This is a genomic window from Desulfocicer niacini (genome assembly GCF_054657595.1).
The window spans coordinates 115,343-169,438 of sequence record NZ_BAAHYK010000006.1 but is presented as its reverse complement, the minus strand read 5'-3'; the positions used below and the strand labels follow the sequence as shown (position 1 = coordinate 169,438).

The following is a 54,096-nucleotide window of genomic DNA, read 5'->3' as shown; positions in this document are numbered from 1 at the left end:
CGCAGTGGTGGGAGCCATCACTCTGTCCGCCACACCCACTGCGATTCCTGCAGACGGGTTCAGCTCCAGTGCGGTAACCGCCCGGATATCAGACACGTCCGGGAATCTGATGCCCAAGGGCACGCCGGTGATCTTCACCACCACCCGTGGTGCCTTCTCCAATGGTGACACGACACAGACCCTTGAGACTACGGATGCTTCTGGATCGGTCACGGTATCCTTAATTGCGTCGGCCGTGGCGGGATTTGCCGAAGTTACGGCCACCTCCGGCGGGGTGACCCAGCGCATCATCGTCACGTTTGAGGGCGCGGATGCACCCGCTGTAGGTACCATGACCCTGACCGCCACACCCACTGCGATTCCTGCAGACGGGACCAGTTCCAGTGCCATAACCGTCCAAATTTCGGATACCTCCGGGAGTCCCATACCCAAGGGCACATCGGTGATTTTTACCACCAGCCATGGCGCCTTCTCCAATGGTGACACGACACAGACCCTTGAGACCACGGATGCTTCCGGTACCTTGAAAGTTTCTTTGATTGCTGGAACCAGCCCCGGAATTGCCAGTGTTTCTGCGGTTTCTGGTGGTGTGAGTCAAACCATTGATGTATCGTTCATCGGTGGAGGACTGGTGGTTGGAAGGGTGGAAATGCGGATTGTGCAGACGATACTCTCTGCCGATGGAAGTAGTCAAAGCCAAGTTATTGCAACTGTGAAAACTGTTGAAAATCAGGCAGTCCCTGATGCTGATGTTGTTTTTACGACCACAGGTGGTCTTATTACTTCCCCACACACCACCGATGAAAATGGCCAGGCCATTGCCATGATTACCAGTGATCGCTGGAACCGACAGGGGGCTGGCAAGGTCGTTGTTACGGGCACCAGCCAGGGAATTTCCGCTTCCGCTACCATGGCCTTTACTGGTGTCAGTATTGATATGGAGGCCCAGCCATTAAGTCTTCTGCCCTATCTTGTGACTGATGCACCCACAGATCACCCATTATCAAAGATTTCCATGATTTTTACAGATGCTGCTGGCACCCCCATTGCCGATGAAGTGATATCGGTGACAACAGATCGGGGAATTTTTACGGACAGTGTTGCTAATCCCCTGAGTAATAATGAGCAAGTGACTACCAGTGCTGCTGGAGAGGCTGAGATCTATTTGAAATCAGAAGACTCTGGGACAGCCAATATTACTGCCACTGCCCGTAATGCCACTGCAGAAACGTCTGTTGTTTTCCTGGCCTATGTTCTGCGATTTGTGGATGGAGATGGTCTGTCCGATGTTATTACGTTGTCAGAAACTCAGCCATTGAAGTTTGAGCTACTTGAAAATGGTATCGCCAAATCAGGCCAGATCGTCAATTTCAGCACCACCTTGGGAATCCTTTCACCCTATCAGGCGACAACGAATTCTGCAGGCGAGGTGAACACCCTCTTGACACCAGGGACACAATCTGGAATTGCCGTGGTGGATGCTACGACCACCATTGATTTTCTGGAACCTCAGGAAGACGTGGTCCTGACGGCCCAAACCAAGGTTGTTATTTTGGCTGAAGATGCTGATAAAATCGTGCTGAGTAAGGATCCTGGAGTGATTGATGTTAATACAGGTGTATCCACGATTCGGGCGGCAGTGTACGATGAAAATGACAATCCAGTGCCTTCGCAGAATATTTATTTCCGTATTGTAAATGGACCAGGTGGCGGAGAATATTTGTCCGAGAGTGTTAAGGTGACAAATTCAATGGGCGTTGCTGAAATCAACTTCTATGCCGGCGCATTGACCAGTGACATGGTGGAAATTGAATCCTCCCTTGAACCAAATTTCACCGGGCCAGGGAACCTTATTTATTTGACCATAGCAGGCCCCGTAGCCAATATTAGTGTTAGTATCAACTTGGAAAGCGTGATCCAGCCTGATGTGGAACAAGGCTTTCTTGAAGTGGGGGTCAGCGCTCTTGTCACTGATATCAACGGAAATCCTGTAGCCGATGGTATACCGGTGTTGTTCAGCGTTGAATCAATAGCCTTTGATGAGGATCGTGATGATGACGGTATTGTCCACTGCTGGAGTGCCGACGGTGAAACAAATAGAACCGGCCTTTGCTGTGAACCTACAAATGCTTGTTTTCCACCTGAATTTGGAGCCGTCCTTGGAGTGGACTGGTTCTCTGATAATGTTAATCAAAGCACTATAGAAGTAGAAGTAGAAGAAGATACAGATGGAAATGGAATATTGGATCCTGATGAGGATCTTAACGGGAACGGTATTCTTGATACCGCATTATTATTAATCGGTACACTGGATATGGCTGCCACAGAAGATCTCAACGGCAATAATATCTTGGATGTCGGGGAAGATAAAAACGGAAACGGGGTTATTGATCCCATACAGGGATCTTCCATTACCAGTCCTATACTGACTGAGAATGGAGTGGCATCCACTACTTTAAGGTATCCCATGTCTTATGCAGATAATATAAAGGTCAGAATTACTGCCCAGGCTGGGGATAAATCTAATTATTACGAGACCACACTCCTCTGCACCAAGGCCATGGTGACGAACGGTACCTGTAGTGGTGGATATTAACTCGTTAATCCGATGAGATCATCGTTGGGAGAATTACTCCAACCGCTGCCGAGCCTCCTCAGCCAGCCCGCTGTCCGGTGCAAGGCGGATCACCTGCTGCCAGGATGTTTTTGCCGCCGTAAACTCTCCCATCATTTCCAGCGTTCTGGCAAGATCTGAATGAAGCACCGGCGAGTCGGGGTATTTAGAAACAGCCTTGTCCAGCACCTGCCAGGAACGCTGGGGCTGACCCTCAGCCAGATAGGTGGTGGCCAGGCCATGGATGGCATTGATAAAGTCGGGTTTGGCTTTTAATGCCCTTTTAAAACTGGCTTGTGCCCCCATGTAATCGCCTTTGCCAAGATAGGCCCAGCCCATGTTGGACAGGGGGTAGTGGGGGGTGGCATATAAAAGATCCTCGGATATTTCCCGGAACATGATGATGGCTGAATCCCATTTCCGTTGCTTTAAAAAAACCACGCCCAGGCTGTTTTTTGCAGCCGTATAATTTTTTTTTATGGAAATCGCTTTTTTAAAACGGCTTTCTGCTAGACCATATTTTTCCCTTGCCAGATACACCAGCCCCAGATCATATTGCAGAAAAGGATCCTTGGGCAGTTTTTTTTCTGCATTGAGCAATTCTCTCAGGGCTGCGATGTAATTGCCCTGGGCCATGTATGCTTCTCCCAAAGCCTTGGTGGATGCGGCAACCTGCCGGTCCTGGGGAGGCTGTTCGGTGTGAGAAGCACATCCTACCATCAGGATGAGGATGAAACAGCATGGGATTAGTTTTGTCATGGGTGTTCTCCTGTCATGAGGTTCTCTCTGAATTTTGCAGGGGTTCAAAGGGGGCTGGGAGCACTTGTGCGTATAACCGCCACACCATTGCGTGAAAAAAAGTCTTGGGTGGCGGAGTTCAGGTCCTGGGTCGATAGAAACAAAGGGGAGGACCCGGCAATAAAAAGCCCTGGAATGGATAGGGATTGCCGGGTGGAGCGATTCATAAAAACAGGATTGAGAACGGTGGATATATCCAGTGCCCCAAATAATTCCCGCGCAGTGTGCATCGCTCCATCACTGGGGGAGATGGGAAGGATGGTATACCCCTGTTGTTGCAGTAGATTCAAGGCATTGCCATATATTTGATCGAACAGGATTAATAAATCCGGGCCAGGTGTTCTTTCTACCCGATCCGCATCTATAATGATTTCCACGCCACCCACCATGACGGTGTATGTGTCGTGTGACCAAACGGTTTGTCCGCTTTTTTCAAGAAGCATGGTGACGGCTTTACGTCTGTCTGGGGGAATAGATATTGTGGGGGGGGGAGGCGCAAGCTTTATATCCACCATTTCCATATCCATGACGGTAATATCCTTCCAGAATAATTTAAGGGCTTTGAGAAGCTCCTCATCCGGTCTTTCCCGGGGAAAGATAATAATTTTTGAATTGTTCTCGAGTTCAATGATGGGGGTGAATGCCAGATCCAGCATCATGTCTTTCCGGGTTTCAGTGTCTGGGAAATGATAGATTCCTTGATTGATTAACTGCCCGTCCACCATCGTTGCATATTGTTGAATCCTTTTCATGGCGGGCACCCGGTTCATGGCGGCGGGTACCCGGGAAGTTACGGGGGGGCTGTTTTCTGTTACCAGAGGCGTTTGCTTTGTTTTTTCGTATTTAGAAAGAGATATTGCAGGTAAAGGCCTGTTTGCGGGATTGAGTGCAAATCGATTGCGCCTGGTTGAGTGACTGGCCTGAAATTTTTGGGGAAACCATGGCTGAAGGCACATGGCTGGCAGGGGTATATTAATGAAGGTGTTCGGAACCAGGGGGGTGAAGGTTTTAAGGTCTGGGTTGGCCAGTTTAAGGGCAAACTCACCCTTTGCCATGAGGCGACCCTCATGGTCCAGAAAAAAGCGATCCATAAGCGCTTCAATCCGGTCCCCCTCTTTTACCTTTTTTTGTTCGACAAACCCGGTAAGTTCATGGGAAATCTCGCTGAGCTGAAGCATGGGCACAATAATTTGTCTTTTTTTGCTGGGTTGAAATTGTCGGGAGTCAAATTCTCTAAGGGGGAGGATGATCTGCTGACCGGGAACAATATCGTTGGGATTGGGGATATGGGGATTGAAACTTTTAAACATGGCCAGGAAAAGAGGAAAATTTGTGTTTGATATATCCCCTTTTCGTCTCAATATTTTGCTGATCCAGTCTCCCTTTTTGATCTGGTAGGGTTCACACAATATATCAATACCACGAAATGTATGAACCGTATAGTTCTTATAAGAAGTTTTAAGGAGTCTGGTGGCGGTGTAACAACGATCAGGACACACTACCATGGTTGTGAGTAAATATATGACAACAAGTAGTCCTGATCGTTTCATTATGACCTTGTGTGGTTTGTGTTTTAAAGATTCAGTTCCGATGCAATGCGACCGGCAATCTCTTCAGCAAATACTTTAAAATCCGCATCGCTCAATGGGGTCCCCTGGACCGGTACTTTTTCCGGGTTTCCGGGAAGCACAAGCCGGGGGGCATTTATCAGTTCTGCCTTTGATGTGATGCCGTAATCTTTTGGGATTTGGCCATTGAAATAAAGATCCTGAAATCCGGAAAATTTTATGGCATGGGCCGTGGCATCCACAATGGCGGTTTCATCCGTGGTTACAATACCCAGCTTTACAGCCCGGACAAGCCCAGCCAGACATTCGCCCCCCTGGGTGCAGGCAATGTGTCCGTTGCGGTTGGCCTCAAGACCCCAGTCCATGATCTCCTGCTCGGTGACCTGGGTGAAGAAAACCCGCTTTTCACCGGCAGCGGCATTGTATTTTTCTACCAGCTGCATAACCCGGGGCATGGAAACGGGGTTACCGATCATGGCAGCTTGGGCCACACTGGGTTGAACGTTGACGGGCTTGAATTGCCTTTTTTCCGGGTCCGGCTCCAGGTAGTACTGATAAACCGGATCCGCGTGTTCTGACTGCACCCCGATGATTTTGGGAAGTTCATCAATGATGCCCACGGCATGGAATTTCATGAAACCGTTCATCACGGCAGAGATGTTCCCGGCATTGCCGATGGGCACCACCACCGCTTTGTTTTTCATCTCATATTCAAATTCCTGGGCAATTTCATAGGAGTAAGACTCCTGTCCCAGAATCCGCCAGGCGTTTTTGGAATTGAGCAGAGCGACCGGGTATTCTTCAGAAAGTTTTTCAACTATTTTCATGCAGTCGTCAAAGACACCGGGGATTTCAAATACCTTGGCACCACTTCCCAGGGGCTGGGACAGCTGCTGGGGAGTAACTTTTTTATGGGGCAGCAGCACGGCGGATTTGATGTTGGGCTGGAGATAGGCCGCATATAGGGCCGCCGCCGCAGATGTATCTCCGGTGGAGGCACACACGGCAATGACATCTGATGCCAGATTCTGATCCAGTAGATACTTGATGTAGGACAGTGCGCTTGCCATGCCGCGGTCTTTAAAGGAAGCACTGGGGTTCTGGCCGTCGTTCTTGTAGTAGAACTGGACGCCCACCTTTTCCTGCAACAGTTCATTGGCTTCCACCACCGGGGTGTGTCCTTCTCCAAGGTATACAATGGATTCCAGGGGCAGGGTGGGGCCGATGAACTCATGGAACCGGTAGATGCCCTTCAGAGCCGGTATGTTGAGCATACGCCGATAATCAAAAATCTGCTGCCAGGTAGTGCCGGGAATTTTTTTCAGATCCTCGGCGTTTCTGTTCTCAATGAGCAATACCTGTCCGCACTGGGGACACACGTACAAAAGTTTTTCCATGGAAAACTGAGCCGAACAGCCAAGGCACTGATAATAAAGGGTACCGGTGGGTTTTGGCACAAGAAAGGGTTGAATGGCTTCTGGAAAATTATCGGGTCTCATGGGTGATTACCTTTTTGCCTCCCATATAGGGGATAAGGGCTTCGGGAATTTCCACGGAGCCGTCGGGTTGTTGATAGTTTTCAAGTATGGCTGCCACGCATCGGCCCACGGCAAGTCCGGAGCCATTTAGCGTGTGTACAAGTTCCGGTTTTTTGGCCCCGGGACGTCGAAATTTAATGCCGGCCCGGCGGGCCTGGAAATCCACGCAATTGCTGCAGGATGATATTTCCCTATAGGTGTCCTGGCCTGGCATCCACACCTCAATGTCATAGGTTTTTGCTGCTGAAAATCCCAGATCACCGGTGCAAAGCGTCACCACCTGATAGGGCAGGCCCAGGCGCTTCAAAATGGTTTCTGCATTTGCCACAAGGCTTTCAAGTTCATCAAAGCTTGTTTCCGGGGTGGTGTATTTGACCATCTCCACCTTGTTGAACTGATGCTGCCGGATAAGTCCTCGGGTGTCTCTGCCGTGGGATCCGGCTTCGGACCTGAAACAGGGTGTATAAGCCGTAAATTTAATGGGCAGTTTTTCTTCGTCAAGGATCTCATCACTGTAAATATTAGTAAGGGGGACTTCCGATGTGGGAATCATGAAGTAATCACTATTTTCAAGTTTGAACAGATCCTCTTCAAACTTGGGCAGCTGGCCGGTGCCGGTGAGGCTTTTTCTGCTCACAATAAAGGGGGGCAGTACCTCGGTGTAGCCATGTTCATTGATGTGGATGTCCAGCATGAAGTTGATCAGTGCGCGTTCCAGTCGGGCACCGGCACCCAGATACAGTGGAAACCTGGCACCGGTGATCTTGGCGGCCCTTGCAAAATCCAGGATTCCCAATGATTCTCCAAGGTCCCAGTGGGCCTGGATGGGAAAATCAAAGGCTCGTGGGGTCCCCACCTGTCTTTCCAGACGGTTGTCGTCTTCGGTGAGTCCCTGGGGAACATCGGGGTGGGGAATGTTGGGCATGGATATCATGAACTTGTTGATGGACTGCTCGGTTGCTGCAAATTCATAATCCAGAGACTTTATGGTATCTGCAACTTTGCGCATTTCCTGAATACTTTCATCGGCATCTTGGCCTGATTTTTTCATGACGGCAATGGTGTCTGAAACCACATTGCGCTGGTGCCTTAAGGTTTCAATCTCCTGGAGGAGCTGTCTTCTTTTTTTTTCCGCCTGGATAAATGCATCAAAGTCAAGGGCCGCCGCCCTTTTGCCCAGTGCGTTTCTCACTTCTTCAATATTCTCTCTAACATATTTTATTTCCAGCATTTCAATCCCTGTATGTGATATGTGAGAACTGTTAATTATTATTAGTTAATTGAATCAATTCGAGAAAAATATCATGGCGGTGGAAATCCGTCAATCATTATTGAATATTGACAATTGTTTCGCGGTGTATAATATTCCAGGAAACTGTTTTGAGCGGGGAGTGTTTTTTATATGCATGAGACCAGAGATAGCAAGAAAAGTATTTTGACCGGGATAGCAGAACGGCTGGCCGGTTTTTCTCCTGAAGAGATGGCAAAAAAGCAGGAAACCATTGAGAATAAACTATTGGAATTTGCCAACTTTCTGGAAGCAGAGCTTGCACTTCTTTATGTGCAGCGGGCCAGTGAAATGGCCACTGATAAAATTCTTCGGATCAGCCTTGCTGCAAGAAAGGGTATTATTTTACCATCCTTTTCTGAATCAAAGCATGCCATTTCATTGTTTCGGATTAATGATCTGGATACGGATTTGAGAAAGAGTTCTTCGGATCGTATGGAACCCAACCCGGATTCCTGCAAAAAAGTAGCTCTGGATCAAATTGATATTGCTGTGATTCCAGGGCTTGCCTTTGATGAAAAGGGAGGACGGATTGGATTTGGCGAGGGATTTTACAATCGATTGATTGCAAAACTGCCGGAGACCACCAGAAAAATTGCCATTGCCTTTGAAGAGCAGATTGTGGAGCATGTGCCCATGGATTCCAGAAAACATAATTTGGATATCATTATCACGGATCAGCGAACCATTTATAAAATTTAGTGGAGGCGCCCCTTATCCGGTGATGTTGGTTTAATTGAATCGGCTTGGTCATGACACCGGGGTTTGATCGCAATATGGGCCACTTTGGGGCGGGGGAGATGTGTCCCCTGAATCAGCGGAACGGGGGCGGGCTTTACTGCGACTGCGGATTCAAGGCCACATTAAACCTGGCAAGATTGTCAGGTTGCCCCATTACAATGACGGTGTCTCCGCATTCCATGCGGGTATCAAAGGAGGGGTTGAATATCATTTCACCGTCTTTTTTGCGAATGGCAATAATGATGAGGTCAAAATTCTGACGGATGCCGGAATCCTTGAGCATGATGTTGGCAAGGGGGGCATTTTCGGAAACGGTGGTCTCCTCAATCTGGATGGCCTTTTTTTTCCGGGATAATGCAATGTCCAGAAAACTGCTCACGCTGGGTCGTAACAGCTTGAGGCCCATGGATACTGCGCCGATGTCATAGGGTGATTCCACCCGATTGGCACCGGCGGCCAGCAGCTTGCTTTTTACATTGTTGCTGCCGGCCCGGGCCATGATGTGGATGCCGGGGTTGAGCTGACGTGCTGTTAATACCAGAAAAACATTATCCATATCCGTTGCCAGGGCGGCAATCAAATGTTTTGCCTTATGAATACCTGCCTTGATCAGCAGTCCTTCCTCCGAAGCGTCTCCATTGAGGTAAAGCACCCGGTCCTTGTCCATGGTGGGATTTAAGGATTCATCCTTTTCCAGCACCACAAGATTGGGCACATCCTCCCGCAGCTGATCACAGAGGATTCTGCCAATGCGGCCGTAACCGCAGATAATGTAATGGTTTTTGAGTTTGCTGATATTGGTGTCCAATTTTCTCCTCCCGAGGATGGATTTTATTTCTCCTTCAACCACAAACTGCATGATCACACCGGCCAGATATAAAAAATAACCCACGCCTGTAAAAATCAGAAAAATGGTGAAAATGCGACCGGCGGTGCTGATGCCGTTTACTTCGGAAAATCCCACGGTACTCAAGGTGATGGCGGTCATGTATGCGGCGTCAATAAAACTCCACTTCTCAATGGTCATATAACCAACGATGCCGATAATGACTATTACGGAAGAAAAGATAAATGCCAGGGTTATTTGCTGAACTTTTGTCATGGTTTGAATTTTATAACGGTTACCAAAATAAAAATCAATAGTCCATTTGATTCGTATGTTTTTATATGAACCATGCGTGAATAAGGGTTCTGCTTGACGGGTCACCGGAGGACTGATAATAACTCAATTTTTTCGATCTGATTTAGTATGGACCCAGGCAGTTATTGATCGCCGCCCTGTATCAGTTAAAAGCAGGGACGGGTAATCACATGGGCCAACTCCAAAAATTAAGACAGGAAGATGAGCATGAATACTGCGCATAGAAAATTTAAGATGCTCAGGCAGCAGATGGTGGAAAAACAGATCGTTGCCAGGGGGGTCACCGATGCCGCTGTCATCCGGGCCATGTCCACTGTTCCAAGGCATCTATTTGTTAATGAAGCCCTTGCAGACAGTGCCTATGGCGATTTTCCCCTGCCCATCGGGGAAGGACAGACCATTTCCCAGCCTTATATCATCTCCGAGATGACCCAGGCCCTTGAACTCAACGGGGATGATAGGGTCCTGGAGATCGGTACCGGTTCGGGATTCCAGGCGGCAATACTGGCCCAGATTGTTTTCCGGGTGTACACCATTGAACGTAATAGTACGCTGTTCATGCGCTCACGTAAACTGTTTGATCAATTGCGATACCATAATATTGTGACCCATTATGGGGACGGTACCCAGGGCTGGAAAGATGAAAGTCCCTTTGATGCGATCATCGTCACAGCAGGGGGGGAACAGATCCCACCGCCCCTGCTGGACCAGCTGGCCATGGGGGGAAGACTGATCATGCCCGTGGGGGGGCTGATGACTCAGGAACTGTTGCTGGCCACAAAACACAAACAGGGAATTTCCATAAATAACTTGGGTGGGTGTCGCTTTGTAAAGCTCATCGGTCAGCACGGATGGAAGGCATAAATATGTTGAAAAAAGCGTATGACTGGGTATTGGGGTGGGCAAAGCGGCCCGGCGGAGCCTGGGCTCTTTTTATTCTTGCTTTCTGTGAATCTTCTTTTTTTCCCATTCCCCCGGATGTGCTGCTCATTGCCCTTGCCGTGGGGGCGCCGAAAAAAGCCTGGCAATTTGCCCTGATCTGCAGCCTAGGTTCCCTTTTGGGGGGATGTCTGGGGTATGTTATCGGATGGCAGTTCATGGAAGTTGTGGGCAACGGCATAATTGCTTTTTATGGCCTGGCCGATAAGGCCGATTATATTGCATCTCTTTATCGAACATGGGATGCATGGGCGGTGGGCATTGCCGGTTTTACCCCTCTTCCCTATAAATTGTTCACCATTTCCGCCGGTGCCTTTGGGGTGAGCTTCCCCGTTTTCTTTATTTCCTCGGCCCTTTCAAGGAGTCTGAGATTTTTCCTGGTGGGGGGATTGATCGCCTTTTTCGGGCCGGGTATCCAGCAGTTCATCGAACGTTATTTTAATCTCATTGCCACAGTGTTTACCATTCTTTTGGTGGTGGGGTTTCTGGCCATTGGGTATCTGTTCTGATGGCCATCCGGGGGGAGACTAAAGGCCCATGAAACACCAGCTGGTATATCAGGAGGGCTTTCCCTTCGGGTTTAACCCTGCTGCCTGCAATACCTGCAACAGCCGATGCTGCCGGGGGAGGTCTGGAAATATATGGGTGACCTCCCGGGAGATGGCAGCCATCTGCCATTTTTCAGGAGCCAACATTATTGACGGGCTTGGAGAGTATTTCATTAAACGCCAGAATAGATTTTCCATAAGGGAAAAGAATCTGGCAGGGGAGTGGCATTGTATTTTTTTGGAGTCCGGGATAAAATGCGGTATTTATCCTGTGCGCCCCCTGCAGTGTCGTCAGTTTCCTTTCTGGCCCCATTTTAAACAAAATGTAGTTCATCCTGAAAAGGAATGCCCGGGTATTGTTGTTATTGAGCCTGCCCTGGTGCAAGGTACCAGTCCTTGATGAATTGTATGAAAAGCTTGGCAAGGGGAGATATGGTACGTTTTCCATGTGTTGTCATAAAAAAATGCCGGGTCAGGTCCACTCCTTCTATTTTTATGGCAAAAAGCCTTTGCTGCTGAAGTTCATCAGCCACGGCAATGGGGGATAGAATGGAGATGCCGGCATGGTTTAAAATTCCCTGAACCACGGCCGTTGTGTTGCCAAGGCGGGCAACAATGTTTAACTGGTCCGGATGGATGCCAACCCTTTTCATGCTTTGGGTGATGGCCTCCCAGGTGCCAGAGCCCTCTTCCCTTGCCAGAAAGGGTTCCCCTGGCAGTTGGGTATAATGGATACTTTTTTGTTCAGTCCAGGGATGGTCTGCAGGTACAATAAGGCGCATGTCATCCCCTGATAGTTTCTCCTGGTGAATCTGGGCTATGTTTGCCTTTGCCCCCACGATGCCTAGCTCCACCTCTCCGTTGACGACCTTTTCAATAATTTCAGCACTGTCCCTGGTCAGCACTGAAAGAGAAATGTCAGGATAGCGGGCATTGAAGGGTCCGATGACCCGGGGAATAATATACCCCGCCGGTATGGTGCTGCCACCCATGGTGATATGGCCTTTGGCATGCCCCAGGAAATGGGATATCCCGGCTTCTGTTTCAGCCTTGAGCTGGAGCATTTTAAGGGCATATCCATAAAGCAGTTCTCCGGCTTTTGTGGGGACAGCTTCCCTTCCCAACCGGTCAATGAGCTGGCATCCAAAATGGGTTTCCAAATCTTTAATGTGGCTGCTGACGGTGGGCTGGGAAAGAAATATGGCTTCTCCTGCCCGGGAAAAGCTTTTTTCCTTTACCACGCTGGTAAATACTTTCAGTTGCCACAGATCCATGGGTTCAAATCCTTGTTGAATTGAATTTTTCTTTCATTTTTACTTTCACCGGCCCTGGTGCCATGCCCGTGATATCACCCCCAAAGGCAGCCACTTCCTTGATGATGGAAGAGCTTGTGAAAATCCAGCGAAGCCCGGTCATGAGAAAAATGGTCTGAACATCCCGGTTGAGCCGTCGATTCATCAATGCCATCTGAAATTCATTCTCAAAATCTGATATGGCCCGCATGCCCCGGATAATGGCAACGGCATTCTGCTGTTTGGCATAATCCACAAGGAGTCCATCAAAGGCATCCACCTTGAGTCCCGGTTCGTTGGGAAGGCTTTTCTCGATCATTTCCACCCGTTCTTCCACGGAAAACAACGCTTTTTTATTGGGATTGTGCAATATGCCCACAATGACTTTGTCAAAGAGGTGCAAAGCCCGCTGTATGATATCCATGTGTCCGTTGGTCAGGGGATCAAAGGAGCCGGGGTAGATGGCGATTCTCTCAATTTTACTGCTCATAATGTGAAGTTCCTTGTAAACGCAAGGTTGGGATGCGATTCTGAGATTCACCTGCGGGAGGAATCAGATCAAGCCTCCGTAAAGGGGTATCCTGGTTAAGAGTCAAGGGGTCTCCGCCATGGATGGGGAGGGTGTTAAAAATGAAATCAGGGTTTTTCCATATTTCCTTTGATCGTGAATGTCAAGGCCTGTTATGGGATGGGGCAGTGCTACCTTAATGGAATGTTCGGCAATGATTATGCCGTCCCTGGCCAGGACCTGGTTAAGGATGCCGCTGTTCAAAGCGGTTTCAAGAAGGGGGGTGCCATAGGGGGGATCCATGAAAATAATGGTAAAAGGTTCCTTCTTGATGTGTTCCGGCAGGATGCCCCGGGACATGTCATGGCAGATAATGCAGGTCTTGTCATGGGCGCCACATCTATCTGCGTTTTTCTTAATAAGTTCACAGGCCTGGGGGGAAACATCCATGAAAGTAGTGTGACTTGCCCCGCGGCTTAATGCTTCAAGCCCCAGTGCCCCGGTGCCGGCAAACACATCAAGCACACGTGCCCCGGGAATTCTGCCCGCAATAATGCTAAAGACAGCTTCACGGACCCGGTCCGATGTGGGGCGAATACCCTGGGCTGTAACCGCTTCAAGCCGTCTGCCTTTATATTGTCCGGCGATGATTCTCATTTTATATCCTGTTTTTCTTCATTGTTTTCTTTAATGGCTTCCTTAAGATAGCCGGGATCAATGCCTGATCTTTTTGCAGCGGCGTCAATGTCGCCGTTTTCAAGGGAGAGTTTCTGCCTTAAAAATTCAATTTCAAATTGCCGGGTGGCTTCTTTGAGGGTTTCAATGGTGAACAGACCGGGCTTTCCCATGGCATCTGCACCGTTGTATGGTGCCGGAATATCCCCGGGGGTGATGATGTCTGCGGATACCATGATGTGGAGACGCTCCACCAGGTTTTTCAGCTCCCTCACATTGCCCGGCCAGTTATAATGATCCAATAGGGCCATGGCTTCCTTGTCAATGGTTTTTTCGGAATTACTGGAGTCCCTGGCGCATCCTGAAAGAAAGATTTTGGTGAGGATTGGAATATCTTCCTTTCTTTCCCGCAGGGGGGGGACATGGACGGGGACCACATTGAGCCGATAAAAAAGGTCTTCTCTGAAATGCCCTTTCTGGATTTCCGATGCCAGGTTTTTGTTTGATGCGGCAATGATTCTCACGTCGGTGTGGATGGTTCTGCCCCCTCCGATTCTCTGGAAGGTTTTGGTCTCAATGGTTCTAAGCATCATGGCCTGGGTGGCAAGGTTCATGTCGCCGATTTCATCCAGAAAAAGGGTTCCCCCCGAGGCCAGTTCAAATTTTCCTTTGTTTTTGGCAACGGCTTCGGGAAATGCCCCTTTTTCATGACCGAACAGCTCGCTGTTAATATTTTCTTCCGGGATGGCTGCACAATTCACAATAATGAAAGGACCCTCTGGGCGGGAACTGAAATGATGGATGGTTCTGGCCACCAGTTCTTTGCCAGTGCCGTTTTCTCCTGTGATGAGAATTGATGCATCCGATGGGGCAGCATTCATTATTTCCAGGTTCAGTGTCTTTATGGCTTTGCTGAATCCATTCACCGAATGTTTTTCAATGCTTTTTTTCCTCAGATATCGGTTTTCTTCTTCCAGTCGTCGGAAATTCAGGGCGTTGTTGATGGTCACTATGACCCGGTCAATGGATAGAGGTTTTTCAAGAAAATCAAAGGCCCCGGATTTTGTGGCATCCACTGCGGCCTCAATGGTGCCATGGCCCGTGATCATTATTACCGGAAGGTGGGGGTATTCTTTTTTGATTTCTTTCAGGGTTTCAATGCCGTCCATGCCGGGCATCCAGATGTCTAAAAGCACAATGTCCGGTGATTCTGTGTGGATCTTTTTCAATGCTTCATATCCATTAAATGCATGAAAGACTTCAAACCCATCATCGGAAAGAATGCCTTCAAGGGAATCGATGATGGATGCATTGTCATCAACGATTAATATTGCAGGAAACATGGTATCTCCTATGGGGATAAGGGGTTAAGGGTCGCAGGACCCTTGAATTGGTCGTTTAAACAGGGAGTTCAATGATAAATGTGGCACCTCTGGGCTTGTTATCCTGTACCCGAATCATTCCCCCGTGGTCTGAGATGATGGAGTTGACAATGGCAAGTCCCAACCCCATGCCTGATTTTTTGGTGGAAAAATAGGGCTCAAACAGCCTGGTCTTTTCTTCATCGGAAATTCCTTTACCGTTGTCAGACACCTCAATTCTTACCCGTTTTAAAATGGTATCCTGGGAGACATCTATGGAGATGGTGCCGTTTTTATGAATGGCCGACACGGCATTATCAATGAGATTTATAAAGGCCTGCTTGATCTGTTGACGATCCAGGTTCAGCAGGGGAAGATCCGGGGGAATGGAAAGTTGCAAAGAGACATGAGTCAGTCCTTCACTGTAAAGTGCCATGGTTTCTGTTATGATTTTTTTAAGACCGCAGGGTTTCATAAGGGTGTCTGGAAATCTGGCAAAGGTGGAAAATTCATTTACCAGGTTGCGAATGAGATCCACATGTTCCACAATCATTTCGGTGCACTGGTCAAACACGCTTTCATTGATCTGTTTTGAGTACTTGCGTTTCAGGCGCTGGGCCGACAGCTTTATGGGGGTCAGGGGGTTTTTTACCTCATGGGCGATACGCCTTGCCACCTCCCGCCAGGCCGCCATGCGCTGGGCTTTTTCAAGTTCGGTGAGATCATCAAATACCATAACCGCCCCCATGTGTTCCAGGTCCTCGTTGTGCAGGGCATTAAAATGGGCGGCAAAATGCCGGGGGCTTCCATTGATGGTTATGGACAAAGGAAAGGCAACGCTGGCAAGGGAGTGGGGAATCTGACGGCTGATTTTGTCCGCCAGTTCAAGGTGATCTCTTGTAAGGGTTTCCCTGAAATTTTTTCCCATAATCTGATTGGAGGAAATGCTTAACATGGCCTCGGCGGCTTTGTTGATGGTGGTGATGGTGCCTTGGGCATCAACGGAGATCACCCCTGCGGAAATGTTTTTTAAAACCACCTCCATGTACTGACGACTTTTTTCCATTTCCCTGTTCTGTTGTCTCATTTTTTTTTCTGATAGGGCAAGTTTTTCACGACCGGTGGCCAGTTCCCGGGTCATGGAATTAAAGGAGTTTATGAGGGTACCGATCTCATCGTCTGCAATAAAGTCAATTTGATAATTTAAATCCCCCCGGGTGACCCTTTCTGTGCCTTCTGCAAATTTCATCAGAGGAATGGTAATATATTTGGCAAGGTAAAAACCAAACCACACCGCACAGAACACCGCCAGTAGCGCCACAATGGAAAGGGCCATATAGTTGGACCACTGGATGGGTTTTTTCAGCATTTTAATTTGCCGGTAGGTTTCTGTTCCCTGGGAAATGGAGACAAGGTGTCGGGAGATTTCCCGGGGCAGCAGGGTGGTGGTCACCAGAAATCCCATGGTTTTTTCTGGAGCGGCATCCAGGGGAATCCGGGTGATGGTTCTGACTATTTCTCCGGCATTGATATTCTGGATTACGGATCGAGCCGTTTGATTTTCATGGAGATCCAAAAGCTCATTGCTGGTCAGTATGCCAAATGGCTGCTGGCTCAGCTCATGGGTGAGGGACATTGTGAGCCGTTTGGCATTCGGGGTATAAAGTTCCACCCCATGCAGGTTGAATGCCCGCTGGACCACCTGAATATAACGGGTGAGGTCCTGGAGGTTGTCCGGGGAGAGCAATTCCCGGGATTCGATGTGGTAAATGGCTCGCCTGGCAAAAAACAGGTTGCGGTTTTCTACAAAATCATAGAGCTCTCGTCCCAGGGTGAGGGCGTTTTCCAGGGTCTGCTCCACCGGAGCATCGAACCAGAAAGTGAGGCTTCGGGATATGAAATGAATGGAAAAGTAAAACAGCACAGTGGTGGGCAAAAGGGCCAGAGCCACAAACGCCATGACCAGTTTTGTTTTAAACCGGGTGCCGAACTGTTTGTTTTTCTTTTCGTAGTAGAGTTTTACAAGATTTCTGAATACCAGCAGAATCAGGGAGAGCAGCAGCAACAGGTTGGTGTTGATGAGAATAAAGACCAGAACGGCATTGGATATGGGAAACTGATCCCCAATATCGGTGATCCTTGTTTCTGCAAATGTCAAGATTCCCACAAGGAACAGGAGCATGAGCATAACAAGGCCCTCTTTCCTGAATCGGGACTTGCCCGGGGTGCTGTCCGTGGCAGGCGGTGGAGAAAATGTGTGGGGATTTGGCATGGAATCGGCCCGTCAGTATGTAAAATCCATGGTGTACCAGTCTGTCTCAAAATTCCAAAGGGACAGAAAAAAGAAAACATGGTGCAGGTACAGCGGCAGTTTTATTTTTTTCATTTCCGCTTTTATACGGATCTGATATTTCTTTCCGGGAATCACTTGATCAATGGGGATGATAATGAATCCATAGATGTCTGTCATCTGCTTTTCTGCGGCATCCAGGGTTTTAATCACAAGGGGGTCTTGTGACTTCCATGGCCTTGTCAGTGAAAAATTTTCCCTGATGGCATTGTATTTCAGGGTGTTGGATATTGTATGGGTGGCAATTTTTTTGTCAAACCAGCTTTCCCTGGCCCGGTACAACGAGATGTAAAAGGTAAATGTGGTGGGGATTCCGTTGAGAACCGCTTCATTTATTTTGGGGGTAAAGGCGTTTTCCACATTAAAGTAGACAACCAGATGATCCCGTGTGTTGGTGAGGGTGACATTGTCCAGAAATGCTTTTTCTGCCAGGGTGTTTGTGGCATAAAGCACTGTAATTAAAAAGAAGATCAGAGCAAACCCTGGAGAATGTCGGAGATGTCCGGGAAGTTTCATGGTTAATTAATCATTTCAACAGGACGGGTTTCCCAGGCATCCGTGGCGCCGAGAAACTTCCGGATAAATGCATGGTTCAGGGCATGACCGGATTTGTGGGTGACAATGTGGCCCTGGATGGGCATGCCAAGCAGGGAAAAATCACCGAGACAGTCAAGCAGTTTATGCCTGACAAATTCATCCGGGAAGCGGAGGCCGCCGTCATTTAAAATTTTGTCATGGTCAATGACCACGGCGTTATCAAGGCTGCCGCCGCGTCCCAGGCTGAACTGCTTAAGATAGATGAGATCCCTTGTGAATCCAAAGGTTCTGGCCGGGCTGATTTCTTTTTCAAATGACTGGGCCGAAAGGTGGAAGGTTCGCTTCTGGGTACCGATGAGGGGGGAGTCAAAGGTGATGGAGCAGGTGATGGTGAGCCCCCGGGCGGGGGTTACGGATACAAATTTGTCCTCCTGTATGATTTCCATGGGCCGGGTGGCAACAAAAAACCATCGGGGTTTGTCCTGGGATTTAAGCCCGGCCTGGATGAGCTTGTCTGTGAAAACAGCGGCACTGCCGTCCATGATGGGCATTTCGTATCCGTCTATTTCCACCAGGGCATTGTCAATGCCAAGACCGGAAAAAGTGGCCATGATATGCTCAATGGTGGATACAATGGCCCCTTCATTGCCCACCACCGTGGCAAGACTGGTATCCACCACCATTTTAAACAGGGCGGGAATATCCGGGGTTCCGGGCAGATCAACCCTTTTGAATCGTATGCCATGGTTTTCCGGAGCCGGATGAATGGTGATGGTGGCCTGTTTGCCGGAGTGGACTCCTATGCCTTTACAGGTGATTTTCCGGGCCAGGGTCTGTTGTGGGTAGTAATTGGTCATTTTATTGTAAATCAGGATCCATGGTGCATCCTGGACTTGCTCCTTTGCGTACAATGTTACTTTTGAATTCGATTGTGACTGACTTCCCCCATAGGTGGTGGATGTTATGATTAAGCCCCAAGTTTATATATAACCCACATGTCCTGCCGGACACAACGAAGATTGAAACTCTAATTATTCCAAATATCTGGTCTGAGTTTCATATGAAAAGCCCTGTAAGCTTCATATGAAAAGCCCTGTAAGAATAGATGACAAAAGGGCCTGTGATTAAAAATCCATCTTAAGAGTTGCTTATACCTGATTTCATTGATGAAGGCAAAATAATTGGCAAAATAATCTCCTTATGTTCTTATTTTAAAATGAATGTGTTATGGTTATTTTTAAATTTTTTTCGAAAGCCCCATTTTTGGAAAAATCAGTATTTGCGCTTGATATGAGCGCAGGCTTGTGCTGGATAGGGGAACAGGTAGGCTTGCGTTAGTGCTGTATCAGGGCGATCCTGATATGAATCAGCCTGAAAATAGTAAATATTTGGCTTGCTCATGTAAATGTTTGCAGGAAATGAAAGGAGGCGGTGTGCTTGCACGGATAAACTGCAGCGTTGTTTCCGGAGTAGATGCCTGTTTTGTCGAAGTGGAAGTGGACATTTCCTATGGGTTGCCGGTGTTTAATATTGTGGGGCTGCCGGAAACTTCCGTGCGGGAAAGTCGTGAACGGGTCAAGGCTGCGGTGAAAAACTCCGGTTATACCTTCCCCATGGATAGAATCACAGTAAACCTGGCACCGGCAGATATCCGCAAGGAGGGAACAGGATTTGATCTGCCTGTGGCCGTGGGCATCCTTGCAGCATCGGACATTATTTCCGCAGATTTCTGTGCCCGGTACAGCATGGTGGGAGAATTGTCCCTGGATGGAAGGGTTAAACCGGTGGCAGGGGTGATGGCTGCGGCTTTGTCCGCAAGGGAGAAAGGACTTCAGGGCATTCTTGTTCCCCGGGAGAACGGCAAGGAGGCTTCTGTAGTCCAGGGGCTTGAGATATTGCCCGTGGATAGCCTGACCCGGGCGGTTAATTTTTTTTCAGGCTTTGAAACCATTACTCCTTTAACCTGCGATTTGGCTGGTATCCTGGGGGAAATACATGGAGACGGAGGGCTTGATTTTTGCCATGTCATGGGGCAGAATCATGTGAAAAGAGCCCTGGAAATTGCGGCAACCGGAAGGCATAATCTTCTCATAATGTCAACTGTTTAACCCCCTTGAAATAATTTTGACTTTTATAATTATTTTAGGATGTTATCACGATCCTTTGGGGGAATCTAAAAAAAAATTATTTATGAATACAGCGAATCCAATGCTTTATTCATTGCAATATCAACCTCGGGATTAAAGGCGGCATGTGAAAGGCGGTATTCATCTATGCTTTGTTTATCAAAAATCCAGTCTCCCCGGCCATTGTCCGGATCTTGATACCCGATGATTTTCCCATCAAGGGCCAGCTCCATTAATTTCTTTTGACCGTACGCGGAATATTGGGCGGCATTTTTTATTTTCAGCCACCTCGGCTGTGCCATAATTCTTTTTGAGATTGCGTCGGCAAGAATTTCAATATCTTCAGTTTCCATCATGTCGTGTTCCCCCTTATGACTGGTTTATATCTTTGACAAGTTATATTCATCGCCTTTTCCTATGATAGAGTATCACGTATGCTTGCCCTTTTCCAAATTCTCCATCAGGGTTCTTTCTTAGATCAGGGATCTTTAGACCATCCATCTATAGGGTTCATGGCTTCCTTGATAGTGATGTTTTCTTCTCCTACCCTCACGCACAACGCAAACTCTTAGGGCTTGATGAATTTGAAGATGGACATCCTCTGGATATTTTAATTATATTTGGTAGCGTCTTCAATCTTTCAGTAAAAGCCCATCCAGACAGTCTGAAGAGTTACATGGTCATTTGGGGCTCATACAAATGCTTCTGAAAACCAATGAAGACATCCAATATTTCTGAAGCACTTCCCAGTTCTGTCATGGCATCCCCAATGGAATGGTATTTCAATTGAAGCAAGTCCGGCAGCTTTGCCTGATCCAGTTCTCCAACCCCTTGTGAAATATAATGTCCGAGCACAAATGAAAGGAATTCTTTTTGCGGGTCCGTGTACTTGTTAATAAAGCCGTTTTTATGGCCGTTAACACGCTCCTCACGGCTTATTGGGGGCAAAGCATAGGCTATGTATGCAAGTACATCAAAAAGGTCGCTATTCTCCGCATTTATCAACTGCTTAACTTCTTTTAGTTGATCTAAACCATAGCCCTTTTCTTCCAACCCTTTCAGTAAATTTTTCCGGGTATCGGGGTTACTCCATAATATTCTCAGTTCATCCTCATCTTTGAACAATTCTGGTAATTCGCCATACAGACCTTCAATAAATTGAGCTGCAGATATTGGTTGTCCATCCTGTCCCCAAAAGCTGGTGGCAGAAATATGTTGAATGGTCCGCGCCTTTCCATCTGCCAGTTTTATCTTTATGATGACTTTATTGTTACACACACAAGGGGTTTGTCCACATATAGGGCAGGTCTCCGGCTCTTTCACGCATTCGCAAGGGCTCTTGCCACATACCGGGCAAGGTTCCGGTGGATCAATCACACAAGTGCAAGGGGAATTGCCACACCGCTTGCATACTTCTGGTTCAAGGGGTTCTCCATCCCACTCTGGATCACTGAAAAATTCATATGCCCTGACAAAGTCATAAATGGTAAAATAATCCTTGCCATCAAATAGACGGGTGCCACGTCCAATAATTTGTTTAAACTCAATGATCGAGCTAATAGGGCGCATCAATACTATGTTGCGGATATTGCGGGCATCCACACCTGTTGAAAGTTTTTGTGAAGTTGTCAGGATCGTTGGAATTGTTTTTTCATTATCCTGAAAGACCCTCAACCACCGCTCCCCCTCCTCTCCATCATTTGCAGTGACTCGGATACAATAGTTGGTATCCTGGTTTTGTTTTTGTTTGTTGATCAGGTCCCGGATTAGAAGGGCATGTTCCTGGATGGAGCAGAACACTAATATTTTTTGAGTCTGGTCAATTCTGTCCATAAACAGCTTGACACGGTAGGCCTCCCTTTCTTCAGTTTCAATTGTCCGGTTAAATTCTTTTTCCCCGTATAATTTACCCTGTTCCACTTCTCCCTGAACAATACTGTCATCGGAAGTGTATCTGTAATCATCAATGGTTGTGGCTATTTGATTTACTTTGAATGGGCTTAGAAATCCATCATTGATACCTTCTTTCAGTGAGTAAATATAAACAGGCTCACCGAAATATGCATAGGTATCAACATTGCCTTTTCGTTTGGGTGTTGCAGTTAAGCCCAGTTGAATCGCTGGTGAGAAGTATTCCAAGATACCCCGCCAGTTGCCTTTATTAGAAAACGTTAATAATGGGATTGCCGAAATATTCTGATTTTAATAATGAGAAATTTTATTTGGAAATCCAATGTTAAATGAATTCTCTTTTTGAATTTTAATCAAATAACTTCGATATGCGGGATGAATTTCCCAAGCAATTTTCTGCATATCATTCCACCTTGCCATTGAAACTAAATCGGGATCGTCATCAACAGTAATATGCCTATAACCGTCTTTCATCCTTTCATCTGATATTCTAGCATTTAGAAAACCAACCTCATGTAAAAATTGCCATAGTAAAAAAATATCAGCTTTCTTTTCAGAATTTAAAGTCTTGCCAAATAAGGTTAAAGAGAATCTATTCGGCATTTTTTTTAAATATTCATAAGCTGAGTCTGGCTTTAGAGTGAATGAACCGGCATCATAATTAATTGATGCGAACGACCTTACTATCTCTTTTATTGCTGGGCACTCCTCATCTACTTCACGTTTTAAATCATCGACTCGTTGTTCTGAGTAAGTGTTAAATATAGCAGTTGCATTATTCGACTTTATTTTACCCCATTTTTTTTTTATTGCATCTTTTGCCAACATCGAAACCAATTGGATACCATCTCTCGGTCTTTCCCTTGAGCTTTTAACAATGAAATCCACCCAATATCTTTTAATATTCTCGGTACTAGGTATCGTTACTCGTCGTTCATCAAAAAAAGGGCCATATGGTTCTTGGTAAATTTCACCTTTATATTCATTGCAAGCTAATTTTATACGCTTTTCAATTATTTTTCTTACAGCATCTTCATCAGGGTTCAGCAGATGAATAAACGTTCTGAAATGATCCACTTGATCCCGCTGTCCGGCTTCGTTCCTACCAAGCCGTTTCCAAATTTCATTTCTCAATGTTATTATACATTTGATATTGTCACATTCTTCCATAATAGAACGAGTCGCTAATAAAAATGCCCAAATTCGGTTAAGTTGATTAGAATTGTCAGGTGGTGCAAGTTGATCCGTATCATCAATCAGGAGATAAAAAAATCTTTGAGATCCAGACAAAGTGGATTTAACCGCAGTTTTGATTTTTTGATCACTTATGCCATGAGTTGATGCTGCAATTTTTTTAAAGTCTACGTTTGAGATAGTTTGGCCGATCGGGGCCAATATCCTTAGAATTTTTTGAACAGTGTCGTCATTTTTATATCCTTCTTTTTGGGCTAATGAGAAGAGTTCTTTATCAGTATCTTTTATAATTAAACCTTCTATATCCTTACCGAGCTGGACGCCAATGGCTTTAAGAATGGCTTTTTCGGCAACCCTAGTTAAATAGCCCAATGAAGTGTCGTTAGTATCATTGATTTCTAAATGGATATCTTTTGGCCTCAACATTAGAGCAGGAGCACCTCCATCAGCCATTTGTGATTTAAAAAATCTTAAAAATGCTGATTTCCCGCTTCCTTTTTTACCTATAAGTAGACGAGGACTTGCTGGTTGTAGAGTAATTATGCTTAAATAATCTTCATGGGGAACAAATGCTTTGTCTAAAAACGATGATTCGGTTTCTGCGGTTCCTGATCCAAAATATTTCGATAGAACATTAAGACCACTCATTTTATCTCCATTTAAAATTAGAATTGATAATCGACCATACTAATATGAATTCGTTTTGGTAGTCCTGCATTTATTATGATGATTTTAATTTAAAACTCTCAATCGGCACCATATTCCCGATGCTTGACGTAGATTTATAGAAAAGGCATCATCATCTCGTTGCACCACTACCTTCGTTTTTATTAAAAAAGAAAAGCCAAATGAACATTCCAGCTAATATTTAAAATCAAACTTTATTGGAGATAAACCCTCATTCAAATTGGCAAGACATTACCATTCCACGCTTTCAGTTTCTTTTACTTCCACTCTTTTCTCAATATCATCATCAAGAATTGTCATAAAATCCAAACCGGTCAGGGCTTCAACCCTGTCAATGGATGTCAGGAAATGGCTTAAATCCCGCTCAGATTTCGGTAATATGTTAGGTATAAGGAATGCCAGGGTGTCTACCCCGTTTACGCCGCCATCTTCTCTAATCACAATTTTAAACAATGCATCAGGAATGGCCGCCTTTGTTTCTCCATCTTGTCCGAGCCACATGGCCGGAGACTTGCCGAAAAATACAGGGCCGCATATTACCCATACCTGACCAAACTTGTCCGCCCAATCATTACATTGTTGTTCAAGGGTCTTCCAGATCCCGTTGTTCTGCCATTGAAGTTGAGGCACTGCATTTAAAACAGTATGGGTGTTGTAAGCGGCATCAGCACTTATTCTTTCCGCTGTGTCTTTGGGGCACATATGGCCCCGGACAAACCGGTAATCTGTTTTAACCTCTTTAATTTCGCTCACCCCGGACACTGCATATGTTTGGTCATCCGGTGCCACCCCTTCGTTGTGCAAAGCTTCATCTGTCATCCATTTGGGGCGTTTTTCAAGGTGGTGTTCAGTGGTAACCCTTTTAATTTCAAAGGCCACCCATTCCGGGATACCCCATTTATCAGGGTCCCCGTCTTTATCATTATTGTCAGCGCTATCAAATGAAGTTGTATAAGCTGCAAATTGAAAAATTTTATCTTGAGGAAGGGTTTGCCATTTATCATGGTTGTATGCGGGGTCAAGGACAATGGGCTGAAGGCCGGATGCCATAAGGACTGCTGGGAAAAGGAAGAGTAAAAAAAATAATACTGGAATCAGGATTTTGATATATTTCATAAAAAATGCCCCTTGAAAAACGCTTGGTTTTAATCTTGGGGCATTATAGTATCAGCTGTTTCAATTTCTGAAAAGGTCTTTTGAGCGGTAGGGAATTTAATTTGAAATCTCAGCTTTGTTTTTATTTAACCAGTTGTGCAGGTTGGGCAATGAACATCCATATTTTTTGGCAACGAATGTCTTGGTTGACCCATTATTAAGAAGGGCAATGATTTCTTCTTTAAAGGGGTCCAGCTTTGATTTCCCGGGGCCTTTGGGTCTTCCGAGTATAACCCCTGCCGCCTTCCTTGCCTTTAGTGCTTCCTTAGTTCTGGAGCTTATCAGGTCCCTTTCAATTTCTGCCGCCATACTGAAGCACATGGCAATCAGTTTGCTTTGAATGGTGCCGTTGAGTTCCCAGTTGCCTTTAATTGCATAAATGCTGATTTCCTTTTCTTTGGCCACTGAAAGAATTTCCATAATTTCAAGCATTGACCGACCAAGGCGGGAAAGCTCGGGGACAATTAAACGGTCGCCCTCTCCAAGCTCATCAATAATTTTCTGAATCTTCCGCTTTTTCCAGCTTATTTTACCGGAGACTTTTTCTTCAACAAATTCAACATGGCCAAATTTTTTGTCATTGGCAAAGGTTAAGATGTCCGCTTTGTTTTTGTCCGTATCTTGGTTAGCAGTTGAGACCCTCAAATAAGCAACCGTTTTAGGCATGTTTTGATCCCCAATTTGGAAAGTTAAAAGAAAACCTAAAATACATGCTTATTATTTATGATTTTATTAAATGAAAGTCAATGGTTTTTATCTAATTTTTTATAAAGTAAAAACGTTCATTTTTATATTAATATTTTGTGGTGAACATAAAGCCTAATTCATGCTCATGTTGAGTCCCTGGTTAAGTAAAACTCTGGAGTTCAACATGCCCTTAACGCCTTAACTGTTTCATTTTATAAATTAACCCATTGTTTCCATAAACTTCTAATAACTTATTACGCCCGAACATATAATATTCCCCATGTTCATTGTCTTTTTCTTTAAAATAATAGGGTCCGGTAAACAATATCTCATTCTTTGACATGCTTCCATCATTATACATTGTTTCTTTTATTAATTTTCCATCGCTATATTCAAAACTGGTTACACCTCTATATTGACACAAATAACTCCTTTCACCTGAACACATCCAAAGCCCTCCCAACAACAGGTCTATTTGATTTTGTATTTGTTTTTCTTTTGTTACTTTTGGAGGGGCTATTCTTTTTGTTATTTGAGGGGTTATTTTATTTTCTTTTTTAGGTGGCAAAGGTTGCTCATTTAGCGGTTTATCAAGATTTTCAAATTTTGATCCAACGGGCGGTTGATCCCCAAAATGAAGAATCCCGTTTGTATCTCTCCATTTATAAATGTCTGCATGAGCCGCCGAAGTTACAACAAATAGAAGCCAAACTATGAAAATCAATCTCCGCACTGTTTGTCTCTCCTCTCTGGAAAATCATTTATTTCGTTGGTTACACTTCCTTTAGTAGACACTCGACCCCAAATATGACCCCTTGAAAGAAAACCCCTGTTAACAATATAGATAAACCGAGGCGTGATATTAAATCATTCCGTTTGAATTTTTTATAAAGATCTGGTGTCCACTCCTTGGCCGGTAGCAATGTATGAACATCATCAGCGTTTATTACTTTGGGAAAGCCATAAATAATCAGTATTGCGCCTCCTATGATGTAACAGACAATAATACAGCAGTAGAAAAGCCAAATTACAGAATGCATTAGCACCTCTTTAAAAGGGTTCGGCATTGTATCAAACTGAAAAGCTATCTTTTCATATGGCGATAAAATTAATGTGTCAAGGAATATATAGAATGTAACTTGAATGGCTGGAGAGAAATATCTATAATGTGGTAAAAATTTGATGAAGGGACCTGGTTATAAATCCTCTCTATTTATAGCAATTGAACTTTCTGCGTTTTTCAACCGAATCTAAATAATTAAGACATTCGTCTTCAGCGTTTCTGATCCTGTGTTGGCATTTTCTATGTGCTCAACCACTTTCATCAACGATGATCCGAGCGGAACGCAGCTCCTGGCCAGGCCACACAAAAAATGTGGCCAAATTCTCCATTGCGCTCTCAATGTGCTATTAATTGAAAATATTTTACAGAGGGTTTCTTTTTGAACAATGTTCATATTTTTTCATGGTTGTTGTGTTGTGGCCGGATCATTCCCGGGTCAATACTCCACATCGGGATCTATAATGCAAGGCCTGAAAAAGCCTATTTTAAGGACTTGTGATGTTTCCACTATCCTTTCCCCTATGATCCAGTCAACGTCGCCCTCCCAGGGCCTTATGGGCATCTTGGTGACAGCATTATAAGTTCCCTTAACATGCCTTTCAAACGCCGCCTGTACTTCGTCATCGGGTCCGCCCTTTATCCCTTCCCATTGGCCATTTCTGATAATGCACCGGCCCATACGGATACCAGTTACTGATTCAATAATAATCATATCACGCCCCACATAACCTCAACAATAAACATGAAAAAAATCATCATGGCCATAAACATCACCTTCCATGGACTTAACAAAAAAGGGACAACCGGTTTTAACCGGGCTGTCCCTTTTTAAAACAAGGCCTTTTTTGTTTTACATAATGAATCCCCCAAAATCCCTTCTAAACACTTGCAAGGCCCTTTCCCGGCTACCCTTATCCTTTCCATCGGTTTGCAGGTACCTTTCCCATGTGTCATTGTTCATAACCAATTCTGGGTGTTTTTCAGGGCTGTATAGTTCAACCTTTACAAGTCCGTACCCCTTCGCATCAACTTCCCAATGGTCTTTGGCCCACTTAATTTTTCCCTCAACCAAATGCAAGGGATGGCCACCAAAATTTTCACACCAACCAACATCAAAAAAACAAACCCTGTTTTAACCCTGAATACCTCAACTGCCAGTCTTTCCATGCCTGTTTCTGTGTAATTGACCACAAGATTCTGATTTTTTATTTCTTCAAACATATTCATTTTATTTTTCCTTTTGTGTTTTTGACTGGATCAGATGGGTGGAAGTTGGGCTATAGATTCTGAGCCTATAACCGATCAAAATTTTTAAGATTTCATTCACTATAGGATGACCGGTTAAAGGATCATAATTTTTATTAGTCATTGTCAAGGGCATCTTTCAGGTTGCCGAAAGATTTTTCCGCAGGTTTGTCTTGTGAAATAAAATTCCAGCCATCACTTGTTTTCCATACAATCCTATCATTTGCTATAAAAATAATGGGGGTGACCGGAGGAGTTGAAATATTTCCATCCATAGACATGACAGAAAATCCTTTGTTTTGTGCGTATTCTGCCAGTTTAAGGTCTTCTCTTTCCACGGCATTACTATCCCAGTTGATGTTTTTAATTTCAATCATTTTTGTTTTTCCTTTTGCCTTGCTCGGCGGATGGCTTCTGCATTAAACAATTCTGATATTTTTTGTATATTCCAAGACGTCCTATCCCGTTCCGTTTTAACCCCAAGAGTCTCAAGTTCTTTCGCTATTTGTTTTAATGTCATGCTTCCATTTCCGTCTTTGTAATTATCATAGATGAATTTATACAGAAATTGCCAGTATTCATTGGTTATTGCCTTTAAGTTCATTTCTGAGGGTTTTTTTGTGTAAGCTGAAGACGTTGTTGTTTCTTCATTAGAAAGATCTTGTTCATTTTGGGAAGGTTCTTTCTCTTCATTTGAGAACAGAGAATTTATATTTGGTAATGCTTTTTCAATGATTTCTGCAATGGATAATGGACTTCCCTCTTTCTCACAGCTGGCCTTTTTCAGTCTTTCAAATTCTTCATATACTTCAATGGGTAATTTAATGGATAATTTTTTATGTGTAGGTTTTTTCAACTTCTTTTTAGGCGTTTTTTCAGTAGTAGGGGCGCTTTCCATACCTTCCAGCATGGCCTTTGCTGCTTCTTTATCTGTTTTGGCTAAGTTGGCTACTTCGATTAACTCCTTTTTACTTATTTTGGCATGGCCTGAAAGAAGTTCCTTTTTTTTGGCTTCGAAATTAGTCGTCAGGTCTGCAACTATATCAACGGCTTCGGAATATTTTGCATTTCGTCTGACGGTTATTCCGGCAACACCATTTTTCTTTGCCAATGAATCAGCCGTTGATTTCAAGTGATCATTTTGATCACTTGATTTTGCATCATCACTTTTCCGGTCTCCACCATGCATTTTTTTTTCAAGCTCGTACTGTTTTCCAATTATATAGCTTTTTCGTTCTTTGGTGAGATTGCGACGTCCTAACTGATTATTATAAACCCATTTTTTAGCTTGATCCCTATTTAAGAAGGCTAAATGTGTGTACTTAAGTTCAATGTCGTTTTTTTGGCATATTTCGAACCTGTTATGACCATCAAGAAGTATGTTTTCTTCCTTCCATATGATTAATGGGTGGCGTAACCCTTCTTCCTTAATGCTTGCCTCAAGTGTTTTGTATTCCTCAGTTGTAAGCGGATCAATCAAGTCTCTAAATTCATTATCAATAGTTGGTTCCATAATTCACCTCATTATATTTCATATATATGTGGTATGTGTTTTTTACTGCATGTAAGAACTGTAAAAAAAATTCATTTTTCCCGTTCTTTTTAGAGAGTTAAAAAACTCTTGGAATGATCTTCATGCAGCCATTTTTTAGTGACTCCGAAAACTCCATGAATGAGTTTCATCCAGTCCTTTTTATTTCATGCATAAACCGAAAAATTTTATGCTAAATTCAAGCTGCTTTGCTCGCACTCACTTTCTTATGCTCAAGATTCTTGATTTCGGCATTGATCTTATCTAACCGCTTCTGAATGTGTGTTAAAGTTCTTTCCTTGTCCATTATTCGGTCAAGCAATTCATCCTCATTCTTCACGCCGTATTCACGCTTGAGTTTTGCCTTTGTTTCTTTTTCCAGTTTTTTTAAAACCCACTTTAGTTTTGCCCGTATCCACTCCGACAAAACTTCTTGTATATGAGGTTGATCAATAAATTTACGAATGTCCTTCATGTCCTTTGCTTTAAAAAATGGCCCCCTGAAAGTAATCTCAATTTTATAGAGGTCAGCCTCCCGGTTACCAGCTCTCTTTTCTTCTTTGGCTGTGACGTTATAACTCTTGATCCATATTTGAGAGGACTTTCCGCCCAATAGATAGGATGTTGTTGCGTAATGGTTTCCATTAGAGTCGCCTTTGTCATGGCGTTTGAGATCATCCAAAATGATTTTTCCAATTTTTCCATCCAAAAGAATGTTGTGCTCATATTCCTTCACAGACCATTTACTATAAAGATGATATCTCAGTGCTTCCATTATCCCCCTGGCACTGGTTGCTTTTCCGGTGTAACTGAGAATACCCTTATCACAGAGATTTTTCATTTGTTCCAAGGAAAGCCTGTATCTTGAAAGTAAGGTTTCCGGCAGACAGGTGAGGTTGAGGTAAACGTAATTTCTTTTGGAAATCATCTTTATGCCGTTTGAGAGTTTGACAGCCTTTTCATATATTGGATGGAACAATTTTTGTCTGGTGGGGTGGGATTTTTCATATTCCTCTTTACTGATGAAATGGGGATCAGCCGACCAATCCTCCCTTATGCTTTTCAAGATGTCAGCTATTGATGTGGTTTTGGAATAATATCTTTTCATGGAGTTGTAAAAATCTTTTACCACTTCCTCTGGATATCCGAGCAAATCTTTGGTGAAATAATTAACCACGACCTTGTCACCATTTTTATCCCGGTTATCTTCCACACAGCCCTGACATTTCCATCCTTCTTTGAGATTTAATGGCGGGACATACCCACTTTCTCCAGGTTTCATGGTCGGTTGTTTAATGGCTAAAAGAGTAAGTTTGTCATCATGATTGTATACGTTTAGATTGTCTAAAGCCTCTTTTTCCTTATATAATTGACTCAGCATGGGTTTTCCTAATAAAAATCAAATAATTCAGTTAGTTAAAAAAGAAAGGTGTTAGTTTATACCCCTTTGTTAAGTAAACAGAGATTATTTTTTCCCTTTGGCCTCTTTATAAATTCTTGAAAGGGTACCGGCGTGCCATGTTGAATACCCCTTGAAGGTTTTGATCTTCCGGGTTTCTAACACTTCTTTGACTTCTGCCCATTTAAGGCCTTTATCCCGCAGTTCAATAATTTGAGAGGTAGTTTCAATCATGCGTTTTTTTTCAGGATGAGGATTGAAAAGAACCTTTTTGAATTTGGGTTGAAAAGAGTCAGGCTTTTGAAGCATTTTATTTATTCTTTTAGCTAAACTATCACTGACATCCATGGGGCCACTTCCAAAGGATGTGGGACTGATTGATTTTTTGTCGATTTGTTTTCCTATCGTTAAAAAGTTCCCCTTCATTTTGTAGCCATCTCCAATTCGCAAGTATTTCTCATTTAATTCTGAAGAGATTCCATATCCTTCCATAGGGTCATATCCGATTGCTTTGAAGGCCCCTGATTTAAAAAAGACATGAAATTCACGTTGCTCTTTCCCTGTGTGCAGTGAATCATAGTTTCGGAGTTCTTCACGCAGAGTCTTTAATTTTGTTTTTGCGTCTTTAACCTGATCGGGGGGGAATGAGTCATCGAATTCAAGCATGATTGCTTCAATTGAGGAAATCTGGTCTTTAATCTCTTCCTTCATTGTGGTGATATATTCTGGCTTGAAATTTTTAAAAGATAGAGTTTTTTCTCGCATACCTTCAGGAAATACTTTGATTTCCTTAACAAGCTCACGGATGGCCGATCTCAGTTTAAAACGTAATAGAATTAACTCCTCACCAGATTTTGTGGTTAACTGGTGAAAAAGTTTTTGTATGGTCTCTAAGTGCCCTTTGTCCGTGGCTCCTTGGTTTTCCAATGTGCTGAGTTTGGATTTTAATATTTTCTTGTTTTGCTGTAATTGTGTTCTTTCTTCATATGCTTGTGCCTGTTGTGCCACCATGTCCTTTATTTGATCAGGGTTGGTTGCCACATCAAGCCGAATATTTAAGCTATTAATTTTTGTTTCGACTGCGTCTATTTGCCCATTAATGCTTTCAATTTTATCCTTATGTTGCTTGATTTTTTTGGCTCTTACATTATCAGCGTCAACAATGAGGTCTTCAACATTGAGCTCGTTGCACAATCTGAGAAAGGCCTCTTCAAACTCATGGTGAGGAAAAGAAACGTATTTGCATCCAACGCCTCGTCTGCCAGAGTCACACACAAAAGATTTATCACTTTGTAGAGCCCCTTTATTGACAAACGACATTGATGAGCCGCAATAACCGCATTTGGCTACATGAGAGAAAAGATTTGATATTTTCCCCGTTTTGCCGCCTCGACCAGTATTCGCCTTTAATCTTTCTTGAACCCTATAAAACAGTTCTTCTGAAACGATCGGTGGGAAATAGCCTGTGATTGGGTCCCCGTCCGGGATGCTTTTTTTCATGCCTTTAATGTCTGCTCTGGGTTTTTTTCTTTCAATTAATTTGTGCGGTTGAAATTCGCCCAGCACTGCCCTGTTGTGTAAGATTTTGTATATGTATGATTTTCGCCAACCTTGTGTATTTTTTAATATATTTGGCTGCCAAGTGGGTATTTTTTGCTTGTTTATACTGCGGGTTATTGAAAACATCCCAATTCCTTCTGCGGACATTTCAAAAATTTCTTTGACAAGTTTGCATCGTTCGGGGATTTCTTCATAAACCATGATCTCTTTATTAAGGTTGACCCATGCCGGGGCCTTTGAGGTCATGGGTGTTTTATCCTTTGAAGCCTTCAATTTTTTATTTTGCCACGCTTCTGATAACCTTTCCGATTTATGGGAGCTTTCAGAGTTGGCTCTTATCATTTCGAGCATTGAGCTCAAAATGCTCATAGGATTTTTTGTGAGCTCTTCCTTTGAATATGTTGATCTTATTGAGCCTGTAGTCTCAATAGTGATGTCTTTATTGATAATTGTTTGGAAAGGGGTAAAGGCTTCAAGTGGGTCTTGGCGGGATAGCCTGTCAAGTGATTCTATGAGTAAGAAAGAACCCCTTGGAATTTTATTTTGTTCAACGGATTTTAAAAACTCTCCAAATTTTCCATATTTTTTATGTGCACCTGAAAAACCTGATAAGCCGTCGTCGACTAAGATATAAGAATCATTGATTGTTAAATTCTTTTCTTTTGCAAAGGACTTTGCTAAACTCAATTGTCGACGGAGGCTATCGCCGTTCTCTTGTTCTTGGGTTGAAAACCGAATGTAAACGTAGCAGTGAGGCTCATGTGGTATTTTTTCTGGCATGTTTAATATCTCCCTTGAAAGTTATAGATTGTCTAAAAGAACATCTTTTAGCTGTCAAGGGTTATATATACTATAACATGCTCATGACCGGGCCCCCTGGTTCCGGAAAAAGCATGATGGCCAAACGCCTTCCTTCCATTCTGCCTGGCCTGAGTTATGACGAGGCCATGGAAACCACCCGGATTTATTCCGCGGCCGGGCTTCTTCGGGAGAACAGGCCTTTTGTGAGCACCCGGCCCTTTCGTTCTCCCCATCATACCATCTCTGCCCCGGGGCTTGTGGGGGGCGGACTTCGCCCCCAGCCCGGAGAGGTAACCCTGGCGCACAATGGAGTACTTTTTCTGGATGAACTTCCGGAATTCAGGCGTAATGTGCTGGAGGTGCTGCGCCAGCCCATGGAGGACGGCAGTGTGACCATTTCCCGGGCCGGAAATCATCTGAATTTTCCGGCGGAATTTATGCTCGTTGCCGCCATGAACCCATGCCCTTGCGGCTATGATGGGGATGCCCGGCGGGAATGTGTATGTACCCATTCTCAGATACAAAGATACCGCTCCAGAATTTCAGGCCCCCTGCTTGACAGGATCGACATTCACATCAATGTTCCTGCCGTGCCCTACCAGGAGCTTTCAAACAAAACGCTGCCCGAAACATCTTCGGTGATTCGGGAACGAGTCGAAGCTGCAAGAAAGATTCAATTGCTTAGATTCTCCGGGGAAAACATTTTCTGCAATGCTGCCATGGGTTCCCGGCATATTAAATCGTTTTGTCTCCTGGATGACAATGCCGCTGGCCTGCTTGAAAAGGCAATAAATCAATTGGGATTTTCTGCCAGGGCATATGGCCGTATCCTTAAGATAGCCAGAACCATCGCGGACCTTCACCCGTCCCGAGAGATCCGCCAGCAGCATATTGCCGAGGCAATTCAGTATAGAACTCTGGATAGAAACAACGGCTCTTGAGCCATCCCCTGGAAAAACGATAAATTTTGGATAAATACACCTATGATAAAAAAAGATGTGTTCAACGGTGATGTAAAGGCCCAGCTCAAAGCAGCTGCAAATGATCGGCTTCACCGTTTCATGATGGCCGACGGAATGATAAGAGGGGCCGTGGTCAACGGCACCCGGATGGTCAAAGAGATGCAGGCCAACCATGAGCTTGGGGGCCTGGAGACCCTGGTACTGGGACAGGCTTATATTGCGGCGGCCTTGCTCACGGCCAATCTTAAATCCAAGGACCGGATCAGTATCCATATCCAGTGTTCCGGCCCAGTGAAGGGACTGGATGTGGAGTCCAACGTATTTGGTGAGGTGCGGGGCTGCCTGAAAAACAACGTTTTTCCCCTGGAGGATCTTTCTGCCGATGCCGGAATTTCCGCACTTTTTGGCGCCGGCTTTCTTACGGTGACCAAATACCTTGAAGACGCCGGAAAGCCATATTCCGGGCAGGTGATGATGGAGTTTGGCACTCTGGCCCAGGATCTGGCTAATTATTTCCTCCAGTCAGAACAGACCCCCACCGCTTTTAACCTCAGCGTACACTTTGATTCCAAGGGTATGATGACCGGTGCCGGTGGTCTTTTTCTTCAGGCCATGCCCGGTGCCGGAGATACAGTGATTGCCGAAGTTGAAAGTGTGGTGTCGGGCCTGCCATCCCTGGGAGAGGCCTTTGCCGACGGTGCGGATGTACAGAAACTGATAATGGGGCATTTTGAAAATATGATGCCCATCTTTCTTGGCAATCATCGGGTGGAATTCTTTTGCCGGTGCACAGAGGATCGCATGCGGGGCTATCTTTCCCGGCTTCCGGCCAAGGATATTGATGATATCCTTGAAAATGGACCCTTTCCACTGGAAATACGATGTCATAACTGCAATACTACCTATGAGTTCAATCGTTCTGATGTTTTGGAGTTTCGGCGGTGAGGATTGCCGTCATTTCTGATGTGCACAGCAATTATAATGCCCTTTGTCGTGTGCTGGAAGACATGGAAAAAAACCATGTTGACCGTATTGTTTCCCTGGGAGACAATATCGGATACGGTCCCGATCCCTGCGGAGTGATAGCTTTGTTGCAAGACAAGGGGATTTCATCCACTCTGGGAAACCATGAACTGGCCCTGCTGGATCTGGATTATCGACAGCGATTCCGGGGGGTGGCGCTTAAGGCCATCCAGCAAACACAAGCCCTGTTGTCCCGGGGGGATGTTGATTTCATTACCAGCCTGCCTTTTTTTCTGGTTGAAAGGGGCGCTCGGTTTGTACATGGACTTCCCCCGGATTCTGTCATGGGGTATCTGTCCCGGACATCGGATCAACGTCTGGCTCGAATCATGGCATTGCTTGACCAGGAAATTTCCTTTGTGGGGCACACACATCTTTTGGGAATTGTGGAAATGAAAAACACTGTCATCACCCGATTTTACATGGGAAAAAAAATTCTATTCCTTGACAAAGCGTGCAGATATATTATCAATGCAGGGAGCGTCGGTCAGTCCAGGGATGAAGATGACCGTGCAAAATACATCATCTGGGATGGTGGGCAAGGCTGTATTGAACCGAGATATGTAAGGGCTTAACTGCACCTTTGGCCACCATTAATTTTGAGGAGTCTATTATGTGTAATAGTTGCAGCGACCACAGCCATGACCATCACCACCACCATCATCATCCTGAAATTGTGCAGATCATGCCGGCCCAGCAGCCCCTTTATGCCGTGTATCAGGGAGATGTGCCTTCTTTGTATGCCGTGGAAACCGGTGCTGGGGGGATTTGTTTAATACCTGTCCTTTTTATGGGGCTGATCCGGCATGGAGAAAAGACCATGGTAGAAGGCTTTTTTGCCTCCAGCTCTGTTCAATCATGTGAAGATATTGAGGGGTTCAGGGGGTATGCCTCCTCCCTTGCCCATGCTGAAAAAATGTATGGTAGTGCATAGTCAAGACTAAGACTTAGGATTGCACATACCGCAGATCATTACCGCATTTGAGTATTTACTAAAAAATCGTTGAGGAAGTAAACAATATGCATAAGCTTTTGAGTGAAAAAACCGATGAGGCGGTGCTGCTCCTGGGCAATGAAGCCATTGCCCGGGGGGCTGTTGAGGCCGGGGTGGGTTTTGCCACCACCTATCCTGGCACCCCTTCATCCGAATTGTCGCTGAATTTGTTCCAGATTTCCCGGGAAACAGATCTCTACTTTGAATACAGCACCAATGAAAAAGTGGCCCTGGAAGTTGCGGCAGCTGCTGCCAATTCAGGGGTTAGAACCATGTGTATGATGAAGCATGTGGGGCTTAATGTGGCGGCGGATCCCCTGGTGACTCTGGCGTATATCGGCGTCACCGCAGGCCTAGTAATACTCACCGCCGATGATCCAGCCATGTTTTCCAGCCAGAATGAACAGGATAATCGCTATTACGGCAAGCTTGCTGGTCTCCCGGTTCTGGAACCTTCTTCCGTGGAGGAGGCAAAGGAAATGACCCGGGCAGCCTTTGAGCTGTCTGAAGCCCTTGGAGAACCGGTGCTGCTTCGCACCACCACGCGCATCAATCATTCCAGCGCCTTTGTTACCTTTAAAGATATGAAAAAAACCGTGCCCACCGGTACATTTATACCCAACCCCATGGGATATGTCACGGTGCCTGCGGTGTCCAGAAAACTCCATGTAAAACTGCTGGAGAATCTGCAAAAGGCAGCGGCGCTTTCCGATACGTCTGACTACAATTTTATCACTGGGGAAGGTCGCCTTGGGGTGATCTGTAATGGTGTGAGCTATCTTTATGCCAGTGATGCTGTCAGGGATCTGGGTCTTGAAGACCAGGTGAAAATATTGCGAATAGGTTTTTCCAATCCCATGCCGGCAACGAAGATCAAGGATTTTATCAAAGACTGCCATAAGGTGCTTGTGATAGAAGAGGGGGAGCCGTTCATGGAGGAGGCTGTCAAAGCCCTGGCCCAGGAAGCCGGACAGACCCTTTCCATCCAGGGAAAAACAGACGATCTTTTTTCAAGACTTTCCGAGTTTGATCCTGCCATGGTACGTACCGGCATGGCGCGTTTCTTTGGAATTGAGGATTTACCGGCCGTATCCGTTGATACAGTGGGCCTGCCCGATATTCCCCAGCGTCCCCCCAATCTGTGTTCCGGCTGTTCCCACCGGGCTACCTTTTACGAGGTTAAAAAAGCAGCCAAGGGTATGGATGCCATGTTTCCATCGGATATAGGGTGTTATACCCTGGGTTTTCTGCCGCCCCTTTCCATGGGGGACTTTGTCCTCTGCATGGGGGCCTCTGTGAGCAGTGCCTGCGGATTCTCCCGGGCCACGAACAAAAAAGTGGTGGCCTTTATCGGGGATTCCACTTTTTTCCATTCCGGTATCACCGGGCTTGTGAATGCCGTGTTCAACAATCATAATTTCACCCTGGTAATTCTGGACAACGGCATCACCGCCATGACCGGACATCAGCCCAACCCCGGGGTGGATATGGATCAGATGAATTTTCCGGGCTACACTCCCATTTCCATTGAAAAACTGGTGAGATCCCTGGGCGTGGGCCATGTGACCCTGATAAAACCCTTTAAAGTGAAAAAAAGCATTGAAGCCATCAGGGAGGCGCTGGCCTTTAAAGGCGTGTCCGTGATTATTTCCCAGGAGCCCTGTGCTCTGCACGCCAAAGGTTTAAAACTTTTGAAACCCCGTGCTTTTACCGTGACGGACAAATGCCTGGATCACCGGGACTGCATCAATGATATTGCCTGTCCTTCCTTTTACCTGGACGGTGGACGGGTGCACATCGATGCCGATACCTGTGTGGGTTGTGCGGTGTGTGCCCAAATCTGTCCTGAAAATGCCATCATGCCCTTGAAAAAAAATTAGGATAAACAAAGATATGGAAACCACGAGATTGATTGTAGTTGCCGTTGGTGGCCAGGGAAATCTCCTGGCATCAAAGGTGTTGGGAGAGGCGGCCCTCCTTGATGGGGTGCCGGTGCGTATGAGCGAAATACACGGCATGGCCCAGCGGGGAGGTGTGGTGGAGTCTGCCATCGTGTTCGGAGATGCCCAGAGTACGATTATTTCAGACGGAGAGGCGGATATCCTCCTGGGATTTGAGCCCTCCGAGGTGGTTCGGGCCATGGGGCGCTGCAATGCCAGAACCCGGGTGATCACCAACACGGCCCCCCTTAGACCCTTTACGGTGGCCATCGGCCAGGGGGTCTATCCCGATGTGGATGATATGATGTCCCTGGTGCGAGGGCGGGTGGCAGAGCTTATCGCCATTGATGCCCTGGCCCTGGCACGGCAGGCTGGAAGCCCCATGACCATGAACATTGTGCTTCTGGGAGCATTGATTGCCTCCGGAGCCCTGGCATTGTCCCGGGAAAGTATTGAAAAAGCCATTGCACTTCGCACCAAAAAAGCCTTTGTGGAGATGAACCTCCATGCGTTTCATCTGGGGGAAACAGCAGTGGCAGCTGCCACTGTGTAGATTTCTCGGTGATATGGGCGTGGGATGGGTTGTACAGGCTTCTCCCATGCAAAATTAAGGGGTTGCTCACAAACCTGACCCCATTGGTCCGCCACTTGTGACGGGTGGCCAATGTTATGACCAATCCTAAAATTAACCGCACAGGTCAAAAAAAATGGAGGATATGGATGACGAGGTTTGCAAAAAATGGTTTCCTGGCACTTGTATTGAGCCTTGTTCTTTTTGCGGGCAGTGCCTTGGCAGAAACCGTTTATGTGGGAGGGGTGATGAAAATCACCTTGAGAACCGGTCCGGGTACCAAACATAAGATTCTTGCCATGGTGGCCACCGGGGACAGCCTGCAAATCCTTGAAAAAGGCAGGGACTGGACCCGGGTGCGTAACGCAGATGGGCAGGATGGATGGGTCTTGACCCGGTTCATCACCCGGGAAGTGCCCATGAAACGTCAGGTGGAAGAGCTGGAGGCAAAAAACAGGGCACTGACAGCCCAGGTAGAAAAAATCAAGGAAGAGAATAAAGATGTTGAAGCCACCCGGAAAAAACTTGAATTCATTGAAAATGCCTACAATGAATTAAAGCAGAAATCTGCGGATTTTCTTGCCCTGGAGACAGCCCATGAAGAGATGACCCAGGCATTTACCCGGCAGAAAGAAAGGGTGGTTCTGCTGGAAAGTCGTTTGAACAAGGAAGATATTAAGTGGTTTTTAAGCGGTGCCGGTGTCCTTGTGGTGGGCCTTCTTCTGGGGGTTAGCAGCAGAAAAAAGACGCGTTCCCGTTTATAGAATTTAATTGTGGCACATATTATCCGGGCCGACCTGGGATCTAACAGTCCTTTTTTATCTGGTTCCCACAAACAGGGTGACAATACCCAGAGTCATCTGTTTCCATTTAATATCGCTGAATCCCGCAGATTTCATGGTGCCGGCAAAGGTGGGGGCATCCGGGAACCTTAATACCGATGCCGGAAGATAATGGTAGGCATTTTTGTTTTTTGAAAACAGCCCGCCGATCAATGGCAGTATCTTTTCAAAATAGGTGAGATACAGCCTTCTGATTCCCCCTTGTTCCGGGGCGGAAAGTTCCAGGATGACCACCTTCCCGTTTTTTTTAAGTGCCCGGTGAAATGAGATCAGAGCTCGTTGCCGGTCCATGATGTTCCGAATGCCAAAGGCAATGAGGACAGCATCAACGCTGTTGTCTTTGAAGGGCAGGGCAAGGGCATTGCCGGCGGTCAGCCCTATTTTCATGGAGCCGTAACAGGACATGATTTTTTGTTTTCCCAGAAACAGCATACCCGGGGAAAAGTCCGTGCCCAAGACAGATACACGGCTTCCTTTCTGCCTTTTGATTTCCAATGCCACATCACAGGTACCACAGGCGACATCCAGTACCACCCCGCCATCGGGTATTTGCGCTGCTTTAACCATATGCCGGCGCCACATGACGTCCTGACGAAGGCTCAGACACCGGTTTAAAAAATCATATTTGGGTGCAATGCTGTCAAACATTCCTTTAATAAAATCAAGTTCCATACTCATTGTTGACATTCCAGATTTATGTTTTAGTTTTAAATGTTTATTGGGAATAGATCCGGGACTGGCTGGGATATGCTGTGACACACTTTTCCTGAAGTACATGAAAAAGGCTAAGGTGCTTGCTTCTTATGATCCTTCCCGGGCAGTATTAAAATAAAAAAACTGGATCATCGAGTAACACAATCGATTTAATTTATCAATCATTATACGTACCGTTGCAGGCATGGTGAGAATCTCTTGAGATTCCCATGCGTTAATTTGGGTATAATATCAACATCGGTGGCCCGGGGGCAATGGGCCGACCAGTGAGCCGTTTTGTGTCGGTGTGCTTTTGACAAGATTAGGTTTATACAAAGCACAGGATCAACAGCCGTGCAATAACGAAAAATGGTCTTGCCCCCAAAGCAGCCGGGGGTGTTATAACGCCCGTTAATTTGAGCAGCTGAGACAGGGAATATATGTTAGATAAACGTGATTATTATGAAATTCTGGGGGCTTCCAGAGATGCCTCAAAGGATGAACTCAAGTCTAAGTATCGAAAACTTGCCATAAAATTTCATCCGGATAAAAACCCCGGAGATAAAGCCGCCGAAGAGAAATTTAAAGAAGCCTCTGAGGCATACGGGGTGCTTTCAGATGATCAGAAACGTCAGATTTATGATCAATTCGGGCATCAGGGGCTTGAAGGTGCAGGTGCATCGAGTGGTGGCGGTTTTGAGGACGTCTTTTCCAGTTTTGGAGATGTTTTTGAGGATTTTTTTGGTTTCGGTGGAGGCCGGGGGGGGCGTGGTGGTCCCCGGGTGCAGCGGGGCGCGGATCTTCGCTATGATATGACCCTTGACTTTATGGAAGCTGCCTTTGGCGTTGAGAAAATCATTGACGTTAAAAAGCTCGATAATTGTGATGCGTGCGGGGGCAGTGGGTGCAAGGAGGGGACCTCCCCTGAAACCTGCAGTCATTGTAATGGCACCGGGCAGTTTATCCAGAGTCAGGGCTTTTTCAAGGTAAAAACCACCTGCCCCTATTGCCGGGGCAAAGGCAAGTCCATTCCTCATCCCTGTCCCAAATGCGTGGGCAGTGGCCGCATGGAAATTTCCAAAAAAGTGTCGGTCAAGGTGCCTGCCGGTGTGGATACCGGGGCCAAGTTGCGCTTGACCGGTGAAGGCGAAAGTAGTGCTTCAGGTGGGCCTTCCGGGGATCTTTACGTGTTTGTCAGCGTCAAACCCCACAAGCTGTTTAAACGAGACGGCACAAATATTATCTGTCTTGTGGATATATCTTTTGTCCAGGCGGCTTTGGGCGATGAAATTACCATCCCTACCCTTGAAAGTGAAAAAGAGCTGAAAATTCCCAAGGGGACCCAGTATGGAGAAACTTTCCGCTTCAAAGGAGAGGGCATTCCCTCCCTGAGATCCGGCAGACGTGGCGATCAGATTATCCAGGTGGATATCAAGACCCCCACCCGATTGTCCAAAAAACAGGAAAAACTCCTGCGTGAATTTGATAAACTGGATTCAGATAAGATATCAAATAAGTTGAAACGACTTTTCAAGGGCATGTGAAGGGCTGGCACCATTCCGTTTTCATTATTCATTGTGTCGGCAGGCAGACATGAATATTTTTATATGAAAAAGCAGGTGGTGGGCTCTTAGATGCTGATGTCTGAGTTTCGTGTTATTTTGGCAAGAGAATCAGAAACTCTTTTTGGTTTTGGCTTGTTCAGGTTAGGTGCTGGGTGTTAACAGCAACTACTTTTTCATAATTTGTTGTGGCAGGTGCTTACTGCCATGCATGTTGATGTGAAACTCCGTTTAAAAGTTTGTAATTATGGGAGTTTCAACCTTCGCTTTGGCAGGGATTTGCTGCCATGTGGGTTATATGGATGCAGTGTTCATCCAGGGGAGATATAGATGTTTGAATTAAAGGTGAAAACCGATTTTGCCGCCGCTCACCAGCTTACCATGGTGGGGGAAAAGTGTGAGAACCTTCATGGACACAACTGGATTGTGGAGGTGTATGTAACGGGAGAAAATCTCAATGCCGCCGGTGTACTGGTGGATTTTGGGGATATCAAAAAACATGTACGGGCCATCATGAAGGACGTGGATCACAAGTTTCTTAATGAACTGGATGCCTTCAAAAAGATTCAGCCTTCATCGGAGCAGATAGCCATCTACATTGCCGGAAGGCTACAGGCCTGTCTGGAAGCAGATAAACTTGATGATACCGTGAGGGTGTCCCGGGTATCGGCCTGGGAGTCTGCAGATGCCTGTGCCACATATATTCCCCCTGTGGGATAAAACGCAGGGCCTGTTCACAAGACCGGTTACTCAATTATGATGACAGGTTGATGTGATCACTATGCCACGTAAACACAAAAAGTCAAAAGCAAAACGCCGTGTCCATTGAACGATGGAGCGGCGTTTTCTTTTTTTAGGGTATGTTTGTCTGGGATTGAGCCGTTTTAAATACCCCATCCCAAAGTGGCCCCGGGGGGACATGCTGTGACCAAGACCTCTTTATGCCATGGATGCCTGGACTTTTATAAGGGTTGCCTTGACTTGCTTATTCAGGAAGAAATCAAGTTTCTGATACCGTTCTTTGTCCAACAGCTTTTTTTCCATGTCCACGGCCGCATCCCGTCGGAACTCCTGCTTTAATCGTATGAAGGGGGTTCCCGGGGTATCCATCCATGACGAAACAATTATTTTTGCCCGGTCCATGAGTGCCTCCGGGGGGAGGAGTTCATCAACTATTTTCTTTTTCAGGGCATCTTCTGGGCCCATGAGTTCACCAAAATAAATAAGATCCCGGTAGGTTATATCGGTATCAAGACCGAATCTCATGACAGCGGTCTGCACCGCTGATAACGGCACCCCAATGTTGATTTCCGACATGCCCACCCTGGTTTTGGGATGGTTGGACAAAAGTCGGTAATCTGATGCCATGCCGATGAGCAGGCCGCCGGCAACGGCATGACCGTTCATGGCGCATACAACGGGTTTGGCACAGCTGAATATCTTAAAAAATACCTGATCTGCCAGAGCAATGAACCCTCCTGCTTCTTCCAGGGTTTCAAAGGCGATGAAGGTGTTCAGATCAAAGCCGGTGGAAAAAAAGCGGTTTTGCCCGGTGAGGATCATTCCCTTGATTTCAGCTTTGGTGTTTACCTGATCCACGGCCTCTAGAAGGTCTCTTAGGGTCTGCAGATCCATGGCACTGGTTTTTCCGCCTGCCAGTTGGGCAATGAGGATCTTGTCTTCAATGTGTGTTTTCAGCATGGATAAAACTCCTTGAATCTTGATGCTCAGGTCTTTGGTGGATTATGCCGACGTATGTAATTTTTTTATATGAAACTCCGTCCAAAATGCTGTAATAATGAGAGTTTCAATTTTCGTTGTGGCAGGTGCTTACTGCCATGTATGTTATATGAAAAGGTCGCTTTCAAGTCTACCTCAGCCGAGCCCCTCCCCCGATGGGCAATAGGAATCGGACAATCGAGCTGGCTACAGTTCCGGTCGGGACCATTGCCCGTCGGGGGAGGGGCGGCATAATGCCATTTGGCTTCGCGTCTACGACCCATTGTTCGTTGTGTCCGCCAGGACATGCCCGTTATGTTAAAAAAACGCCACGGGCGGGCCGCATTCTGATCCGGGCCTGCCCACAGAAAAAAAGCTTAAGAGTTGGCTTCTTGCCTATGACATGAAACTCCAAAGAACACCGGCTGCCACGGCGGAGCCGATGACGCCGGATATGTTGGGTGCCATGGCATGCATCAGAAGAAAATTGGTGGGATCTTCCTTCTGACCCACGATCTGTACCACCCTTGCCGAATCGGGGACTGCGGAGACACCGGCAGCCCCCAGGAGTGGGTTGATTTTGCTTTTTAAGAACAGGTTCATGAATTTGGCAAACATCAGACCGCAGGCTGTGGCAACGCAGAAGGAGAGCGCACCAAGCACAAATATGCCCACGGACTGGCTGGTGAGAAACACATTGCCCTGGGTGCTGGCACCCACGGTGACGCCAAGCAGGATGGTGACGGAATCAATGATGGCATTTCTTGCTGCAACTGCCAGACGTTCGGTTACCACGGCTTCTTTCAGGAGATTACCAAAGCACAGCATGCCAAGTAGGGGCAGGGCAGCGGGTGCCAAAAAGCAGCACAGCAGAAAAGCAGCAATGGGGAAAAGCATTTTTTCTCTTTTGGAGACTTCCCGGGGCTCTTCCATGCGGATGAGACGTTCTTTTCGTGTGGTGAGCAGCTTCATGATGGGGGGCTGTATCACCGGTACCAGGGCCATGTAAGAGTACGCAGCTACGGCAATGGGGCCGATGAGTGTGGGGGCCAGTTTGGCGGTGAGAAAGATCGCCGTGGGGCCGTCGGCACCCCCGATGATGCCTATGGATGCCGCTTCATTGGGGGCAAATCCCAGTGCCAGCGCTCCAAGGAATGTGATAAAAATACCTGCCTGGGCTGCGGCGCCCAGAAGCATCAGCACCGGCCGGGCCAGCAACGTTGAAAAATCGGTCATGGCCCCGATGCCAAGGAAGATCAGGGGGGGATAAATCCCCTGGGTAACCCCGAAATAGAGATAGTGAAGGACACTGTTGTCTTCATAAATCCCCAACCCCAGCCCCTGAAATACAGGGATGTTACCCATGAGCATGCCAAATCCGATGGGAACCAGTAAAAGGGGTTCGTAATGCTTGGCAATGCCAAGGTATATAAACGTCATGCCCACAAGGATCATGACAATGTTGCGGTAGTCGCAAAGATAAAAACCGGTATTTTGAAAAAAATCTACAAATAGGTGCTCCATAGCGTGTGCCTCTGCGTGGATAGTTAGGGTTTGTTATGAAACCAGGGTCTTAAATTGAGAAATGTCCCAGATATGATAGCCCTGGGTATCATCCACAATGATATTTGTTTCAAGGAGAACTGCAAGGGTCGTATGGGGATGATCAATGCCACTGACCCGGGCCAGGCTTAACAGGCGTGGCAGGGAGAAATGTTCATTTAGGGTTTCGGCCAGAAGCTTGAATTGTCGTGCGCTTTCCTTCTGTCCGGCGGTGAGCTGAATCTGGGGTTGGCTCATGACGGGTTCTTTTTTTCGGAACAGGGGCAATTCATTCCTGTTTTCCCACAGATCCAGCAGTTTGTGAATCTGTGCGATGGCCATGGATAGCATCACCAGACCCGTAAATACAATGGTTACGCCCACAACGGAGATGGCCCATCCATTGTGTGCATTGATCGCGTTTAAACCGTACACATTTGCCTCCATGTTAATAGTGGTAATCCTCGTCGGGAAGATTTTGTTCTGTAATAAAGGGATACATAAGGGTGTGATGTCTGCTCCAGGACTGCATGAACATCTCCGCCGCCGGTGAATCCTCCTGGATGAAGGTCAGGAAGGCATCCCTGGGGATTACGGCAATTTCACAGGAAGTCAGGGCAGTGAGGGTGGCGATGTATATCCCCTTTGATGATAACAGCTCCAGGCCGATGAAATCCCCTGGCTTTTTCATGACAGCCGATTTTCCATCTTGCAATGCAACAAGGATGGTTCCTGTGTGCAGCACAAAAAAGAAGGTGGCTGTGTCGCCCTGGCTTGTAAGGGTTTCTCCGGCCTGCACAGTCCTTGTTTCCATGACTTCCCTGAGCGTGGCGAGGTCATTTTCTGCAAGATTACTGAAGAGTTCACTTTTTTTAAGGATGTTGATTGCGCTTTCCATTCTCTCCTCATTCAATTTTGTGTGGGGGGGATTAATTTAATACAAATCAATTAAATAAGCACAAAACGGGACATCTGTCGATAAAATTTTTAGCCATGGGAGAAAATGTGGGCCTTTACACAATATGTGTTCATGTAGTTACTGACCCTGAAAATATGAATACCCATGGCCGATTTCTGCATATGAAAGCCTTACATTGGTCGCAGAATATTTCAGGCTGTTTTTTTTGGATCATAATGGTTGACGGCATTGGAAAAAATATCGTAAAATACCCAAATTTATATAAACAGCAGGGGGATACATGGGTGTATTGCCCCGATAATTGGAAGGTTTACTTCAACAACAGGAGCATGATATGGATTTGACCCGACGGATACTGTTATTCTGTCTTTGTCTGATTTTTGCGGCGGGAAGCGCCTTTGCCGCGGACAAGAAAATAAAAGCCGGTTTTATTTATGTGGGGCCGGTGGGAGATTATGGATTTTCCTATGGTCATGACCAGGGAAGGCAGTTTGTGCAGAATAAATTTCCCTGGCTTGAAACCGTTTACATTGAATCCGTGCCTGAATCGGATTCTGCCCGAATCATAGATCGTTTTATTCAGGAGCAGAAGTGTGACGTGGTGTTTACCACAAGTTTCGGGTACATGGATGACACCGTGGCGGCCGGGAAAAAATATCCCGATAAGATTTTCATGCATTGTTCCGGTTTTAAAAGAGGTGACAATGTGGGCACCTATTTCGGGGATCTCTATCAGATGTATTATCTCAACGGACTCATGGCCGGTGCGTTGACCAAAAGCGACAAAGTGGGGTACGTGGGGGCCTTTCCCATTCCCGAGGTGGTTCGTCACATCAATGCCTTTGCCTTGGGAGTCAAGGCCGTCAATCCTGCTGCAAAGGTGGATGTGCGTTGGATCTACGCATGGTATGGGCCGGACAAGGCCAAGGAAGCCACAGAATCCCTCATTGCTTCCGGCTGTGATGCCATTGCCTTCACCGAAGATACTCCCGCTGTAATTGAGGTTGGCCAGGATCACAGTGAAAAAGGCGAACAAATTTACACTTTCAGCCATTACAGTCCCATGCAGCCCTATGGAAAAGATTCGGTGGTTTCCGGCCAACTCATGAATTGGAGCGGCATGTATGCAAAAATTCTTCAGGACGTTTATGACGGTACCTGGACCAATGAAGACATGTGGTGGCTCGCGGCCGAAGGTGCTGCCCTCCTCGGTGGTAGTGAGGATGAGATCATCAACCCCAAATTCGTGGACGATCTGAAAAAACTAGAGGTAAATCCCCCGGATCTGGGAAAACTGTCCGTGTATGATCTTGTGGTTAAACGGTACGCCCAGATGAAGGAAGGCGTGGATATTTTTGATCCTTTTAACGGCCCCATTGTGGATAATACCGGTGCTGTTAAGGTAAAGGAAGGCGAGCGTGCTTCCAAGGAAGATCTTCTTGGCATGATGTACTATGTGGACAATGTCAAGGGCTCTGTTCCCCAATAACCATGCTGTGCTGGTGCCCGGAACCGGAAGGGTCAGTCCCCGCTGTTTCCGGGCACCCATGGTGTCGTGTTGAAAAAAAGGACCGGGTGGCAGGTGCCGGGTGAAAGCACAGGGTGGTTGTATCTACCCGGAATCATCCGTACCACAGGCCATTCGGTCCTACCTTTTTGGGTAAACTGTCCAGGGTGGCCGAAATTAGAACCAATCCCTGCTGTTTCAGGAGATATATGAAAAAAATAGATACGCTTGAAATGCGGGATATTTCAAAGTCATTTCAAGGCGTCCCCGCCAACCAGGAAATCCATCTTAAGGTGAAGTCAGGAGAAATTCTGGGGCTTCTGGGAGAGAACGGTGCCGGTAAAACAACATTGATGAATATCCTTTATGGGCTGTACCAGCCCGACGGGGGGGATATCATAATCAATGGAAAGCCGGTTAAAATTGATTCTCCCACCTCCTCCATTGCCCATGGCATCGGCATGGTGCATCAGCACTTCATGCTTGTGCAGAATCATTCGGTGATTGAAAACATTGCCCTGGGATATAAAAATACCCCCTTTTTTTTCCCAAAGATCCGTATCCGGGACCAGGTGGTGGCCTTTGCGGAAAAATTTAATTTCACCATTGATCCCACAAAAAAAGTCTGGCAACTTTCCGCAGGGGAGCAGCAGCGGGTGGAGATCATCAAGGCACTTTTAAACGGTGCTGATCTCTTGATACTGGATGAACCAACTTCTGTGCTGACCCCCCAGGAAATTGAAGAGCTGTTTCGCATTTTAAAGGACATGAAGGCCCAGGGGCACATGGTGATCCTCATCAGCCATAAACTCGATGAAATCATGGATGTATGTGACCGGGTAACGGTGCTTCAGAAGGGAAAAATTGTGGGCAATGCCGATACCAAAGGTATGGACAAACAGTCCCTTGCCCGCATGATGATCGGTAGAGATGTGCTTTTTAATGTGCATAGAGAAAAGATCGCCGCCGGGGAAAAGGTACTTAGTGTTCAACATCTTCATGTGCTGGGTGACAAGGGCCTTCCCTGTGTGAAAGATGTTTCCTTTGACATCCATCGCAATGAGATTTTCGGGGTGGCCGGGGTGTCCGGCAATGGGCAGCGGGAACTGGCAGAAGCCATCACCGGCATACGCCAGGTTACTTCGGGCAAGGTGTTTTCCCAGGGGATGGACATTACCAATATGTGCCCACGGCGCATCTATGACAGCGGGGTGAGTCATGTACCCGAAGAACGCATAAAATTTGGCATTGCCCCCGGACTATACCTCTACGACAATGCCATCTTAAAGCAGCATCATCTCAAAAAATTCTCCAGAAACATATTTCTGGAATATGATCGCATTAAGCAGCACACAAGCTCTCTGGTGGACGATTACCGGGTGGCAACTCCCTCCATTGATGTGGAAATAAAAAATCTTTCCGGCGGAAATATTCAAAAATTGATACTTGGACGTGAGATCAGTGAGGCCCCGGCACTTCTGGTGGCCTCCCATCCCACTTACGGACTGGATGTGGGTGCCACGGAATATCTGAGGGAGCAGCTGCTCAAACGCCGTAAGGAAGGAGGGGCAGTGCTCTTGTTTTCCGAGGATCTGGAAGAAATTTTTGAACTTTGTGACCGCATCGCTGTGATGTTCCAGGGAGAATTCACCGGAATCCTGGATTCGGCGGATGATAAACGAGCCTCGGACATCGGATTGATGATGGCGGGTTCTCTACGATTTTAACCACTGTTCCAGTAAGTTTGTCTTGTGTGGCAAGGCCCCAGACAAATCCCCTGGACGGTTCTGGATTAAGATATTATGCTTAGAATTAAAGTAAGTGACCGGGATCGCATTACCCCGATTCAGTCCCTTGTGACCAATATCCTCTCCCTGCTGGCGGCCTTGGTGGCCGTGGGCATCATTTTTATGGTGTGCGGGGTGAATCCTTTTTTTGCCATTTCAAAGATTTTCATGGGTTCGTTCGGCTCCATGTACGGTTTTAAAGAGACAGTGACCAAGGCCATTCCCCTGGTGCTCATCGGGGGGGGGCTTACCCTGGCTTTTCGGGCCAAATTCTGGAATATCGGGGCTGAAGGACAGCTGCTCATGGGAGCCGTCTGCGGTGCATGGGTGGGACTGGCATGGGGGGCGTACCTGCCACCTTTTCTCATTGTACCCCTGATGTTTACCGCAGGTTTCCTGGGGGGAGCATTGTGCGGGTTGATCCCGGCATTTCTCAAGATAAAATTTGCCATCAATGAGGTTATTTCCACTCTGATGCTGAATTATATCTGTGCTGAATTTCTTACCCTTCTCATTGTAGGGCCCTGGAAGGGAAAGACCCGATTTGGATTTCCCGGCACGGATAATTTGCCCGATGCCGCAATCCTGGGGGTGCTTCCCGGCTCAAGAATTCATTATGTAACCCTGGCCCTTGCCATTATCTGTGTTGTGATCTTAACCATCATTGTTTATCGCAGCCGGTTCGGCTATGAGGTGCGTGTGATCGGAGAAAACCCTGAAGCCGGGCGCTATGCCGGCATTAATTTTTTTAAAACCAGCATGGTGATCATGCTCATCAGCGGCGGTCTTGCCGGTCTTGCAGGGGTGGGGGAAGTGGCCGGTATCCATCACTATCTCGGGTATCCTTCGGCCATCTCATCAGGGTATGGATTTACGGCCATTATTGTGGCCTGGCTTGCCAAGCTCAATCCCCTTTATGCCATTGTATCCGGGGTGTTTTTTGCAGGTATCCTGGTGGGTGGGGATGCCATTCAGATGTCTCTGGGGTTGCCGGCGGCCACGGTTCAAATTGTCAACGGAACCCTTCTGGTGTTTCTCATCATGGGGGATTTCTTCATCAAAAACAAACTGACATTTCACCGAAATACAGCGGCTGAATGTTAGATAAAATATAGGAATTTGTATGGATGATGTAATGATTTCAGTTCTCCAGCGCACCATGGTGGCGGGAACACCCCTGCTTCTGGGCACGGTGGGTGAGGTGATCTGCGAACGATCCGGGATATTGAATCTGGGCGTGGAGGGGGTTATGTCCCTGGGGGCCGTGGTGGCCTTTATTGTGACCTACACCACGGGCAATCCCTGGCTGGGACTCATGGCCGCTATTGGCGTGGGCATGGTGATTTCCCTTATCCATGCCTTTGCATCGGTGACCCTCCAGGCCAATCAGGTGGTATCGGGACTTGCCCTTACCATGATCGGCCTGGGATTATCCGGGATGCTTGGTAAAGCCTATGTGGGAAAACCTCTGGCTGTTAAAATGAATGATGTGGCCATTCCTTTTCTTTGCGATATCCCTGTTGTGGGGGCGGTGTTTTTCCGACAGACTCCCTTTTTCTACATGGCGGTCTTACTGGCCCTGGTGGCCTGGTTTTTTCTTGAGCGGACCCGGCTGGGGATTAAGGTGCGGGCCACCGGGGAACATCCCCGGGCCGCAGAAACCCAGGGGGTGAATGTCACCCTGATCCGGTATTTTTGTGTGATGATCGGCGGCGGGTTTTCCGCCATGGCCGGGGCTCATCTGTCCACTTCTTACAGTAAATCATGGATTGAGGGAATGACCGCCGGCCGGGGTTGGATCGTCATTGCCTTGACTATCTTTGCCCTGTGGAATCCCGGCAAAGCCATTGGTGGTGCTTTTTTATTCGGCGGTATTTTTGTGCTTCAATATCTGCTGCAGCCCCTTGGCATCTCCCCCAATTTTCTGGCCATGCTGCCCTATGGAGCCACTTTGTTGATTTTGATTCTCATCGGCCTGGGGGACAAGCGAAAATTAAGCGCTCCGGCCCAGCTGGGAGAACCTTATAAACGGGGAAACCGATAGATTTTTATCTCGGAAATATTCGGCCAGTGCTCCATTTTCCCGCGGGAGGCGGGGTCATGATTTAACAAGGACCAACCCGGTCCAGTTTTTTTCATCGGCCCGCCAGTTTTGGTTAAACCCCCTTGATTTATAAGTCTGCATCAGGGGGGCGACCTCTTCTGGGCGAATACCGGAAAACACCAGAACAGCCCCTTTTTCGGTGATGGTGTCGAAAAGTTCTGACAAGGATGTCAGGGTGGGAAAGCGCAGGTTGGCACATATCAGGGAAAATGCCGTGGAGGTCGGGGTTAGTTCCCGGCGGGACACCGTTATCTGATCACTTAAAGAATTGAAGGCAATATTTTTTTCAGCTTCGGCTGCGGCCACGGGATCATTGTCCAGTGCAAGGCAGTGGCTTATTCCTGCCTTGACGGCGGCAATGGCCAGAACTCCGGAACCGGTGCCCACATCCACGGCCCTGCAGGGGGCTTTATTCTGAGCCAGGAAGTTGTTTCCAATAAGTGCATATTCCATGGCCCGGAGGCATAACCGTGTGGTGGGGTGTCGTCCGGACCCAAACGAAATCCCCGGCCGGATGCGGATTTCAAAGGTATCCTTTTCCTGGGTGGCGGGAAACCCCGGTGGTGACAGGATAAAGTGGTCGGTTATCCGAACGGGCTTGGCAAAGGACGGCTCAATGCAGGTGGCACCAAATACATAGGTATAGCTTAAGTCACCCTTGTCGAAAAGAGTTCGGATGGCGGATTTCACCTCACCGGGGGAGTCCCCCCGTTCCCGGCAGGTCTGCCGGATCAGTGCCTGGGGGGTCAGCCGGGTTTCAGCATCCGTGACCGTGGTCAGAATATAGTCAGCAAGTGAAAATATGTTCAATGAAATCTCTTATTTAAGCGTTTGCCCTTCTTTTTTAAGCAATTGACTGTACCAGTTGGAAAATTCAAACATTCCCCTGATTTTTTCATCATTGTTGATGATCCCGAGGCACATTTCAAAGGCTCCCTGGGCAAAGGAGTTGGAATAGTCGTCGTGGCTGCTCTGCTGTAGAAATTCGCTGATCAGCATCTGGGAGGTGCGTTTGGTTCCGTCCATTCGGATGTCAATGGGGTCTTTGGGGGTCTGGATGGGGTCCCATTTGTCGTAACCAATTTTATTCATGATCTGTTTCTGACCCCGTTTACCCATGGCGTCAAAAATAGCTTTTTTCCGGGCAGCTATCTCTTCTTCTGTGAAGTTATCCATTTTTTTTCATTCCAAAAAATTCTTCATTGAAATCAGTGATCAAGGCCATGGACACCGGTATGAGCATCTCACAGACTTTTACGTTTCCGGCCTTTACAGCGGCGGTGAGTTCAGCTGATATCAGCTGGAGCTGGGCGTAGAGTGCGTCCATGTTTACCGTGGGGTACTTCCCCCCCTGCTCGAAGTTGGTGCTTCCGCAGATGTGGCTTTTTCCCGCCGTTGCCGTGGGAATGCCATAAATTCTGCAGGTGATGGGCCTTGATTCATAGAGAATACACAAATTGTCTTCCCCTAACAGCGGACAGCGCATGCGTTCCTGGGACATGGTGGCCAGCACTTCCAGCTCTTCTCCGCCTGCTCGAACCGCTTTATGGGCATCTCGTTTCATCTTAAACAATGCCCTGTCAACCTTGGCTGCCTGGTCAATGAGAGCGCTTTTTTCCCTACCTGAAAATTTTTCCCGGAATTTTTGATTGAGATAAATGGCTTCAATGAGGGGGATATCAAAAATGGCATAACAGCAGTCGCAGCACTTTTCTCGGCAGGCCACCTCCCTGGGATATTCAGATTTTACCTTTTCAAAAATGCCGTCAATAATGGACACCAGTGCTTCATACTTTGCAAAATGTTCTTTAAAATCCATGAAAGTTAATCCTTTTATTTCCCGATGCAGAATTGGCTGAAAATTCTGTCCAGGATATCAATATCTGCGGTATCTCCGGTTATTTCTCCAAGTGATGTCGCTGCCATCCGGATGTCAATGGCAAGGGTTTCCTCCTCTTTGTGCTGTTTTAAATTCTGCCTGGCACAGTAAAGGGCGTTCCTGGTTTTTTCAAGGGCAAGTTTATGCCTCAGGTTGGGGACCACGCTGGTGGGGTCTATCCGGTCCGCCGCTGAAATTTCCAGGATCTGTTTTTTTAGATCGTTAATTCCCATGCCGGTGCGGGCGGATATCAGGACATGGGGCAGGTGGCATAAATCATGGGGCAGGTGCGGTGTAAATCCCGGGGGCATGAGATCCATTTTGTTAAATACAAGAAGAACCTTGTCATGGGAGTCAGAAATGCTGTTGAGCGCCTGGACATCTGTTTCTTCCCCAGCGGTTCTCATGAAAAGCACAATGTCTGACAGGGCAATGCGTTCCTTTGCCTTTTTAATGCCGATCTCCTCCACCGGGTCCGTTGTGTCGTGCATGCCTGCGGTGTCGGAAATCACAAAGGGCACTCCGTCAATGTTGAGCCCCTCTTCAATGAGATCCCGGGTGGTTCCCGGTATGGCGGTGACAATGGATCTTTCGGACTCCAGGAGACAGTTCATGAGGCTGGATTTTCCCACATTGGGGGCACCACATATGACAAGTTTGATGCCATCCCTTAAAAAATGGCTGTTTTCATAGGCCTGGATGCCTCCATCGCAGATGGCAATCACCGCATCCATATGTTCCAGAAACGGTCTTTCCAGGATGAGATCCGCGCCTTCATCCGGGAAATCAATGGCT

52 protein-coding genes (1 of these 52 running past the window's edge) are annotated in these 54,096 nt (G+C 46.5%); 19 read left to right on the top strand and 33 right to left on the bottom strand.

The window, feature by feature from the left end; genetic code table 11:
- Positions 1-2,596, top strand: a 2,596-nt coding sequence (locus ACYQ2M_RS04860; RefSeq protein ID WP_459915198.1) for an Ig-like domain-containing protein, incomplete at its 5' end; no start/stop codon positions are given.
- 33 nt (positions 2,597-2,629) lie between these two features.
- Here the strand turns inward: ACYQ2M_RS04860 and ACYQ2M_RS04855 are convergent.
- Genes ACYQ2M_RS04855 through serS form a run of 4 tightly spaced genes read right to left on the bottom strand, consistent with a single transcriptional unit; the run spans position 2,630 to position 7,749 of the window.
- On the bottom strand, positions 2,630-3,373 hold the full coding sequence (locus ACYQ2M_RS04855) for a tetratricopeptide repeat protein (RefSeq protein ID WP_459915197.1): 744 nt from the start codon (positions 3,371-3,373) through the stop codon (positions 2,630-2,632).
- A gap of 44 nt (positions 3,374-3,417) precedes the next feature.
- On the bottom strand, positions 3,418-4,962 hold the full coding sequence (locus ACYQ2M_RS04850) for a LysM peptidoglycan-binding domain-containing protein (protein WP_459915196.1): 1,545 nt from the start codon (positions 4,960-4,962) through the stop codon (positions 3,418-3,420).
- Between the two features lie 23 nt (positions 4,963-4,985).
- Entirely contained in the window at positions 4,986-6,479 is a 1,494-nt protein-coding gene (gene thrC / locus ACYQ2M_RS04845) for a threonine synthase (RefSeq protein WP_459915195.1), read from the bottom strand.
- Positions 6,466-7,749, bottom strand: a complete 1,284-nt coding sequence (gene serS, locus ACYQ2M_RS04840; RefSeq protein ID WP_459915194.1) for a serine--tRNA ligase — start codon at positions 7,747-7,749, stop codon at positions 6,466-6,468. Before serS ends, thrC begins: the two co-directional genes overlap by 14 nt.
- A gap of 171 nt (positions 7,750-7,920) precedes the next feature.
- Here serS and ACYQ2M_RS04835 point away from each other — a divergent pair, with 171 nt between their 5' ends.
- On the top strand, positions 7,921-8,508 hold the full coding sequence (locus tag ACYQ2M_RS04835) for a 5-formyltetrahydrofolate cyclo-ligase (RefSeq protein ID WP_459915193.1): 588 nt from the start codon (positions 7,921-7,923) through the stop codon (positions 8,506-8,508).
- Between the two features lie 133 nt (positions 8,509-8,641).
- On the opposite strand, the gene ACYQ2M_RS04830 is transcribed toward ACYQ2M_RS04835, so the two are convergent.
- Positions 8,642-9,649 (bottom strand): potassium channel family protein, encoded by a 1,008-nt coding sequence (locus ACYQ2M_RS04830; protein ID WP_459915192.1) that lies wholly within the window; start codon positions 9,647-9,649, stop codon positions 8,642-8,644.
- A 246-nt stretch (positions 9,650-9,895) separates the two neighbouring features.
- On the opposite strand from ACYQ2M_RS04830, the gene ACYQ2M_RS04825 reads away from it, so the two are divergent.
- From ACYQ2M_RS04825 to ACYQ2M_RS04815, 3 genes are read left to right on the top strand one after another with little or no spacing between them, the layout of a single operon-like run.
- Positions 9,896-10,552 (top strand): protein-L-isoaspartate(D-aspartate) O-methyltransferase, encoded by a 657-nt coding sequence (locus ACYQ2M_RS04825; protein WP_459915191.1) that lies wholly within the window; start codon positions 9,896-9,898, stop codon positions 10,550-10,552.
- 2 nt (positions 10,553-10,554) lie between these two features.
- Positions 10,555-11,136 carry a YqaA family protein gene (locus tag ACYQ2M_RS04820; RefSeq protein WP_459915190.1) on the top strand — a complete coding sequence of 194 codons (582 nt, stop codon included), beginning with the start codon at positions 10,555-10,557 and terminating at the stop codon, positions 11,134-11,136.
- A gap of 28 nt (positions 11,137-11,164) precedes the next feature.
- Positions 11,165-11,575 (top strand): YkgJ family cysteine cluster protein, encoded by a 411-nt coding sequence (locus tag ACYQ2M_RS04815; protein WP_459915189.1) that lies wholly within the window; start codon positions 11,165-11,167, stop codon positions 11,573-11,575.
- Here the strand turns inward: ACYQ2M_RS04815 and ACYQ2M_RS04810 are convergent.
- The 7 genes from ACYQ2M_RS04810 to lpxC form a co-directional block, all read right to left on the bottom strand.
- Positions 11,538-12,449 (bottom strand): selenium metabolism-associated LysR family transcriptional regulator, encoded by a 912-nt coding sequence (locus ACYQ2M_RS04810; protein WP_459915188.1) that lies wholly within the window; start codon positions 12,447-12,449, stop codon positions 11,538-11,540. The two genes, ACYQ2M_RS04815 and ACYQ2M_RS04810, sit on opposite strands and share 38 nt — an antisense overlap.
- Positions 12,450-12,453: 4 nt before the next feature.
- Entirely contained in the window at positions 12,454-12,957 is a 504-nt protein-coding gene (coaD, locus tag ACYQ2M_RS04805) for a pantetheine-phosphate adenylyltransferase (RefSeq protein WP_459915187.1), read from the bottom strand.
- 102 nt (positions 12,958-13,059) lie between these two features.
- Positions 13,060-13,632, bottom strand: a complete 573-nt coding sequence (rsmD, locus tag ACYQ2M_RS04800) for a 16S rRNA (guanine(966)-N(2))-methyltransferase RsmD (protein WP_459915186.1) — start codon at positions 13,630-13,632, stop codon at positions 13,060-13,062.
- Positions 13,629-14,993: a sigma-54-dependent transcriptional regulator gene (locus tag ACYQ2M_RS04795; RefSeq protein WP_459915185.1), complete on the bottom strand. Its 1,365-nt coding sequence runs from the start codon at positions 14,991-14,993 to the stop codon at positions 13,629-13,631. Before ACYQ2M_RS04795 ends, rsmD begins: the two co-directional genes overlap by 4 nt.
- A gap of 55 nt (positions 14,994-15,048) precedes the next feature.
- Positions 15,049-17,283, bottom strand: coding sequence for a sensor histidine kinase (locus tag ACYQ2M_RS04790; RefSeq protein WP_459915184.1), 2,235 nt, complete (start codon positions 17,281-17,283; stop codon positions 15,049-15,051).
- A 12-nt stretch (positions 17,284-17,295) separates the two neighbouring features.
- Positions 17,296-17,877, bottom strand: coding sequence for a DUF4390 domain-containing protein (locus tag ACYQ2M_RS04785; RefSeq protein ID WP_459915183.1), 582 nt, complete (start codon positions 17,875-17,877; stop codon positions 17,296-17,298).
- A 2-nt stretch (positions 17,878-17,879) separates the two neighbouring features.
- Positions 17,880-18,755 carry a UDP-3-O-acyl-N-acetylglucosamine deacetylase gene (lpxC, locus tag ACYQ2M_RS04780; protein ID WP_459915182.1) on the bottom strand — a complete coding sequence of 292 codons (876 nt, stop codon included), beginning with the start codon at positions 18,753-18,755 and terminating at the stop codon, positions 17,880-17,882.
- 576 nt (positions 18,756-19,331) lie between these two features.
- Here lpxC and ACYQ2M_RS04775 point away from each other — a divergent pair.
- Positions 19,332-20,006 carry a magnesium chelatase domain-containing protein gene (locus ACYQ2M_RS04775; protein ID WP_459915181.1) on the top strand — a complete coding sequence of 225 codons (675 nt, stop codon included), beginning with the start codon at positions 19,332-19,334 and terminating at the stop codon, positions 20,004-20,006.
- Between the two features lie 80 nt (positions 20,007-20,086).
- Here ACYQ2M_RS04775 and ACYQ2M_RS04770 read toward each other — a convergent pair whose 3' ends face one another.
- From ACYQ2M_RS04770 to ACYQ2M_RS04715, 12 genes are all read right to left on the bottom strand, one after another.
- Positions 20,087-20,380 carry a hypothetical protein gene (locus ACYQ2M_RS04770; protein WP_459915180.1) on the bottom strand — a complete coding sequence of 98 codons (294 nt, stop codon included), beginning with the start codon at positions 20,378-20,380 and terminating at the stop codon, positions 20,087-20,089.
- Positions 20,381-20,696: 316 nt separating this feature from the next.
- The gene (locus tag ACYQ2M_RS04765) at positions 20,697-22,163 is read right to left on the bottom strand and encodes a type I restriction-modification enzyme R subunit C-terminal domain-containing protein (protein ID WP_459915179.1); all 1,467 of its coding nucleotides are present in this window, start codon (positions 22,161-22,163) and stop codon (positions 20,697-20,699) included.
- A gap of 63 nt (positions 22,164-22,226) precedes the next feature.
- Entirely contained in the window at positions 22,227-23,777 is a 1,551-nt protein-coding gene (locus ACYQ2M_RS04760; protein WP_459915178.1) for a P-loop ATPase, Sll1717 family, read from the bottom strand.
- Between the two features lie 270 nt (positions 23,778-24,047).
- Positions 24,048-24,866, bottom strand: a complete 819-nt coding sequence (locus ACYQ2M_RS04755; RefSeq protein WP_459915177.1) for a DNA/RNA non-specific endonuclease — start codon at positions 24,864-24,866, stop codon at positions 24,048-24,050.
- A gap of 162 nt (positions 24,867-25,028) precedes the next feature.
- The gene (locus tag ACYQ2M_RS04750; RefSeq protein WP_459915176.1) at positions 25,029-25,637 is read right to left on the bottom strand and encodes a recombinase family protein; all 609 of its coding nucleotides are present in this window, start codon (positions 25,635-25,637) and stop codon (positions 25,029-25,031) included.
- 211 nt (positions 25,638-25,848) lie between these two features.
- Positions 25,849-26,391, bottom strand: coding sequence for a DUF4124 domain-containing protein (locus ACYQ2M_RS04745; RefSeq protein WP_459915175.1), 543 nt, complete (start codon positions 26,389-26,391; stop codon positions 25,849-25,851).
- Between the two features lie 766 nt (positions 26,392-27,157).
- A complete protein-coding gene (locus ACYQ2M_RS04740; protein WP_459915174.1) occupies positions 27,158-27,433 on the bottom strand; it encodes a hypothetical protein in 276 nt (91 codons plus the stop codon).
- Between the two features lie 138 nt (positions 27,434-27,571).
- Positions 27,572-27,799 (bottom strand): hypothetical protein, encoded by a 228-nt coding sequence (locus tag ACYQ2M_RS04735; protein ID WP_459915173.1) that lies wholly within the window; start codon positions 27,797-27,799, stop codon positions 27,572-27,574.
- 283 nt (positions 27,800-28,082) lie between these two features.
- Positions 28,083-28,343, bottom strand: coding sequence for a hypothetical protein (locus ACYQ2M_RS04730; RefSeq protein WP_459915172.1), 261 nt, complete (start codon positions 28,341-28,343; stop codon positions 28,083-28,085).
- A complete protein-coding gene (locus ACYQ2M_RS04725; protein ID WP_459915171.1) occupies positions 28,340-29,479 on the bottom strand; it encodes a ParB N-terminal domain-containing protein in 1,140 nt (379 codons plus the stop codon). Before ACYQ2M_RS04725 ends, ACYQ2M_RS04730 begins: the two co-directional genes overlap by 4 nt.
- Before the next feature lie 217 nt (positions 29,480-29,696).
- Positions 29,697-30,878 (bottom strand): hypothetical protein, encoded by a 1,182-nt coding sequence (locus ACYQ2M_RS04720; RefSeq protein WP_459915170.1) that lies wholly within the window; start codon positions 30,876-30,878, stop codon positions 29,697-29,699.
- A gap of 84 nt (positions 30,879-30,962) precedes the next feature.
- Entirely contained in the window at positions 30,963-33,236 is a 2,274-nt protein-coding gene (locus tag ACYQ2M_RS04715) for a recombinase family protein (RefSeq protein ID WP_459915169.1), read from the bottom strand.
- Positions 33,237-33,313: 77 nt separating this feature from the next.
- Here ACYQ2M_RS04715 and ACYQ2M_RS04710 point away from each other — a divergent pair, with 77 nt between their 5' ends.
- The 7 genes from ACYQ2M_RS04710 (at position 33,314) to ACYQ2M_RS04680 (ending at position 39,511) form a co-directional block, all read left to right on the top strand.
- Entirely contained in the window at positions 33,314-34,198 is an 885-nt protein-coding gene (locus tag ACYQ2M_RS04710) for a YifB family Mg chelatase-like AAA ATPase (RefSeq protein WP_459915168.1), read from the top strand.
- Positions 34,199-34,240: 42 nt separating this feature from the next.
- Positions 34,241-35,164 (top strand): Hsp33 family molecular chaperone HslO, encoded by a 924-nt coding sequence (locus ACYQ2M_RS04705; RefSeq protein WP_459915167.1) that lies wholly within the window; start codon positions 34,241-34,243, stop codon positions 35,162-35,164.
- The gene (locus tag ACYQ2M_RS04700) at positions 35,161-35,817 is read left to right on the top strand and encodes a metallophosphoesterase family protein (RefSeq protein WP_459915166.1); all 657 of its coding nucleotides are present in this window, start codon (positions 35,161-35,163) and stop codon (positions 35,815-35,817) included. The genes ACYQ2M_RS04705 and ACYQ2M_RS04700 overlap by 4 nt, the downstream gene beginning before the upstream one ends.
- 38 nt (positions 35,818-35,855) lie before the next feature.
- Complete coding sequence (locus tag ACYQ2M_RS04695) at positions 35,856-36,176, top strand: hypothetical protein (protein WP_459915165.1); 321 nt, start codon at positions 35,856-35,858, stop codon at positions 36,174-36,176.
- Between the two features lie 86 nt (positions 36,177-36,262).
- Positions 36,263-38,116: an indolepyruvate ferredoxin oxidoreductase subunit alpha gene (gene iorA, locus ACYQ2M_RS04690; protein ID WP_459915164.1), complete on the top strand. Its 1,854-nt coding sequence runs from the start codon at positions 36,263-36,265 to the stop codon at positions 38,114-38,116.
- Positions 38,117-38,129: 13 nt separating this feature from the next.
- Positions 38,130-38,729, top strand: coding sequence for an indolepyruvate oxidoreductase subunit beta (locus tag ACYQ2M_RS04685; RefSeq protein WP_459915163.1), 600 nt, complete (start codon positions 38,130-38,132; stop codon positions 38,727-38,729).
- Positions 38,730-38,896: 167 nt separating this feature from the next.
- On the top strand, positions 38,897-39,511 hold the full coding sequence (locus ACYQ2M_RS04680) for a TIGR04211 family SH3 domain-containing protein (protein ID WP_459915162.1): 615 nt from the start codon (positions 38,897-38,899) through the stop codon (positions 39,509-39,511).
- 54 nt (positions 39,512-39,565) lie between these two features.
- Here the strand turns inward: ACYQ2M_RS04680 and ubiE are convergent, their stop codons facing one another.
- Positions 39,566-40,267 carry a bifunctional demethylmenaquinone methyltransferase/2-methoxy-6-polyprenyl-1,4-benzoquinol methylase UbiE gene (gene ubiE, locus ACYQ2M_RS04675; RefSeq protein ID WP_459915161.1) on the bottom strand — a complete coding sequence of 234 codons (702 nt, stop codon included), beginning with the start codon at positions 40,265-40,267 and terminating at the stop codon, positions 39,566-39,568.
- Between the two features lie 455 nt (positions 40,268-40,722).
- Here ubiE and dnaJ point away from each other — a divergent pair, with 455 nt between their 5' ends.
- Together dnaJ and queD are read left to right on the top strand one after the other, a co-directional pair.
- A complete protein-coding gene (gene dnaJ, locus ACYQ2M_RS04670; RefSeq protein WP_459915160.1) occupies positions 40,723-41,826 on the top strand; it encodes a molecular chaperone DnaJ in 1,104 nt (367 codons plus the stop codon).
- A 348-nt stretch (positions 41,827-42,174) separates the two neighbouring features.
- Entirely contained in the window at positions 42,175-42,564 is a 390-nt protein-coding gene (gene queD, locus ACYQ2M_RS04665; protein WP_459915159.1) for a 6-carboxytetrahydropterin synthase QueD, read from the top strand.
- A gap of 219 nt (positions 42,565-42,783) precedes the next feature.
- Here queD and ACYQ2M_RS04660 read toward each other — a convergent pair whose 3' ends face one another.
- The 4 genes from ACYQ2M_RS04660 to ACYQ2M_RS04645 form a co-directional block, all read right to left on the bottom strand.
- Positions 42,784-43,545 (bottom strand): enoyl-CoA hydratase/isomerase family protein, encoded by a 762-nt coding sequence (locus ACYQ2M_RS04660; protein ID WP_459915158.1) that lies wholly within the window; start codon positions 43,543-43,545, stop codon positions 42,784-42,786.
- Between the two features lie 414 nt (positions 43,546-43,959).
- Positions 43,960-45,087 (bottom strand): sodium ion-translocating decarboxylase subunit beta, encoded by a 1,128-nt coding sequence (locus tag ACYQ2M_RS04655; RefSeq protein ID WP_459915157.1) that lies wholly within the window; start codon positions 45,085-45,087, stop codon positions 43,960-43,962.
- Between the two features lie 33 nt (positions 45,088-45,120).
- A complete protein-coding gene (locus ACYQ2M_RS04650; protein WP_459915156.1) occupies positions 45,121-45,540 on the bottom strand; it encodes an OadG family protein in 420 nt (139 codons plus the stop codon).
- A 13-nt stretch (positions 45,541-45,553) separates the two neighbouring features.
- A complete protein-coding gene (locus tag ACYQ2M_RS04645; RefSeq protein ID WP_459915155.1) occupies positions 45,554-46,003 on the bottom strand; it encodes a cyclic nucleotide-binding domain-containing protein in 450 nt (149 codons plus the stop codon).
- 355 nt (positions 46,004-46,358) lie between these two features.
- Here ACYQ2M_RS04645 and ACYQ2M_RS04640 point away from each other — a divergent pair, with 355 nt between their 5' ends.
- The 4 genes from ACYQ2M_RS04640 (at position 46,359) to ACYQ2M_RS04625 (ending at position 51,362) form a co-directional block, all read left to right on the top strand.
- Entirely contained in the window at positions 46,359-47,513 is a 1,155-nt protein-coding gene (locus tag ACYQ2M_RS04640) for a BMP family ABC transporter substrate-binding protein (protein WP_459915154.1), read from the top strand.
- A gap of 227 nt (positions 47,514-47,740) precedes the next feature.
- Positions 47,741-49,258 (top strand): ABC transporter ATP-binding protein, encoded by a 1,518-nt coding sequence (locus ACYQ2M_RS04635; protein ID WP_459915153.1) that lies wholly within the window; start codon positions 47,741-47,743, stop codon positions 49,256-49,258.
- Positions 49,259-49,333: 75 nt separating this feature from the next.
- The gene (locus ACYQ2M_RS04630) at positions 49,334-50,422 is read left to right on the top strand and encodes an ABC transporter permease (protein ID WP_459915152.1); all 1,089 of its coding nucleotides are present in this window, start codon (positions 49,334-49,336) and stop codon (positions 50,420-50,422) included.
- A gap of 19 nt (positions 50,423-50,441) precedes the next feature.
- On the top strand, positions 50,442-51,362 hold the full coding sequence (locus tag ACYQ2M_RS04625) for an ABC transporter permease (protein ID WP_459915151.1): 921 nt from the start codon (positions 50,442-50,444) through the stop codon (positions 51,360-51,362).
- Between the two features lie 54 nt (positions 51,363-51,416).
- On the opposite strand, the gene ACYQ2M_RS04620 is transcribed toward ACYQ2M_RS04625, so the two are convergent.
- The 4 genes in view from ACYQ2M_RS04620 to mnmE are tightly spaced (at most 14 nt apart) and all read right to left on the bottom strand, a layout consistent with a single transcriptional unit that may run on beyond the window.
- A complete protein-coding gene (locus tag ACYQ2M_RS04620) occupies positions 51,417-52,232 on the bottom strand; it encodes a 50S ribosomal protein L11 methyltransferase (protein WP_459915150.1) in 816 nt (271 codons plus the stop codon).
- Between the two features lie 9 nt (positions 52,233-52,241).
- Positions 52,242-52,598 (bottom strand): hypothetical protein, encoded by a 357-nt coding sequence (locus ACYQ2M_RS04615; protein ID WP_459915149.1) that lies wholly within the window; start codon positions 52,596-52,598, stop codon positions 52,242-52,244.
- Entirely contained in the window at positions 52,591-53,241 is a 651-nt protein-coding gene (locus ACYQ2M_RS04610) for a YkgJ family cysteine cluster protein (protein WP_459915148.1), read from the bottom strand. Before ACYQ2M_RS04610 ends, ACYQ2M_RS04615 begins: the two co-directional genes overlap by 8 nt.
- Positions 53,242-53,255: 14 nt before the next feature.
- A protein-coding gene (gene mnmE / locus ACYQ2M_RS04605) for a tRNA uridine-5-carboxymethylaminomethyl(34) synthesis GTPase MnmE (RefSeq protein ID WP_459915147.1) crosses the window boundary here: on the bottom strand, positions 53,256-54,096 show its 3' portion. Its footprint extends 539 nt past the window's final position; the window shows 841 of its 1,380 coding nt (coding positions 540-1,380); its start codon lies off the right edge, out of view — the gene reads right to left on this strand; it ends in the stop codon at positions 53,256-53,258.

What these genes read in the sequence shown, in the direction of transcription:
- ACYQ2M_RS04705 (WP_459915167.1), top strand. Translation starts at nt 34,241, where the DNA reads ATGATAAAAAAAGATGTGTTCAACGGTGATGTAAAGGCCCAGCTCAAA.
- ACYQ2M_RS04795 (WP_459915185.1), bottom strand. Translation starts at nt 14,993, where the DNA reads ATGTTTCCTGCAATATTAATCGTTGATGACAATGCATCCATCATCGAT.
- ACYQ2M_RS04760 (WP_459915178.1), bottom strand. Translation starts at nt 23,777, where the DNA reads ATGAGTGGTCTTAATGTTCTATCGAAATATTTTGGATCAGGAACCGCA.
- ACYQ2M_RS04855 (WP_459915197.1), bottom strand. Translation starts at nt 3,373, where the DNA reads ATGACAAAACTAATCCCATGCTGTTTCATCCTCATCCTGATGGTAGGA.
- ACYQ2M_RS04725 (WP_459915171.1), bottom strand. Translation starts at nt 29,479, where the DNA reads ATGGAACCAACTATTGATAATGAATTTAGAGACTTGATTGATCCGCTT.
- iorA (WP_459915164.1), top strand. Translation starts at nt 36,263, where the DNA reads ATGCATAAGCTTTTGAGTGAAAAAACCGATGAGGCGGTGCTGCTCCTG.
- ACYQ2M_RS04835 (WP_459915193.1), top strand. Translation starts at nt 7,921, where the DNA reads ATGCATGAGACCAGAGATAGCAAGAAAAGTATTTTGACCGGGATAGCA.
- ACYQ2M_RS04720 (WP_459915170.1), bottom strand. Translation starts at nt 30,878, where the DNA reads ATGCTGAGTCAATTATATAAGGAAAAAGAGGCTTTAGACAATCTAAAC.
- ACYQ2M_RS04630 (WP_459915152.1), top strand. Translation starts at nt 49,334, where the DNA reads ATGCTTAGAATTAAAGTAAGTGACCGGGATCGCATTACCCCGATTCAG.
- ACYQ2M_RS04655 (WP_459915157.1), bottom strand. Translation starts at nt 45,087, where the DNA reads ATGGAGCACCTATTTGTAGATTTTTTTCAAAATACCGGTTTTTATCTT.
- ACYQ2M_RS04820 (WP_459915190.1), top strand. Translation starts at nt 10,555, where the DNA reads ATGTTGAAAAAAGCGTATGACTGGGTATTGGGGTGGGCAAAGCGGCCC.
- thrC (WP_459915195.1), bottom strand. Translation starts at nt 6,479, where the DNA reads ATGAGACCCGATAATTTTCCAGAAGCCATTCAACCCTTTCTTGTGCCA.
- ACYQ2M_RS04750 (WP_459915176.1), bottom strand. Translation starts at nt 25,637, where the DNA reads ATGCCTAAAACGGTTGCTTATTTGAGGGTCTCAACTGCTAACCAAGAT.
- ACYQ2M_RS04755 (WP_459915177.1), bottom strand. Translation starts at nt 24,866, where the DNA reads ATGGCATCCGGCCTTCAGCCCATTGTCCTTGACCCCGCATACAACCAT.
- ACYQ2M_RS04640 (WP_459915154.1), top strand. Translation starts at nt 46,359, where the DNA reads ATGGATTTGACCCGACGGATACTGTTATTCTGTCTTTGTCTGATTTTT.
- lpxC (WP_459915182.1), bottom strand. Translation starts at nt 18,755, where the DNA reads ATGACCAATTACTACCCACAACAGACCCTGGCCCGGAAAATCACCTGT.
- ACYQ2M_RS04790 (WP_459915184.1), bottom strand. Translation starts at nt 17,283, where the DNA reads ATGCCAAATCCCCACACATTTTCTCCACCGCCTGCCACGGACAGCACC.
- ACYQ2M_RS04645 (WP_459915155.1), bottom strand. Translation starts at nt 46,003, where the DNA reads ATGGAAAGCGCAATCAACATCCTTAAAAAAAGTGAACTCTTCAGTAAT.
- ACYQ2M_RS04850 (WP_459915196.1), bottom strand. Translation starts at nt 4,962, where the DNA reads ATGAAACGATCAGGACTACTTGTTGTCATATATTTACTCACAACCATG.
- ACYQ2M_RS04810 (WP_459915188.1), bottom strand. Translation starts at nt 12,449, where the DNA reads ATGGATCTGTGGCAACTGAAAGTATTTACCAGCGTGGTAAAGGAAAAA.
- ACYQ2M_RS04830 (WP_459915192.1), bottom strand. Translation starts at nt 9,649, where the DNA reads ATGACAAAAGTTCAGCAAATAACCCTGGCATTTATCTTTTCTTCCGTA.
- ACYQ2M_RS04740 (WP_459915174.1), bottom strand. Translation starts at nt 27,433, where the DNA reads ATGATTATTATTGAATCAGTAACTGGTATCCGTATGGGCCGGTGCATT.
- ACYQ2M_RS04730 (WP_459915172.1), bottom strand. Translation starts at nt 28,343, where the DNA reads ATGATTGAAATTAAAAACATCAACTGGGATAGTAATGCCGTGGAAAGA.
- ubiE (WP_459915161.1), bottom strand. Translation starts at nt 40,267, where the DNA reads ATGAGTATGGAACTTGATTTTATTAAAGGAATGTTTGACAGCATTGCA.
- rsmD (WP_459915186.1), bottom strand. Translation starts at nt 13,632, where the DNA reads ATGAGAATCATCGCCGGACAATATAAAGGCAGACGGCTTGAAGCGGTT.
- ACYQ2M_RS04685 (WP_459915163.1), top strand. Translation starts at nt 38,130, where the DNA reads ATGGAAACCACGAGATTGATTGTAGTTGCCGTTGGTGGCCAGGGAAAT.
- coaD (WP_459915187.1), bottom strand. Translation starts at nt 12,957, where the DNA reads ATGAGCAGTAAAATTGAGAGAATCGCCATCTACCCCGGCTCCTTTGAT.
- ACYQ2M_RS04660 (WP_459915158.1), bottom strand. Translation starts at nt 43,545, where the DNA reads ATGCTGAAAACACACATTGAAGACAAGATCCTCATTGCCCAACTGGCA.
- ACYQ2M_RS04825 (WP_459915191.1), top strand. Translation starts at nt 9,896, where the DNA reads ATGAATACTGCGCATAGAAAATTTAAGATGCTCAGGCAGCAGATGGTG.
- ACYQ2M_RS04715 (WP_459915169.1), bottom strand. Translation starts at nt 33,236, where the DNA reads ATGCCAGAAAAAATACCACATGAGCCTCACTGCTACGTTTACATTCGG.
- dnaJ (WP_459915160.1), top strand. Translation starts at nt 40,723, where the DNA reads ATGTTAGATAAACGTGATTATTATGAAATTCTGGGGGCTTCCAGAGAT.
- ACYQ2M_RS04785 (WP_459915183.1), bottom strand. Translation starts at nt 17,877, where the DNA reads ATGAAACTTCCCGGACATCTCCGACATTCTCCAGGGTTTGCTCTGATC.
- ACYQ2M_RS04770 (WP_459915180.1), bottom strand. Translation starts at nt 20,380, where the DNA reads ATGATGGAAACTGAAGATATTGAAATTCTTGCCGACGCAATCTCAAAA.
- ACYQ2M_RS04815 (WP_459915189.1), top strand. Translation starts at nt 11,165, where the DNA reads ATGAAACACCAGCTGGTATATCAGGAGGGCTTTCCCTTCGGGTTTAAC.
- ACYQ2M_RS04635 (WP_459915153.1), top strand. Translation starts at nt 47,741, where the DNA reads ATGAAAAAAATAGATACGCTTGAAATGCGGGATATTTCAAAGTCATTT.
- ACYQ2M_RS04625 (WP_459915151.1), top strand. Translation starts at nt 50,442, where the DNA reads ATGGATGATGTAATGATTTCAGTTCTCCAGCGCACCATGGTGGCGGGA.
- ACYQ2M_RS04680 (WP_459915162.1), top strand. Translation starts at nt 38,897, where the DNA reads ATGACGAGGTTTGCAAAAAATGGTTTCCTGGCACTTGTATTGAGCCTT.
- ACYQ2M_RS04610 (WP_459915148.1), bottom strand. Translation starts at nt 53,241, where the DNA reads ATGGATTTTAAAGAACATTTTGCAAAGTATGAAGCACTGGTGTCCATT.
- ACYQ2M_RS04695 (WP_459915165.1), top strand. Translation starts at nt 35,856, where the DNA reads ATGTGTAATAGTTGCAGCGACCACAGCCATGACCATCACCACCACCAT.
- ACYQ2M_RS04615 (WP_459915149.1), bottom strand. Translation starts at nt 52,598, where the DNA reads ATGGATAACTTCACAGAAGAAGAGATAGCTGCCCGGAAAAAAGCTATT.
- ACYQ2M_RS04710 (WP_459915168.1), top strand. Translation starts at nt 33,314, where the DNA reads ATGCTCATGACCGGGCCCCCTGGTTCCGGAAAAAGCATGATGGCCAAA.
- serS (WP_459915194.1), bottom strand. Translation starts at nt 7,749, where the DNA reads ATGCTGGAAATAAAATATGTTAGAGAGAATATTGAAGAAGTGAGAAAC.
- queD (WP_459915159.1), top strand. Translation starts at nt 42,175, where the DNA reads ATGTTTGAATTAAAGGTGAAAACCGATTTTGCCGCCGCTCACCAGCTT.